We start from the raw sequence: 56753 nt of genomic DNA, 5'->3' as shown, positions 1-56753 counted from the left end.
GCTCATGCACGAGGCCCACGACCGGCGTCACCTTGAAGCCCGTGCCCGTGAGGTAGTCGGGCAGCGCGCCCAGCACTTCGACGCGCGCGGGGTCGAGATTCACTTCCTCGTGCGCCTCGCGCAACGCAGCGGCGATGGCCGTGGCGTCGGCAGGCTCGCGGCTGCCGCCCGGGAAGCTCACCTGGCCGGCGTGATTGCTGAGGTTGTCGGCACGCTGCGTGAGCAGCACGGTGAGTCCGGCAGGCCGCATCGCGATCGGCACGAGCACGGCCGCCTCGCGCGGATCGCGAATCTCGGTCACGCGCGCTTCCTGCGGCTCGGGGTCCCACGGCAGGCGCTGCCCGAAACGGGCGCGCAGACCATCGGGCGTGAGCCGGGCGGCGGCGACATGAGGGAGTTCGATGCCTGTCGATTCGATCGGCAGGTTTTCGGGTTCAAATACTGGACGGATCAACGGCTGACTCGAAATTCGGGCACACCTGCCTATTTTGCGGCCAAAAAGAAAAAAGCACCCCGAGGGGTGCTTCTTTCTTACAGCTTTTACGCCTGATCGGCCGGAGCAGCTGCGCTCTTGAACACCAGCTTTTCCTTGATACGCGCCTTCTTGCCCGACAGGTTGCGCAGGTAGTACAGCTTCGCGCGACGCACGTCGCCGCGGCGCTTCACCACGATGCTTGCCAGCAGCGGCGAGTACGTCTGGAACGTACGCTCGACGCCTTCGCCCGACGAGATCTTGCGAACGATGAACGACGAGTTCAGACCGCGGTTACGCTTTGCGATCACGACGCCTTCGTATGCCTGAACGCGCTTGCGGGTACCTTCAACCACGTTCACGTTGACGATCACCGTATCGCCGGGGGCGAATTCGGGGATGGTCTTCTCGCCCAGCACGCGCTGGATTTCTTCCTGCTCGAGTTTTTCAATCAGATTCATCACTGACTCCGTAAGCCATCTTGTCGGCGTTCGTACCTGTGCAGGATTGCCTGCAACTACGGCCCCGATAGAGGATGGATTCACATCTGGCGCCGTTCACGCATGAAGCAGCACCGCCTTTGACGCCCCGTGTCGCGCCCGCCCGAAACTTTACGCTTCGTTCGCGCCCTTCACGAGACTAGCGAGCCATGCCTCATCGGCACGGCTTAGCATCTTGTTCTTCCTGGCCCGCACGATCAGATCGGGCCGTTTGTGCCACGTATTGCGCAGCGCCTCGCGGCGGCGCCATTGCTCGATTTCCGCATGATGGCCGCCAAGCAGCACATCGGGCACGCGCACGCCGTCGTATTCCTCGGGCCGCGTGTAATGCGGGCAGTCGAGCAGACCGTCCACGAAACTATCCTGCACCGCCGACTGCGCGTCATTGAGCACACCGGGCAAGAGCCGCACCACGGCATCCATCAGCGCCATCGCGGGCAATTCGCCGCCGGAGAGCACAAAGTCGCCGACGCTCACTTCCTCGTCCACGCAACGGTCGACCAGACGCTGGTCGATCGCTTCGTAGCGACCGCACAGCAGCACGAAACCGGGCTCCTGCGCGAACTGCACGACGCGCTCGTGCGTGAGCGGCTTGCCTTGCGGCGACATCAGCAGCACGCGCGGACTGGCCACGCCCTCACCCGCCTGCGCGGCTTTCGCCGCGCCGATCGCCGCTTCGAGCGGCTTGGCCAGCATGACCATGCCGGGGCCGCCGCCATAAGGCCGATCGTCGATGGTGCGGTAATTGTCGGTCGTGAAATCGCGCGGATTCCACGTGCGCAACGCATAACGCTGCTGCTTCGCGGCCCGGCTGGTGATACCCCAGTCGGTGAGCGCGCGGAACATCTCGGGAAAGAGCGTAACGACATCGAACTGCATCGCTCTCTCCGTTCAGCGAATCAGCACAGCAGGTTCAGTAATCGGCTTCCCAGTCGACGACGATACGCTTCGCCGCCAGGTCCACCGTCTTGACAAACACGCCGACGAACGGGATCAACCGCTCGCCGGTGGTGGGCTTGCCGTCCTTGTCCGTCGACGGATACTCGACGCGCAACACCGACTGCGCGCCGTTGTCGATCAGGTCGGCGACCGTGCCGAGCTCCACGCCCGCCTCGTTGGCGACGTGAAGACCCATCAGGTCGACCCAGTAATACTCGTCGGCTTCGGTCGCGGGGAAATCCGCGCGGCTCACGTAGATGCGCGCGCCGCGCAAGCGCAGCGCGGCGTCGCGATCCGCAACACCGCCCAGTTGCCCGACGACGCTGTCGCCGTGCACCTTCGCGCTCACGCGCACCGCGCAATGTCGCTCCGGGCGCTCGCGGCCCTTCAGGAGCCACCAGCGCTTCGCCGCGATGAGCGCCCTGCCGCCTTGCGCGTGCGGGGCGATCTTCAGCCCGCCCTTCAGGCCATAGGCATCGAGCACGGCGCCGACTTCGACTGCGTCGGCAGGCCAGCTTTCCGCCGTTTCGGCGCGCAGGCCTTCGGCCGCGCCAACAGCTTCAGGCGCGCTTGCAGACGCACTGCTGCGCCCCTGCGCGCGTTCCGCAGGCTTGCGCACGAACGCGCCGAACGACGGCGCCTTGCGCGAGCCGCCGCCAGATGATGCTTCAGCGCCGGACTTGCCGCCTGCATCAGGGCTTTTGCGCGGCACATCGCCCGCTGCGGCAGCAGCGCCCCTGTCCGCTTTTGTATCGTCATGCACGGGCATGGGCAAACCTCGCAGCCAGCTTGAACTCGTACACGCCGCTTACGCTGCGCGCACTTGGGTAAGACTTAAGCAGCCGGTTGAGCGGCAGCAGCCTTTTGCGCTTCCTTCACGAGACGCTCGACGGCCGGCGACATTTGCGCGCCGTTTTCTTGCCAGTACGTCACGCGATCTTGCGCGATACGGAGGGTTTCACCCTTGGTGGCGACCGGGTTGTAGAAGCCCACGCGCTCGATGAAACGGCCGTCGCGACGGTTGCGCGAATCGGTTGCGACGATGTTGTAGAACGGGCGCTTCTTCGAGCCGCCGCGTGCCAGACGGATGATGACCATACTAGAATCCTTGAAAACCGGGGGTTCGGGACTACTGAAACATGCGATTATAGCCCGAAACCAAAGGCATAACAAACACTTAACCAGAAACCGGGCGGAAACTGCGTTGCAACCGTGGGGAAGCGGCGATGAACGGCGATCGATCGGCGGCTGACGGGTATGACAGACGGGGCTTTGCACAAGCGTCGAAGCGGCCGCTGGCGTGGGCTTGCGCAACCATCACCCGCATGTGGCGGCATGACAACGCGCCCTCGCCCATCCACGCCGCGGATCCCGCCCCACATCGACGCGGCCCTGGCGGCTCGCGCACCTGGCGCTCGCGCCGATCGCCCCGCATTGTACGGCGATGTTGCTGTGCCCTGCTCGCGCTCGCCGCGCTTCTCGCCACGCTGCTCGGCGCACCGCTCTCGCGCGCCACGCTACCCATCGAGCGCATCCGGCTACCGGCCGGTTTCCACATCGAAGTGCTCGCCGACGACGTGCCCAGCGCGCGCGAAATGACGCTCTCGCCCGCAGGCATCCTTTACGTGGGCAGCATTGAGGGCCGCGTCTACGCGCTCGAGCTGCGCGAGGGCAAGGTCGTCAAGCGCCACGTGGTCGCTTCCGGGCTCACGATGCCGGTGGGCGTGGCCTGGCACGACGGCGCGCTCTATGTTTCCGCGGTCTCGAAGATCGTGAGGCTGGACGCCATCGACGCGCATCTCGACGATCCACCCAAACCCACGGTCGTCACCGATGCGCTGCCCGCCGAGCACCAGCACGGCTGGAAGTTCATCGCCTTCGGCCCGGACGGCAAGCTCTACGTGCCGCAGGGCGCGCCCTGCAATGTCTGCCTGCCCGCGAACGATCCGCAGCGCACCCACTACGCGATGATCGGCAGGATGGACCCGGACGGCACGCACTACGAGACCATCGCGCGCGGTGTGCGCAACACGGTGGGCTTCGCGTGGCATCCGCAGACGCACGAGCTGTGGTTCACCGACAACGGCCGCGACATGATGGGCGACGACATCCCCGACGACAAGCTCAACCGCCTTGCACGCGTGGGCCTCGATTTCGGCTTTCCGTATTGTCACGGCGGCGACGTCGCCGATCCGGAATTCGGCGCGGGCCATCCATGCAGCGGCTTCACGCCGCCTGTCGCGAAGCTGGGCGCGCACGTAGCGTCCCTCGGCATGCGCTTCTATACAGGGACGATGTTCCCGCCCGGGTATCGCGACAGTATCTTCATTGCCGAGCACGGCTCGTGGAACCGCAGCAAGAAGGTGGGCTATCGCGTGGTGCGCGTCATCGCCAACGCCGACGGCACCAACGCGCATCAGGAAGTGTTCGCCCAGGGATGGCTCAATAGCGACGAGACCGAGTGGGGCCGCCCCGCCGACGTGCTGCCGCTGCCCGACGGGTCGCTGCTCATCAGCGACGACTACGCGGGCGCGATCTATCGCGTGACCTACGCGAAGCCGTAGTGGCGCACAGCCCTGGTTGCCGCACGCGCGGCCGCTACGCTCGCGCGCCGCGGCTTCAGGCATTTCCCGGCATAAGCGGCACCATCTGCTTGCGCGCGCGCACGCCACGTACAATGGCCGGCGGCCCACGTCCGCGCGCGTAGTCAACGCAAAAGTCAACGCGCAGTCATCGAATCCGTCTGCCCATGTCCAATCAAAAGAATCCCGCACGCTTTCGCTCCAAGACCCTCACTGCCGCCCTCGCCTTCCTGTTCGGCTGTCTGGGCGCGCACCGCTTCTATCTATATGGATCGCGCGACGTGTGGGGCTGGGCGCATATCGCCGGCACGCTGCTCGGCATTCCCGGCGTGCTCCTGCTCATGGCCACCCAGCGCGCGTCGATACCCGGCTGGGCGCTCGCCGTGATCGGCGCAGTGTCCCTGCTCTCGGCTTTTCTTGCCGCCATTGTCTACGGGCTGCGCCCGGACGCCAGGTGGGACGCGCAGTTCAATGCGGCCTTCGCGGGAAGCCGTGCGAGCCGTTCGGGCTGGACCGTGATCTTCGTGGTGATCTTCTCGTTGTTGATCGGCGCGTTTTTGCTGATGACGGGCCTGGCCCTCTCGTTCCAGACTTACTTCGAATCGCAGGTCGAAGCGGCCAAGGCGATTTCTCAATAACAACGGCGGCAGCGGCGCGCCAGGACAAAGCTAGAACAAATCGAGTTGCGGCTTCTCGCGCACCGTCTTTGCGCGCACGAACGCCGACATGTCCAGGATGCCGTGGCGCCGCTCGTTCAACCCGAGCCGCGTCACGGCCTTGTGAAAGCGCTGCTTGAGCAGGTCGGCCCAGAGCCCGGTGCCCTTCATGCGCTGCGAGAACGCCGAGTCGTAATCCTTGCCGCCGCGCATGTCGCGCACGCGGCTCATCACGCGCGCGGCGCGCTGCGGGAAATGCGCTTCGAGCCAACCTTCGAAGAGCGGCGCCACTTCCCACGGCAGACGCAGCACGATATAGCTCGCGCTCGTCGCGCCCGCCTCGGCGCAGGCTTCGAGCACGCGCTCCATATCCGGCTCGGTGACGAAGGGAATTACGGGCGCGATACTCACGCCGACCGGAATGCCCGCCTCAGCGAGCGTGCGAATCGTGCGCAGCCGGCGCGCGGGCGTGGCCGCGCGCGGCTCGAGCGTGCGCGCGAGATCGGCGTCGAGCGTGGTGATCGTGATCGCGGCCATGAACTGCTGGCGTTGCGCCATGGGCACGAGCAGATCGAGATCGCGCTCGATCAGCGAAGACTTCGTGATGGCCGCGAACGGATGCTGGCGCTCGCTCAGCACCTCGATCACGCGGCGCGTGATGCGCAGCTCGCGCTCGACGGGCTGCCAGGCATCGGTATTCACGCCTAGCGCGATGGGCTCCGGCTCGTAAGCGGGCTTCGCGATTTCGCGCGCGAGCAGCTCGGGGGCGTTGATCTTCGCATAAATGCGGCTCTCGAAATCGAGCCCCGGCGAGAGCCCGAGGTAGCTGTGCGTGGGCCGCGCAAAGCAGTAGATGCAGCCGTGCTCGCAACCGCGATACGGATTGAGCGAGACATTGAACGGAATATCGGGCGACTGGTTGCGCGTGAGAATGCTCTTCGCGCGCTCCTCGAAGACCTCGGTGCGCAATGCGGGCGTTTCCTCGGCGGCGAAATCGCCGGCTGCCGCGCCATCGCCATCGCGCCCGGCATCGCCTTCGTGCGCGCTTGAGCCCTCGCCCGGCTGCGCGTGCTGCCAGCCGTCGTCGAAGGCTTCACGCTGATCGACTTCGTAACGCCCCTGCAGATTCGTGACCGCCCCACGCCCCTTGCGCGGTGCAGGCGGGGCGACGGGATACCAGGTGTCGGAGGGATGGTCGGGGTCCAGTTCGTTCACGGCACAAAGCAACAAAGCGTCTCGATGTCGCGGTAGGGATGCCCATTACTGGGCACCCCCCGCACAGATCCCGGCGTGCGCGATTCGCGCACCGGGCTCTTGCCTCGGGTGGTTGGCGTCAAACCGCACCGTCGGCCAGGGGTGAAGGATGCGAGCCTTGGGTATCCACTGGTTTGCAAGCCGATGCATCTTGGCCCACGTGGTGTCGTCCTTCTGGCTGCGGCGCCGAAGCGCTCGTCTCCAGAGGTTGATCACGTGCGCACGGAAGGCCTGCATCGCAGAGGAGTTGGTCGGCACCGCGTGGTAATTGAAGTACCCTTGAACCACGCGGCGTAACCAGTCCCCTTGCTCGGGAATCGACTGGTGCCATCTGTGCCGCAACTCGTCTTTGATTCCCTTCAGCGCTGCCCGGAGGCGGTCGCTCCGCGTCTTGCGCATGAGCATGAACCTGCCGTCTCTGGCGCGGCCACTGATGTGGGTCAATCCAAGGAAGTTGAACGTCTCGGGTTTGCCCAGCCCACGCGCTGCCCGGTTTCGGGCCGCAAAGCGCCCGAACTCGATCAGCCGGGTTTTCTCCGGGTGCACCGACAGCCCAAACTGCTCCAGCCGCTGTTGCATGGCCCGCCTGAACCGCTTCGCATCGTGCGGCTTATCGAAACCAATCACGATGTCGTCGGCGTATCGGACGATCACAACGTTCCCCTCGGCGTGGCGCTTGCGCCACTGATTTGCCCAGAGGTCGAAGACATAGTGCAGGTAGATGTTCGCCAGCAGCGGCGAGATGACTGACCCTTGTGGCGTCCCCTCGTCGGTTGGCTCGATCACCCCGTCTTCCATCGCTCCCGCCTTCAGCCATTTGCGGATCAGCCGGATCACGCGCTGGTCGCCTATGCGGTGCTCTACGAAACGAATCAGCCAGTCGTGGTTGACCGTATCGAAGAACTTGCTAATGTCGGCGTCCAGAATCCAGCTCACGCTCGTGCGAGCGATTCCCGTCGCGAGTGCATCCAGCGCATCGTGCTGGCTGCGGCGCGGACGGAAACCGTATGAGAAGCCCAGGAAGTCCGTCTCGTAGATTGCATTGAGAACTGCCACCAGCGCGCGCTGAACGATCTTGTCTTCCAGTGCGGCAATGCCCAACGGTCGTTGCGCCCCATCCGCCTTCGGTATGTACCGCCTGCGGCTGGGTAGCGCCCGGTAGGCCTGTCGGTGAAGTCGGCTATGCAGGTCTTCGAGGTTTCGTCCCAGGTTTTGCTCATAGTCGTGCCACGTCACTCCATCAACGCCGGCCGCCGCCTTCCGTTTCAGCCAGAAGAACGCCGTCTCCAGCAGGTCAATGTCGATCAGATGGAACAACGCCGTGAACTTCTCCTTCTTCCTTAGCCTTGCGGCTTGGCGCACACGGTCCAGCCTCTGGGACACGCTTATCCGACTCTGCGTCCGGCGCGTGTGCGACCATCCCGTGTTCCCCTTGGCCCCGCCCCTTCGCTCCGCCGACTCCGCGTCCGGTCTCCCGGATTTGTTCGCCAGTTTCTTCGCTACTATGGGCGAGTCCGACTTCTCCCATTCGTTCATCATCGGCGTCGGTTCCTCACCTTCCCGATGCGGGCCGCTCGACTTGATTGCGGTCGGCGGTCAAATGGGAGATCTCCCGGTTTCCGCGTAGAGATCGTACTGACATGCCAGGGTCTCAGACCACGCCGAGCCCACCCGACGCTCGCGATAGCGCGCCGGGCGGTGTTGCCTTCCGAATACAGTAGCGCGTCGGCGCTCGGGAATGACATATCCATTTCGTGGCTCAATGGCTGGCCTATCAGCACCCCTGTCAACGCTTCGCAGCCCGCCTCGCGGTTGACCACGCATGACTCGGGGACATTGTGAGTCGCTAACTCTTGCAACGTCGGGGACTTTCACCCCTTGATCTCTACCGGTCTCCCGGCGCACACTGTATAAATATACAGTATCGAGACGCTTTGTCGAGCGAGAAAAACAGGGCGCTTTCGAGCGCGCCTGCGCGTGCCGAATGCGCTCGAGCCGTCGTCTGGCTACTCGCCCACCGCGATCGTCAGGGTCTCCTTGATCTCCTCCATGACCACATAGCTCTTCGACTGCACGGCACCCGGCAGTTGCAGCAGGATGTCGCCTAACAGCTTGCGGTAGTCGGCCATTTCGCCAATGCGCGCCTTGATCAGGTAGTCGAAGTCGCCCGAGACCAGATGGCATTCGAGCACTTCCGGGATCTTCTTCACCTCGCGGCGGAACTGGTCGAACATGTTGCCGCTCTTGTGATCGAGCGTGATCTCCACGAACACGAGCAGCGCCGCACCCAGCACGTTCGGATTCACGCGCGCGTAATAGCCGGTGATGACGCCGTCGCGCTCCATGCGCTTGACCCGCTCGATGCAGGGCGTGACGGAGAGCCCGACCTGCTCCGCGAGGTCCTTCATGGCCATGCGGCCGTCCTCCTGAAGCAGCTTCAGGATCCGGTGATCGAGCCGGTCCAGCGCGCGGACCGGCTGACGCTGCGTTCTCATGTCTTTTTCCTGAAAATTCGAAAAATACGATAACAAAATCTGGACTGAGAACAATAGCATAGTCGATATCACTGGCTACATCCGTTTTTTCATGCCATCAGCGCTGGACGACCCAAAAATGGGCGCAGCAGCGCGCGGCACCGCGGCGTAGCCCTAACAAAATCTATATGGAGCAGGCTATGCGAGTCGTCGTGTTGGGCAGTGGTGTGGTCGGGGTTGCCAGCGCCTGGTATCTTGCCCGCGCGGGTCATGAAGTGACGGTGATCGACCGCGAGTCCGGTCCCGCACTCGAAACCAGTTTTGCGAACGCCGGCCAGATCTCGCCGGGTTACGCCGCGCCGTGGGCAGCACCGGGCGTGCCGCTCAAGGCGATCAAATGGATGTTCGAGAAGCATGCGCCGCTCGCCATCCGCCTCGACGGCACCAAGTTCCAGCTGCAGTGGATGTGGCAGATGCTGCAAAACTGCACGGCCGAGCGCTATGCGCTCAACAAGGGCCGCATGGTGCGCCTCGCCGAATACAGCCGCGACTGCCTGCAGGCGCTGCGCGCCGACACCGGCATCCAGTACGAGGGCCGCACGGGCGGCACGCTGCAGGTGTTCCGCACGCAGCAGCAATTCGACGGCGCGGCGAAGGACATCGCCGTGTTGAAGGATGCGAACGTTCCGTACGAGCTGCTCACCGCCGCCGAACTCGGCCGCGCCGAGCCGGCGCTCGCGGCGGTCTCGCACAAGCTCACCGGCGGCCTGCGCCTGCCCGGCGACGAAACCGGCGACTGCCAGCTCTTCACCACGCGTCTGGCCAAAATGGCCGAGGAGCTGGGCGTCAAGTTCCGCTACAACACGCCGATCGACGGCCTCGCCGTGCAAGGCGAGCGCATCGCGGGCGTGCAGTGCGGTAACGAACTCGTGCGCGCGGACTCGTATGTGGTCGCGCTGGGCTCGTTCTCCACGAAGATGCTGGCCGGCCTCGTGAAGATTCCGGTCTACCCGCTCAAGGGCTACTCGATCACCGCGCCGATCGTCAACGCCGGCGCCGCGCCCGTCTCCACCGTGCTCGACGAAACCTACAAGATCGCGATCACGCGTTTCGACGACCGCATCCGCGTGGGCGGCATGGCCGAGATCGTGGGCTACGACAAGACGCTCAAGCAAGCACGCCGCGAGACGCTCGAAATGTGCGTGAACGATCTGTTCCCAGGCGGCGGCGACACCTCGCAGGCCACCTTCTGGACCGGCCTGCGCCCGATGACACCGGACGGCACGCCGGTGGTGGGCCGCACGCCGTTCTCGAACCTGTTCCTGAACACGGGGCACGGCACGCTCGGCTGGACCATGTCGTGCGGCTCGGGCCAGTTGCTCGCCGACCTCATCTCGGGCAAGAAGCCCGCGATCAAGGCCGACGACCTCTCGGTCTATCGCTACCTCGGAGAAACGCAGGGCGAGCATCGCCCGGCCTACGCGTAAGGCGCCCTCTCTTGCTTATGTGAAAACGGCGCTCTGCAATTCGCAGGGCGCCGTTTTTCGTTTCTGCCGCGTTAATGCCTTACGGCCAGTTCTTATCGTCAGGCATCCTTAGAACTGATCCTCCGATAGCGCCAGCATCCCCTCTGCGCCATTCGCGCTGACGATCGCCGCTTCGAGCGCCACGGCCTGCGGCAGCACATGTTCCGCGTAGCACTGCGCCGTCGCGATCTTCGCGCCGTGGAACTTCGGATCGTTCTGCATCAGGCGCTGCGAGGCGAGCATCGCGCGCGCCATCTGCCAGCCGCCCAGCACGATGCCCGCCAGCTTCAGATACGGCACGCTGCCCGCGAAGACCGCGTTCGGATCGCGCTTCGCGTTGGCCAGCACGAAACCCACCGCCGAAGCCAACGCTTGCTGGCCGAGCGCCAGATGCTTCGCCATCGACTTGAACGCGGCGCCTTCGTGCGTGCCCAGTTGCGCGACGGTCTGCCCGATCTCGTCGATGAGCGCCTGCGCCGCCGCGCCACCGTCGCGCAGCGTCTTGCGGCCGATGAGGTCGTTGGCCTGAATCGCGGTGGTGCCCTCGTAGATCGCCAGGATGCGCGCGTCGCGATAGAACTGCGCCGCGCCCGTTTCCTCGATGAAACCCATGCCGCCGTGCACCTGCACGCCGAGGCTCGCCACGTCGATGGCGAGCTCCGTGCTCCAGCCCTTCACGATCGGCACGAGGTATTCGTAGCGCGCCTGATGCTGGGCGCGCACCGCCTCGTCCGGATGCCGATGCGCGCGGTCGCACTCCCCCGCTGCCACATACGCGAGCGCACGCGCGGCCTCGGTGAGCGCGCGCATGGTCGAGAGCATGCGGCGCACGTCGGGGTGGTGAATGATGGTGACGGCCGCTTTGGCGGAGCCATCCACCGGGCGGCTCTGCACGCGCTCCTTCGCGTACGCGGCCGCCTTCTGATACGCGCGCTCCGAGATCGCCACGCCCTGCATGCCCACGGCAAAGCGCGCCGCGTTCATCATGATGAACATGTATTCGAGGCCGCGATTCTCCTCGCCGATCAACTGGCCGAGCGCGCCGCCATGATCGCCGTATTGCAGCACGGCCGTCGGGCTCGCCTTGATGCCGAGCTTGTGCTCGATGGAGACGCAATGCACGTCGTTGCGCGCACCGGGCGAGCCGTCGTCGTTGATGAGAAACTTCGGCACGATGAAGAGCGAAATGCCCTTCACGCCTTCGGGCGCGGTCGGTGTGCGCGCGAGCACGAGATGGACGATGTTCTCCGCCATGTCGTGCTCGCCCCAGGTGATGAAGATCTTGGTGCCGAACAGCTTGTAGCTGCCGTCGGCCTGCGGCTCGGCGCGCGTGCGCACGGCCGCGAGATCGGAGCCCGCCTGCGGCTCGGTGAGGTTCATCGTGCCGGTCCACTCGCCCGAAATGAGCTTGGGCACGAAGCGCTTTTTTTGCTCTTCGGTTCCCGCGGTGAGGAGCGCCTCGATCGCGCCGTCGCTCAGGAGCGGACACAGCGCGAACGACAGGTTCGCCGCGTTGAGCATCTCCACGCACGGCGTGCCGACGAGCTTGGGCAAGCCCTGTCCTTCGTATTCCTGAGGATGCTGCACGCCCTGCCAGCCGCCCGCGACGTATTGACGAAAGGCATCGGCGAAACCGGGCGTCGTATGCACCTGGCCGTTTTCCCAGCGGCTCGGATTGCGGTCGCCCTCGACGTTCAGCGGCACGAGCACCGCTTCGCACAGTTTCGCGGCCTCCTGGAGCACGGCCTGCACGGTCTCGGGCGTGACGTCCTCGCCACCGGGCAGCGCGGCAATCTCTTCGAGCCCTGCCAACTCCTTCATCACGAACAGCATGTCGCTAATCGGTGCGTTGTACATGGCCGTTGTCTCCAGTCGAGGTTTGCGATGATGAAAAAAAGGGGCGCTCGAAGCGCCCCTTTGTGTGCCGCCGGACATCGCACTGCGTCCGGCTTCGCCTGTGCTGCGGCGCTCAGCCGAGCTCTTTGACGAGCTCCGGCACGAGGGTGAACAGATCGCCCACGAGGCCGTAGTCGGCCACGCTGAAGATCGGCGCTTCTTCGTCCTTGTTGATCGCCACGATCACCTTCGAGTCCTTCATGCCCGCCAAGTGCTGGATTGCGCCCGAGATGCCCACCGCGATATACAACTGCGGCGCGACGATCTTGCCGGTCTGGCCGACCTGGTAGTCGTTGGGGACGTAGCCCGCGTCCACTGCCGCCCGCGAGGCGCCCAGTGCCGCGTTGAGCTTGTCGGCGAGCGGCTCCAGAACCTTCGTGTAGTTCTCGCCGCTGCCCAGACCCCGGCCGCCAGAGACGATGATCTTCGCGCTCGTGAGTTCCGGACGGTCGAGCTTCGTGACTTCACGGCCAACGAATTGCGTGAGGCCGCTGTCCGCTGCCGCTTCGATCTTCTCCACCGCTGCGCTGCCGCCTTCGGCCGCAACTGCGTCGAAGCCGGTCGTGCGAACCGTGATGACCTTGATCGGATCAGCCGATTGCACGATGGCGATTGCGTTGCCCGCGTAGATCGGACGCTCGAACGTGTCCGGCGAATCCACTGCGGTGATATCCGAGATCTGCGCGACGTCCAGCTTCGCAGCGATACGCGGCGTGACGTTCTTGCCCGCAGCGGTTGCAGGAGCCAGGATGTGCGTGTAGTTCTTTGCGATCGAAAGAACCGTCGCCTCGACGTTCTCGGCCAGGCCCTGCTCCAGTTGCGGCGCATCGGCCAGCAGCACCTTCGAAACGCCCGCGATCTTCGCCGCCGCATCGGCGGCCGCCTGGGCGTTGTGACCTGCGATCAGCACATGCACGTCGCCGCCGATCTTCTGCGCGGCAGCCACGGTGTTCAGCGTCGCAGCCTTGATGGATGCGTTGTCGTGTTCGGCAATAACCAGATTCGTCATTTCTATCTCGCTCCCTTACAGCACCTTGGCTTCGGTCTTCAGCTTCTCGACCAGCGTCTTCACGTCGGCGACCTTCACGCCTGCGCTGCGCTTGGGCGGCTCGGCAACCTTCAGGGTCTTCAGACGCGGCGTGACATCGACACCGAGGTCTTCGGGCTTGATCGTCTCCAGCGGCTTCTTCTTCGCCTTCATGATGTTCGGCAGCGTGACGTAGCGCGGCTCGTTCAGGCGCAGGTCCGTCGTGACCACGGCGGGCAGCTTCAGCGACAGCGTTTCCGCGCCACCGTCGACTTCGCGCGCGACCGTGGCACGGCCATCGGCGACCGTGATTTTCGAAGCGAAGGTCGCTTGCGGCAGGTTCGCCAGCGCGGCGAGCATCTGGCCGGTCTGGTTCGAGTCGTCGTCGATGGCCTGCTTGCCGAGAATCACCAGCTGCGGCTGCTCCTTGTCGACGAGTGCCTTCAAAAGCTTCGCCACGGCGAGCGGCTGCAGGTCTTCATTCGATTCGATGAGGATCGCGCGGTCCGCGCCGATCGCCAGCGCCGTGCGCAGCGTTTCCTGCGCTTGCGCCACACCGGCGGACACGGCGATGACTTCCGTCGCCACGCCCGCTTCCTTCAGACGAACCGCCTCTTCCACGGCGATCTCGTCGAACGGGTTCATCGACATCTTCACATTGGCAATGTCGACGCCCGTGCCATCCGACTTCACACGAACCTTGACGTTGTAATCGACTACGCGCTTGACTGGCACAAGGACTTTCATTCACATGCTCCGAAGTTACGAATACGTCAACCTGGCGGACATTATAGCGATAGCGTTCCCGCACGCATCCACCCACCAGCACTTTTCCCGCACAACCCGCTTCTGCCCCTGCTTAGCCGTCAGTTGCGAACGATCGTGCTATTTTATGCCGGAAAAAACCCGGGCATCAAGTCCGGGTTTCTCCGACCGAATTCTCTACCTAATCCGGCACTAATCCATCACCCGCCGGGCCGGGCTCACCACGACGCGACCACTGCTCCGCCGAACTTCTGCTCGATGTACTGCTTCACCTCCGGCGAGTGGTACGCCGCCACCAGCCTGGCCGCCCACGGCTTGCTGCGGTCGGCTGCGCGGATCGCGATGATGTTCACGTACGGCCCCTTCGGGTCTTCGATCGCAATCGCGTCCTGCTTCGGCTTGAGCCCCGCTTCCATCGCGAAGTTCGTGTTGATCGCCGCGGCGTCCACGTCGTCGAGCGAGCGCGGAATCTGCGCCGCGTCGAGCTCGACGATCTTCAGCTTCCTGGGGTTTTCCACGATGTCGAGCGGCGTCGCCTTCAAGCCGGCGCCGGCGCGCAGCTTGATGAGGCCCTGCTTCTCCAGCAGCAACAACGCGCGGCCACCGTTCGTCGGATCATTGGGAACCGCAATGCGCGCACCCGGCTTGAGCTCCGCGAGCGTCTTGATCTTCTTCGAGTAGATGCCCATCGGGAACGTGACCGTGTCGGCGAGCTTGATCAGCTTGTAGCCGCGGTCCTTCACCTGCGCGTCGAGATACGGCTCGTGCTGATAGCTGTTCGCATCGAGATCGCCGCTCGCGAGCGCCGCGTTCGGCTGCACATAGTCGGAGAACTCGATGATCTTGATCGTGAGACCGTTCTTCGCGGCGACCTGCTTCACCACTTCCATCACCTGCTCATGCGGGCCGCCCGTCACACCGACCTTGATGGTCTCGTCGGCGTGCGCCGTGAGCGGTGCGAGCAGCGGCGCGACGAGCGAAGCCGCGCCAAGCGCGCCCGCCAAACGGATCATGAAACGACGTTGCATACCCAACCTTTTATTCCGAGTGACAGTTATCGAAATTGCAGGACTGCCTGGCAAGCCTCGCCGGCCGTTTATTTATGGCTCAGGCGCCGCACGAGCCAGTCGCCGAACGACTGCACGAGCTGCACGAACACGATCAGGATCACGACGACGATCAGCATGACTTCGGGCTCGAAGCGCTGATAGCCGTAGCGGATGCCCAGGTCGCCCAGACCGCCGCCGCCGATCGCGCCCGCCATCGCCGAATAGCCGACGAGCGAGATGAACGTGATGGTCAAGCCGGCCACCACGCCCGGCAGCGACTCGGGCAGCAGCACCTTGAAGACGATCTGTTGCGTGCTCGCGCCCATGGCTTGCGCGGCTTCGATGAGGCCGCGGTCGACCTCGCGCAGCGCGGTTTCCACGAGACGCGCGATGAACGGCGCGGCGGAAATCGTGAGCGGCACGATGGCGGCCGCGGTGCCGATCGACGAGCCCACCACGACCCGCGTGAACGGAATCACCGCAACGAGCAAGATGATGAACGGCGTCGAGCGCACGGCGTTGACGACCACGCCCATCACGCGATTGAGGGCGATGTTCTGAAGCACGCCTTCGCGGTCGGTCAGATAGAGCAGCACGCCGAGCGGCAAGCCGATGGCCGCGCCCACCAGTCCGGAAATGCCCACCATGATGAGCGTCTCCCAGAACGACTGGACGAACATATCGAACATTTCACTCCACATGGGACATCTCCTCCACCACCACGCCCTGCTCGCGCAGCCACGCGATCGCCTGCGCCACCTTCACGGGGTCGCCGCCCGCGAGCACCGCGAGCGAGCCGAACGCCTGCCCCTGGATCTCGTCGATCTGGCCATGCAGGATGTTGAAATCGAGCTCGAAGCGGCGGATCGTCTCCGAGAGCACGGGCTGATCGACGCCCGTGCCCGTGAAGGCGAGACGCAGCAAATGCCCGCTGCCCTTTGCGAGACGCTCGGCCACGCGGACCTTGAGCGCGGGCGGCAGCTCCTGCGCGATCACGTCGCCGAGCAGCGCGCGCGTGACTTCGTGGCGCGGCTGCAGGAACACGTCGATGACCGGACCGGTCTCCACGACGCGGCCCGCGTCGAGCACGGCCACGCGGTCGCAGACCTGTTTGATCACTTCCATCTGGTGCGTGATCATCACGACGGTCAGATTCAGTTCGCGATTGATCTTGCGCAGCAGGTCGAGAATGGCGCGCGTGGTTTCCGGGTCGAGCGCGGAAGTCGCCTCGTCCGAGAGCAGCACCTTCGGCTTGCTCGCGAGCGCGCGCGCAATGCCCACACGCTGCTTCTGGCCGCCGCTGATCTGCGACGGGTAGCGGTCCTTCTGCGCGGCGAGACCGACGAGTTCGAGCAGCGGCAGCACCGTTTCGTCGATCTGCTGGCGCTTCATGCCCGCGAGTTCGAGCGGCAGCGCGACGTTGTCGAACACCGTGCGCGACGAGAGCAGATTGAAGTGCTGGAAGATCATGCCGATCTCGCGGCGCGCCTCGCGCAAATCCGCGCTGGAGAGCGACGTGAGCGTGCGCCCATTGACGACGATGTCGCCTTCGGTGGGCCGCGTGAGCAGATTGATGGTGCGCACGAGCGTGCTCTTGCCCGCCCCGCTGCGTCCGATGATGCCGAACACTTCACCCGGCGGTATCGTCAGATTGACGTTGTGCAGCGCCTCGATCCAGCCTTGCGGGCCAGCGAAGCGCTGGGAAACGTTTCGAATTTCGATCATGAAAAAAACGAAACGGCGGGTGCGCCGCGCGCCGCTTTGCCTGTGCCGCGATCTTTCAATCGCGCAAGACGCGTCGCGCTGGCAGACAGCCGCCGTTTGCTGGACTGGAGTTAGCTCGGCATTTTACCCTGGCGGGCAAAATTCCTATTAATAATCATTTTCGATACTTTCATAACTCATACTCATTAGAGGGGTTTCGCGGCAGCCGCGCGCCAAAGCGGGTGCTACCCTCTGCCGACCGTTCAGATCAGCCCTACAGCCCAACGCCCGACAACGAATCGCCAGGGGAGCAGCGAGCATGGAGACGACTCAGCCGCAGGATGCGGCACGCGCCGCATCGGCATCGACGACCGGCGCAGCGCCGCAACGTTCGACACTGCGCGCCCGCGACGGCACCGAGCTGCCGTTGTATGTCTGGCACGCGCAAACCGTTGCGCCGCGCGCGGCCATTGCGCTCGTGCATGGGCTTGCGGAGCACGCGGGCCGCTACGCGGCGCTCGCGGCACGCCTGAACGCGGCGGGCATCGACGTTTATGCGATCGATCTGCGTGGGCACGGCCGCGCGGGCGGACGCCGCGCATGGGTCACACGCTTTGACGACTATCTCGACGATGCGCAGGCGCTCGTCGAGCACGCCGCCACGCAATGCCGCGCGCGCAGCACGCCGCTGTTCCTGATGGGCCACAGCATGGGCGGCGCGATCGCGGCGCTCTACGCGATCGAGCGCGCGCCACGCTCGGACGCGGCCTTCGCGGGCCTGCTGCTCTCGAGCGCAGCACTCGCGCCGGGCCGCGACGTGCCGAACTGGATGATCGCCGCGAGCCGCGTGATGAGCGCGATCTGGCCGCGCTTTCCCGCCATGAAGATCGACGCGGCCCTGCTCGCGCGCGACGCCGCCGTGGTCGAGGCCAACCGCGCCGATCCGCTGGTTCACCATGGCGCGATTCCCGCACGCACGGGCGCGGAGTTGCTCGAAGCGATGAAGCGTATCGAGGCGGGCCGCGCGCAGTTGCGCATGCCGGTGCTGATCTGGCATGGCACCGAGGACAAGCTCACCGAGCCCGAAGGCAGCCGCGCGTTCGGCGCGCACGTGGGGTCGCCCGACCGCACGCTCACGCTCTATGAGGGCAGCTATCACGAGACGCTCAACGATCTCGACCGCGAACGCGTGATTAGCGCGATGCTCAACTGGATCGAGCGCCACTAGCCCGGCATCGGGCTGGAGCAAGTGCTGAAGCGCTACTCCAGTCGACCTCTAACTGCAGGGAGACCGCAGGAAAAGAGACGCAAGACTGGCCGGGCTCACCGGCCAGCGCCGCTTACTTGCTGCCGCGCTTGTCGATGAACGCCTGCACGCCGTCGAGCGCGGGGTCGGTCATCATGTTGCAGGCCATGGTCTGCCCGGCCAGTTGATAAGCGGCTTCGACGCCCATCTCGAGCTGCCGGTAGAACAGCCCCTTGCCCGCCGCCACCGCCTCGCGCGGCTTAGCGCAGATGCTTGCAGCGAGCGCAGTCACGGCGGCGTCGAGCTCTTCCTCGGCCACGACGCGGTTCACGAGCCCCTCGCGCAGCGCCTTCTGCGCATCGATGAACTCGCCCGTCATCAGCATCTCGAACGCGGCCTTGCGCGAGACGTTGCGCGTGAGCGGCACCGCTGGCGTCGAGCAAAACAGCCCGAGATTGATGCCCGAGACCGCAAAACGCGCCTGCTCGGCGGCCACGGCGAGATCGCACATCGCGACGAGCTGGCAGCCCGCCGCCGTCGCCACGCCGTGCACGCGCGCGATCACGGGCTGCGGCATCGACTGGATGGCCAGCATCATCTTCGAGCAGCGCGCGAAGAGCCGCTTGTAGTAATCGAGCGAAGGCGCCGCGCGCATTTCCCTGAGATCGTGACCGGCGCAGAACGCGCGGCCCGCCGCCGCGATCACCACGACGCGCGCGTCCGATTGCGCGATTTCCACCAGTTGCGTCTGCAACGCGTCGATGAGCGCTTCGGACAGCGCGTTGAACGCGTCGGGCCGGTTCAGCGTGAGACGCACGACGCCGGGCACGCCGTACGCGTCATGGGCAATCTCGATGAGCGGCGCGGCATCCGCGGAAGAAGACGACGAAGACGAAACGGCTGCAGCGCTCATGATGCACGGCTCCTTCTGAGGTGGGCGCGCCCGGCCGGACGCGCAGAATGCGGGAAACGGTAACGACGGTGGTGCGTTCAACGCGCGATAACCGCGCAATAATCGCGCGGCTACCCCACGATAGTCGCGCGCGATCGACTCGATCAGATATCGGCCAGCACGCGCAGATGCGCGACCACGCTGCGCCCGAGCGCCGAGAGGTTGTAGCCGCCTTCGAGACAGCTCACAATGCGCCCCTTCGCGTGGCGCCTGGCGACTTCGCGGATCTGCTCGGTGATCCATGCGTAGTCGTCCTCGACGAGGCCCAGGTTGCCGAGATCGTCTTCACGGTGCGCATCGAACCCCGCCGAGACGAACACCATCTCCGGCTTGAACTCGTGCAAACGCGGCAGCCACATGATGTCGATCGCCTCGCGCACTTCCATGCCCTTGGTACGCGCCGGCATCGGCACGTTGACCATGTTCGGCGCCTGATTGTCCGCGCCCGAGAACGGATAGAACGGGTGCTGAAAAATGCTGCACATGAGCACGCGCGAATCGCCCGCAATGGCGGCTTCCGTGCCGTTTCCATGATGTACGTCAAAGTCGACGATCGCCACGCGCGAGAGTCCATGCACGTCGAGCGCATGACGCGCCGCGACCGCGACGTTATTGAAGAAGCAAAAGCCCATCGCGCGCGCGGGCTCGGCGTGGTGGCCGGGCGGGCGCACGCTGCAGAACGCGTTTTCGTAGCGGCCCGCGATCACGGCGTCGGTCGCGGCGACGGCGGCGCCCGCCGCGCGCAACGCGGCCTGCAACGTGTGCGGATTCATCGACGTGTCGGGATCGATCGCCGCGTAGCCTTCCTGCGGCGAGAGCTGGCGCAACCAGTCGATGTGCGCCTGGGTGTGCACGCGCAGGAGCGCGGATTCCTCGACGAGCGGCGCGGAGTCGTCGCGCTCGATCAGCGCGTCGATGCGGCTCGCAATGAGCTGGTCTTCGATCGCCTGCAGGCGCGCGGGGCATTCGGGATGCCACTCGCCCATTTCATGCAGCAGGCAGTCGGGATGCGTGAAAAAGCCGGTCGTCATGTCCAGTACTGGCCGCACCGTGCGCTCGGGCCTGTCTCAAGCGCGCGCTGCGGGTCTCCATCAGATCTTTCGTCGGGTGTGCTGCGCAGGGTTTTGCAACAGTCGCGCGGGCCGCGTTCGAGCGCGGGCAGTCGTCACGTTACCACAGCCCACCCGCGCGGCACCCGCGAGCCCACGCCCGCCGTACGCCCAGACCTTTTGGTGCGAGGCGCTCGGGTATACTGCGCCGCATCACGTCCTCTCGTTCCAACCCGCCCGCCTGCCATGACGCAAAAGTCCGCGCACCCGTCCGTTTCACCCGCCTTCAGCCAACCGCGCATCAAGTCTTTCGCCCTCGCGCTTTGCACCGCGGCAACGCTGTCTGCATGCGCCGAGCAGGCGCAATCGACGAAATCGATGCAACCGGCACAAGCGACCAAAGCGGCCCAGACGACGCAACCGGCCGCCGCCACGACAGCGCCCGCGCCAGTCGCCCAGACGCCGCCGCAAAGCGCCACGCAAGGCCAGACGTTCGAAGAGGAGATCGTTCCGCAGCGCTACGTGAACAACGCCAATGTCGACACGTTCATCAACGACATGGTCGCGCGCTACGACTTCAATGCCGACGCGCTGCACGCGCTGTTCTCGACCGTGAGCTATTCGGCCACGGCCGTGAAGCTCGTCACGCCCTCGCCCACGCCGAGCGCGAAGAACTGGCGCGCCTATCAGGCGCGTTTTCTCGACCCGGTGCGCATCAACGCGGGGGTGCGCTTCTGGCGCGAGAACCAGGCCACGCTGCAGCGCGCGTCCGATGAGTTCGGCGTGCCGCCCGAGGTGATCGTCGGCATCATCGGCGTGGAGACGATCTACGGGCGCTACATGGGCAACTTCCGCGTGCTCGACGCGCTCACCACGCTCGCCTTCGATTATCCGAGCACGCCTAATCGTGCAGACCGCATGGCGACGTTCCGCAAGAACCTCGAAGACTATCTGGTGTGGACACGCGGCTCGCAGATCGATCCGAGCTCGGTGCTCGGCTCGTACACGGGCGCGATCGGCATTCCGCAATTCCTGCCGAGCAGCATCGTGCAATATGCGGTCGATTACGAGGGCGATCATCATATCGACCTGCGCAATAGCCCGGCCGACGCGATCGGCAGCGTCGCGAACTATCTGAAGCAGAACGGCTGGGAATCGGGCCGCCCGGTGGTGTGGAAGATCGCCGGCGATTCGGGCAGCCAGGGCATCGCGCAAGCCGCCGCCGACGGCAAGCCCGAACCGCGCCTGCCACTCGCGCAATTGCTGCGCTCGGGCCTCGCCCTGAACGAACCGAATGTGGACTTCGCCGCGGAGGGCGGCACGCCGGTCACGGTCGTCGACCTGCCCACTCCTGGCCGCCCGACCGAGTACATGCTCGGGCTGAAGAACTTCTATGTGCTCACGCGTTACAACCGCAGCTTCTTCTACGCGCTCGCGGTCTACCAGCTGGGCGAACGCGTGAAGGCGCAGATGCTCGCGACGAGCGGCGTCGGCTCGAACCGCGGCGCACAGTCGACACAGCGGCAGGCACAGCGGCAATAAGCGCCACTAACGCACCAGAGCTCTCCGGATAGCACAACGGGCGGCGCGTCTCGCGAGAGACACGCCGCCCGTTTTCAATTCAGGCGCCGGATTCGGCCGTTACCGTCCGGCGTGGCAGAGCGGACGGCAACGGCCGGAGACCGTGCCGGGGATCGTACGGCGATCAGGCCGGAAACACACCCGTCGACAAGTAACGGTCGCCGCGATCACAGACGATGAACACGATCGTCGCATTTTCGACCTGACGCGCGAGACGTATGGCCACCTCGCACGCACCGCCCGACGAAATCCCCGCGAAAATGCCTTCCACCGAGGCGAGACGGCGCGCCATCGCTTCGGCAGCGGCCTGGCTCACGCTTTCGGTGCGGTCCACGCGGCTGCGGTCGAAAATCTTCGGCATGTAGGCTTCGGGCCACTTGCGGATGCCGGGAATGCGCGAGCCCTCTTCGGGCTGTGCACCGACGATCTCGATCGCCGGATTCTGCTCTTTCAGATACTGCGACGTGCCCATGATCGTGCCCGTCGTGCCCATCGACGAGACGAAGTGCGTGATGCGCCCTTCGGTCTCGCGCCAGATTTCCGGGCCGGTGCCCTCGTAATGCGCAAGCGGATTGTCGGGGTTGGCGAACTGGTCGAGGATGATGCCCTTGCCGTCTCGCTGCATCTGCTCGGCGAGATCGCGCGCATATTCCATGCCGCCCTTCACAGGCGTGAGCATGATCTCGGCGCCGTAGGCGGCCATGCTCTGGCGACGCTCGACCGACAGGTCCTCGGGCATGATCAGGATCATCTTGTAGCCGCGAATGGCCGCGGCCATGGCCAGCGCGATGCCGGTATTGCCGCTGGTGGCTTCGATGAGCGTATCGCCCGGCTTGATGCGGCCACGTTCTTCGGCCTTGCGGATCATCGAAAGCGCCGGCCGGTCCTTCACCGAGCCCGCCGGATTATTGCCTTCCAGCTTGGCCAGCACGATGTTGTTGCGGGCGCGAATCTCGTCGTCGGGCAAGCGGACGAGCTGCACGAGCGGCGTGTTGCCGATCGTGTCTTCAATGGTCTTGTATGGCATAAGTTATGGCGGTCGGGCGCCGGTCGGGCGTGATTAGGTGACTTTTGGATTCTAAACCACGCAGCCACCCGGCGCAGGGGACCCCTGAAGGCGTAAGGGATGTCATCCATGCTTGCTTTGCCGCCCTGCTCCGCGGCCAATCCGAAACCGGTACGCGAGATCCGCAAAAAGCCCGCGGCCTGGGCCGCGGGTCAACGTCGCCGCAGCGACGCCTGAAGGAGACTGGCCCCGCGAGCCGCGGGGAGCCGTGCAACCGCTGCTGGCGATCGCCCCGGGCGGTCGCACGGATGTGACGCAATGAGAAGAAACGGCAAGCACTACTTCTTGACGGCCACCGTTGCGCCTTGCGGCTGCGTGGCTCCGGCCTTCGCCGGGGCACTCTTCGCGCCGGCCTGTGCCGCCGCCGCTGCTTGAGTCGATTGCGTCGATGGTGTCGATGGCGTCGACTGAGCCGCCAGTGCATTCGCAGGCCCGACCGACAATCCTTCGGCCTGCAAACGTTCGACGGTGTGACCACCCAGGCCCTTCACACGCTTGCCGAGATCGGACGCGTCCTTGAACGGCCCGTGTGCTCCGCGCTCGTCGAGAATGGCCTTGGCGCGCGCGGGCCCGATGCCCTTGATGCCGCGCAGCGCGTCCTCATTGGCCGTGTTGACGTCCACGGCCGCGAACACCTGGCCGAATGCGGCAACGAGCGCTACCGCGGCGAGCAATTTCTTGATCATGCTGGATCTCCGTTGATGCCCAACGCCGGCGACCATCGCCGGCGAGGAGAGTCCAGTTTAGGGAGAGGCGGCCTTCGCTTACACCTGGCCGGACAGCCAACGCACGTAGCGGTCCACCCCTTCTTGCACCGTCAGGAACGGCGCGTCATAGCCCGCGGCGCGCAGCTTGCCGAGATCGGCCTGCGTAAAGCACTGGTACTTGCCGCGCAGCGCGTCGGGGAACGCGATGTACTCGATGAGCCCCTGCTGCACCTGCTCTTCGAGCGTGAGCGCGCCCTTGCCTTCCATCACGCGCAGTGTGTTGACCACCGTGCTCGCGATGTCGTTGAACGGCTGTGCGCGGCCGCTGCCGAGATTGAAGATGCCGGTCTTCTCGGGATGATCGAAGAAAAACAGGTTGACCTTCACGACGTCTTCGACGGAAACGAAGTCGCGCGTCTGCTCGCCCGGCGCATAGCCGTTGTATTCGCCGAACAGCTTCACGCGGCCTTCGGCGCGGAACTGGTTGAAGTTGTGGAACGCCACGGACGCCATCCGGCCTTTGTGCGTCTCACGCGAACCGTACACGTTGAAGTAGCGAAAGCCCGCAATCTGGCTTTGCGCGGTGGGCAGCAGGCGGCGGATCACCTGGTCGAACAGGAATTTCGAATAGCCGTAGACGTTCAGCGGCGCTTCCACTTCGCGGTCTTCGACGAAACGGCTCGACCCGCCATAGATGGCCGCCGACGACGCATAGAGAAACTGCGTGCGCTGCGCGAGGCAGGTGTCGAGCACCGCGCGGCTGTAGCGGAAGTTGTTCTCCATCATGTAGCGGCCGTCGGTTTCCATGGTGTCCGAACAGGCGCCTTCGTGGAACACCGCGCGCACTTTGCCGAAATCGCCGCGCGCAAAGCGCTCGACGAACTCGGTCTTGTCGAGGTAATCGTCGATCTCGCAGTCGACGAGATTCTTGAACTTGTCCGCGCGAGTGAGATTGTCGACGGCGATAATGCGGTCTTCGCCGCGTTCGTTCAGCGCCTTGACGATGTTGCTGCCGATGAAGCCGGCCGCGCCGGTCACAATGAGGGTCATGGTAGTTCTGCGGTGAAGAGGTTCACGCGAGGCCGGGAAAACTCTCCGGAAATCCCTGCCTCACCGCGCCCGTCGAGTAGCCACGCTCATTGCGCTCATGGAGCTCAGCAGCGCGGCCACCCGCGGAACGTCATTGAAAGAGTTCGTCGTAATCGACGGTGGCGGTGCCGAGCTTGCCGACCACGATACCGGCGGCGCGGTTCGCGAGCGCAACGGCTTCGACGAGCGAAAGGCCCGCGCCCAGCGAGGCCGCGACGGTCGCGATCACGGTGTCGCCGGCACCCGAGACATCATACACTTCGCGTGCGACGGCCGGCGCGTGCAGCACGCCCTCATCGGAAAAGAGCGTCATACCCTCCTCCGAGCGCGTGAGCAGCAGCGCGTCGAACTGCAATTCGTGGCGCAGCTTCGTCACGCGCGCGAGCAGATCTGCTTCGGACTTCCAGGTGCCCACCACTTCGCGCAGCTCCGCGCGGTTCGGCGTGATGACGCTCGCGCCGCGATAGCGCTCCCAGTCGTCGCCCTTCGGATCGACCAGCACCGATTTGCCCGCGGCGCGCGCCTTCGAGATCATCTGCGTGACGTGCGTGAGGCCACCCTTGGCGTAGTCGGACATGAGGATCACGTCGTGGGTGGGCAGCAGCGCGTCGAAGCGCGCGAGGCCTGCGAGCAGTGCCTCATGTGTCGGCGACTTTTCGAAGTCCACGCGCAGCAGCTGTTGCTGGCGCGAGAGCACGCGAAGCTTGATCGTGGTGGGCAACTCGGGATCACGCTCGAGATACGCGTTCACATGGCTCTCGCCGAGCAGCTCGACGATGCGCTCGCCCGGCTCGTCATGTCCCACCACGCACAGGAGTCCTGCGCTCGCGCCGAGCGCCGCCGCGTTGCGCGCCACGTTGGCCGCGCCGCCGAGGCGGTCTTCCTGGCGCTGCACGTGCACCACGGGCACCGGCGCCTCCGGCGAGATGCGGTTGACGTCGCCAAACCAGTAGCGGTCGAGCATCACGTCGCCCACCACCAGCACGCGCGACGCAGCGAACTTCTCGCGCGGCACGACCGTCACTTCGGGTGCGAGCGTCGCGTTCTCAGGCTGCTGCATCGCTTGCGTGCTTGACGAGTTTGACATGAGGCCGTCCAATCGAGTGATAGTCAAAGCCGAGCTCCGCCATCGCGTCCGGCTCATAGAGGTTGCGTCCGTCGAAAATGCGCGGCGCCTTCAGCTCCTCTTTCAGATACTCGAAGTCGGGGGCCTTGAATGCCGTCCATTCGGTGACGATCACGAGCGCATCCGCGCCCGCGAGCGTGTCGTCCTCGCTCGCCGCGAACGTGAGGCGCGCATGCTGATCCGGCGCGTTGGCGAGATCGAGCGCAAACACGCGCCGCGCTTCGTCGGTCGCGACGGGATCGTAGGCCGAGACCGTCGCGCCGCGCGCGAGCAGCTCGGCGATCAGGCGGCGGCTCGGTGCCTCGCGCATGTCGTCCGTGTTCGGCTTGAATGCGAGGCCCCAGACCGCGAAGTGCTTGCCCGTCAGGTCCGGGCCGATCGACTTCACGATCTTGTCCACGAGCACGTCCTTCTGGCCGTGGTTCACGTCCTCGACCGCTTCCAGGATGCGCAGGTTCTGGCCCGACTCGGCGGCTGTGCGGATCAGCGCCTGCACGTCCTTCGGGAAGCACGAGCCGCCGTAGCCGCAGCCCGCGTAGAGAAAGTGATAGCCGATGCGCGGATCGGAGCCGATGCCGCGCCGCACCGACTCGATGTCGGCGCCCACGCGGTCGGCGAGATTCGCCATCTCGTTCATGAACGAGATGCGCGTGGCGAGCATGGCGTTGGCCGCGTACTTCGTGAATTCGGCCGAGCGCACGTCCATGTAAATCGTGCGCTCATGGTTGCGGTTGAACGGCGCGTACAGACGCTTCATCTTCTCGCGCGCGAGCTCCCCGTTCGCATCCTCGTCGATGCCGATGATGATGCGGTCCGGGCGCATGAAGTCGTCGACGGCCGCGCCCTCCTTCAGGAACTCGGGATTCGAGACCACCGAGAAGCGATGCTGGTTGCTCGCGCCGAGGCCGCGTTTGGCAAGCTCTTCGGCGAGCACGTCCTGCACGCGCTGGGCGGTCCCTACGGGCACCGTCGACTTGTCGACGATCACCTTGAAGCCGTTCATGTAGCGGCCGATGCTGCGCGCGGCTTCGAGCACGTATTGCAGGTCCGCCGAGCCGTCTTCGTCGGGCGGCGTGCCCACGGCGATGAACTGCACTTCGCCGTGCTCGACGCTCGCGGCGACGTCGGTGGAAAACGTGATGCGGCGCGCCTTGCGGTTGCGCTGGATGAGCTCGAGCAGGCCCGGCTCATGGATCGGCACGCCGCCGCCGTTCAGGATGTCGATCTTGCGCGGATCGACGTCGAGGCAGAACACGTCGTGACCGATTTCGGCAAGGCACGCCCCGGTGACGAGGCCGACGTAGCCGGTACCGATAATGGTGATTTTCATACGCGCTCCGGTGACAGATTCGGAAGTGGGTGTTGCATTAGCGCCGATGCGCACCCGGCAGGCGGCGCCCGCTCGCTCAGTGGCGTCGGCGTCTGGCGGCGCAAACGCGCGCGCCATGCGCCTTGAAATTGGGCGCCTCGCGCATCAGCTCGATGCCGGGATCGGCTCGACGCGGCGCGGCGCATAGGTTTCCCAGCCGCTGCAGCCGGGGCACTGCCAGTAGAACAGGCGCGCCCGGAAGCCACAGTTCTGGCACGTGTAACGTGGCAGATTCTTGGTGCGCTGCTGGATCAGCTTGCGCATGAGTTCGAGCTCGCTGCGCCGCGGCTCTTCGGCGGCGGCCTGCTGCGCTTCGAGCAGACGCGTCATGCCGGCGAGATTCGGCGACTTCTGCATCTGCGTGCGGGCGAGCGTGTGGGCCGCGTCCGTGCCGCTCAACTCGGCAACGTATTTATAGGCGACGTCGAGCAGATCGTTCGAGGAATGGCGGTCGACCCATTCGGTGAGCAGCTGCGCCCCCTCCTGCGCGCGGTCCAGCGCCTCATAGCCCTTCATGACCTTCTCGGCCACGAGCGGCAGATAGGCTGAATTCTGCGCCTCGACGCGCTTCCACTGCGCGAGCGCGGCTTGCCAGTCGCCGCTCGCGGCATCCACATCGCCCGCGAGTATCGTCGCGCGCACGTTCTGCTCATTGGCCTTGAGCGCGAGCGCGAGCTGGCGCCGCGCCTCGTCGGGGCTCTTGCGCTGCAGCGCCTCCTGCGCGAGCTCGCAATGGAACTGGGCGATTTCGAGGTCGAGCGACGGCGCACCCATGGTTTCGAGCAGGCGCGCGGTCTCGATGGAGCGGTTCCAGTCCTTTTCGATCTCGTAGATGGTGAGCAGCGCGCGCTGCGCGCCCTGCGCATAGTCACCCGACTTGAGCATGCTGAACGTCTCTTCGGCGCGATCGAGCATGCCGGCTTTCAGGAAGTCCTGGCCGAGCTCATAGAGCGCGTGATCGCGCTCGTTCACGGGCAGGTCCGAGCGCGACAGCAGGTTCTGGTGCACGCGAATCGCGCGATCGGTCTCGCCGCGACGGCGAAACAGATTGCCGAGCGCGAAGTGCAGCTCGACGGTTTCCGGGTCGAGCTTGGCGACCTCGATGAAAGCGTCGATGGCCTTATCGGGCTGCTCGTTGAGCAGGAAGTTCAGGCCGCGGAAATACGAACGCGGCAGATTGGCGCTTTCGGAAAGCAGCGCCTTCAGGTCGTAGCGCGACGCCACCCAGCCGAGCGCAAACGCGACGGGAATGACGAGCAGCCACCAAAAATCGAGATCCATGCGAGCGATGGTATGAGCGGTAATCAGGCCGCGCGTCGCGGATACCTATGAAACGCCTGGCAGGCGCCTATGAGATATCTACGACACACGGCACGGCAATTCGAATCAAATGAGCGGCGGCAGCGGCGGTTCTGCGGGCGTCGCCGGCGTTTCCTTCGCGCTGCGCAGATCGCGCTTCAAGCGACCGTTCTCCATGCGCAGCCGGAACAAGGGCGGCAGCGCCGAGAGCAGCCCCGCCAGCAGCCCGACCACGAAGAACGCGAGGCCGATCAGGATCAACGGAGCCTGCCACGAATAGCCGGCCAGGAAGTGCAGCGTCGCGGGATCCGTATTGCCCAGTGCGAGCACCAGCAGCAGCACGAACACCAGCACACGGATCACCCAGGCGATCAATCTCATGAAGGATTCTCTTGGCAGTTACAGGAAAGAAGCGCCGGCGCGGGTTGTCTGCTGCATCGCAGCATCGGCCGCACCGAAGTGTCCCGTATTGTAATGGAACGGCTTGCGAGCCGGCACGTGCGCGAAGCCGCAAGCCGCGGGCGGCCAATACGCGCGCGCCGGGCCGCGCTCGGGGAAGTCGCCATGCTCCCAAAACCGTGGACGAAAAAAAAGCGCCGGGTTTCGAAAAACCCTGCGCTTTTTTCGGTCCATGCACTGGCCATCTGGCATTGACCGCCAACGGCTGCAACCGCCGCAAATACCCTGCGGCGCTTACAGATCGTCGTCCGGCTCGTCTGCCTTCAGCGGCTCGCCCGAATTGCGGTCCACGCGCTCGCGCAACTCCTTGCCCGGCTTGAAGTGCGGTACGAACTTCTCAGGCACCAGCACCTTTTCACCCGACTTGGGATTGCGCCCCACGCGCGACGGCCGACGATTCAGGCCGAAGCTGCCAAAGCCGCGAATTTCGATGCGATGGCCCTTGGCAAGCGCCTCGGACATCGCATCGAGCATCGTCTTGACCGCGAAATCCGCATCCTTGAGGACAAGTTGCGGAAATCGCGTAGCCAGCTGCGCGACCAATTCAGATTTGGTCATACTTCAGCTTGCCCCCGTTTGAGGCTTACTGGTTCTGGCCGTCGAGCTTGGCCTTGAGCAGCGCGCCGAGGTTGGTCGTGCCAGTAGCAGCCTGACCCGAGTCAGCCGACATGCTGCGCAGCGCTTCCTGCGTCTCAGCCGAATCCTTGGCCTTGATCGACAGGTTGATGCCACGCGACTTGCGATCGATGTTGATGATCATCGCGTTGACCTTGTCGCCTTCCTTCAGCACGTTGCGAGCATCTTCCACGCGGTCTTGCGCGATTTCCGAAGCACGCAGGTAGCCTTCGACGTCAGCCGTCAGGGTGATAACCGCACCCTTCGCGTCCACCGACTTCACGACGCCGTCAACCGTTGCGCCCTTGTCGTTGATCGCAACGAAGTTGCTGAACGGGTCGCCTTCGAGCTGCTTGATGCCGAGCGAGATGCGTTCCTTCTCGACGTCGATGCCCAGAACCACAGCCTCGACTTCGTCGCCCTTCTTGTACTTGCGAACGGCTTCTTCGCCCGTTTCCGACCACGACAGGTCCGAAAGGTGAACCAGACCGTCGATGCCGCCAGGCAGGCCGATGAACACGCCGAAGTCGGTGATCGACTTGATCGCGCCTTGCAGCTTGTCGCCCTTCTTGAAGTTGCGGCTGAAGTCATCCCACGGATTCGGCTTGCACTGCTTCATGCCGAGCGAGATGCGGCGGCGGTCTTCGTCGATCTCGAGGACCATGACTTCGACTTCGTCGCCCAGCTGGACAACCTTCGACGGAGCAACGTTCTTGTTGGTCCAGTCCATTTCCGACACGTGAACCAGGCCTTCGATGCCCGACTCGACTTCGACGAACGCGCCGTAGTCGGTGATGTTCGTGACCTTGCCGAACAGGCGCGTGCCGGACGGGTAACGGCGCGAGATGCCTTCCCACGGATCGTCGCCCAGTTGCTTGATACCGAGCGAAACGCGGTTCTTTTCCTGGTCGAACTTGAGGATCTTGGCGGTGACTTCCTGGCCAACCGAGAGGACTTCGCTCGGGTGACGCACGCGACGCCATGCGATGTCGGTGATGTGCAGCAGGCCGTCGATGCCGCCGAGGTCCACGAACGCGCCGTAGTCGGTGATGTTCTTGACCACGCCGTTGACGATCGCGCCTTCCTTGAGCGTCTCGAGCAGCTTTGCGCGCTCTTCGCCTTGCGTGGCTTCGATCACTGCGCGGCGCGACAGCACGACGTTGTTACGCTTGCGGTCGAGCTTGATGACGCGGAATTCGAGCGTCTTGCCTTCGTACGGCGTCGTGTCCTTGACCGGACGCGTGTCGACGAGCGAACCCGGCAGGAACGCGCGGATGCCGTTGACCATGACGGTCATGCCGCCCTTGACCTTGCCCGTGATCGTGCCGGTCACGAGTTCGTTGTTGTCGAGGGCCTTTTCCAGCGACAGCCACGAAGCCAGACGCTTCGCCTTGTCGCGCGACAGGATGGTGTCGCCGTAGCCGTTTTCCAGCGCGTCGATCGCGACGGAAACGAAATCGCCCGCCTGCACTTCCACTTCACCCGCGTCGTTCAGGAACTCTTCGAGCGGAATATAGGCTTCGGACTTGAGACCAGCGTTGACGACCACGAAGTTGTGGTCGACGCGCACGACTTCGGCGGAGATCACTTCGCCGGCGCGCATGTCCTGGCGGGTCAGCGACTCTTCGAACAGAGCCGCAAAAGATTCGGTATTCGGGGTGGAGGTTTGCAGGTCGGACATAAAAATCTGGATTTGCATGGTTTTCGCTGCTCCGCCGGTCGGTCTGGACCGGTTGGGCGTTGAGGCCGGAACGCTTACGCTCGCGGCACAGATGCAAAAGCCATACGGGGTTAAAGGGTTTAATAAACGCCCCGCTTCCCAGCAGGGCACCAACACTTACTGCAACAACAACTTCTTACTGCGGCTTGCCGTGGCCGTCAGGGTGGCGCACGGAGCGCAGCTGGCTCGACTCCTGGTACCACTGCACGACCTGTTCGACCGCCTGGTCGATGGACAGCGCCGAGGTATCCAGCAGCTTCGCATCCGCTGCGGGCTTGAGCGGCGCGGCCGCGCGATTGCTGTCGCGCGCGTCGCGTTCACGCAAATCCCGGAGCAAGTCATCCATATTAGCAGAAAAACCTTTTTGGATCAATTGCTTATGCCGGCGGGCCGCGCGGGCCTCCACGCTGGCCGTCAAGAACACCTTCAGGTCGGCGTCCGGGAAGATCACGGTGCCCATGTCGCGGCCGTCCGCGACCAGCCCCGGAAGCTTGCGGAACGCCCGCTGACGGGCCACCAGCGCGGTGCGCACGGAAGAATGCGCGGCGATCACCGAGGCCCGGTTGCCCACTTCCTCGGCGCGAATTTCATTCGAAACGTCAACGCCGTCGAGCTGCGCGAGGCCTTCGCGGAACGTGATGTGGAGATCGTCGATCAGCTTCGCAAGCCCGTCGGCGTCATCGGCGGCAATCGCGTAGCGCACGCTTGCGAGCGCGGCGAGCCGGTACAGCGCGCCGCTGTCGAGCAGGTGAAAGCCGAGATGCGCGGCCACCAGCGTGGCCACCGTGCCCTTGCCGGAGGCAGTCGGGCCGTCGATGGCGATAACGGGCGTTGGATAAAAGGGACGGGTCGATTTCATGCGGCAAAGGGATTCGGCTGCGGAGCAATCATGGTTGTGCGAGCGCGAGGAAGCGCTCGAAATAATCGGGGAACGTCTTGCCGACGCACTTCGGGTCGTTGATGCGCACCGGCACGCCGCCGAGACTCACGAGCGAGAAGCACATGGCCATGCGGTGATCGTCGTAGGTGTCGATCGCGGCGTTCGGCGTGAGCTTTTGCGGCGGACGCACGACCAGGTAATCGGGGCCCTCTTCCACGTCGGCGCCCACTTTGCGCAATTCGGTGGCCATCGCCGCGATGCGGTCGGTCTCCTTCACGCGCCAGCTCGCGATGTTGCGCAGCGTGCTCGCGCCATCGGCGAAGAGCGCCGCTACGGCGATGGTCATCGCCGCGTCGGGGATCAGGTTGAAGTCCATGTCGATGGGGTCGAGCTTGCCGTGATCGTTGCCGATGCCGCGCACCTCGATCCAGTCGTCGGCCACCGTCACGTTCGCGCCCATGCGCATGAGCGCGGCCGCGAAAGCGACGTCGCCCTGGATGCTCGAGCGGCCCACGCCTTCCACGCGCACCGGACCGCCACCGATGGCGCCCGCCGCGAGGAAATACGAAGCCGACGAGGCATCGCCTTCGACCATGATCTTGCCCGGCGACTGGTAGCGCGCGCCCGCCGGCACCTCGAAGCGATGCCAGTCATGGCGCTCGACCTTCACGCCGAAGCGCTCCATCAGCTTGATCGTGATCTCGATGTAGGGCTTCGAGATCAGCTCGCCGTCCACCTCGACGACGCTCACGCCGCCCTGGGCGCGCACGAGCGGCAGCGTCATGAGGAGCGCGGTGAGGAACTGGCTCGACACGTCGCCACGCACGCGGATCGGCGCATCGACCGAGATTTGCGCGGGGCGGATGCGCAGCGGCGGATAGCCCTCGTTCTCCTCGTAATCGATCTTCGCGCCGATCTGGCGCAGGCCGTCGACGAGGTCGCCGATGGGCCGCTCGTGCATGCGCGGCACGCCATGGATGCGGTAGTCGCCGCCATTGACCGCGAGCGCCGCCGTGAGCGGACGCACGGCCGTGCCCGCGTTACCGAGGAACAGGTCCGCCTGCTTCGCGGTAAACGCGCCGCGTGTGCCCTGCACGACGCAAGTGTCGCCTTCGCGCGCGAGCTTCACGCCGAGCTTCGCGAGCGCGTCGAGCATCACGCGCGTGTCGTCGGAGTCGAGCAGGTTCGTGATCGTCGTTTCGCCCTCGGCGAGCGCCGCGAGCAGCAGCACGCGGTTCGAGATGCTCTTCGAGCCAGGCAGGCGGACCGTGCCGGAAGCACGGGTGAACGGTCCGAGATCGAGGTATTCCATGAGCGTGTCCTGATGGTGCTGCGGCGGGCTTCAGGATAATGCGCCGCGCCGGATGACTGTTGCCTACTTGCCTGGGGCCGCGCCGGCAGGATCATTGCCGGCGCCAGGGGAGCCCCCGGCCGCCGCGCCGCCTGCGCGCTTGCCGCCGCGTTCCTGCCACGCCTCGCGCGCCGCGCGCGAGCGCGCGAACACGGTTTCGAGCGCGGCGCCGTCGCCCGCATCGATGGCCGCACGCAGTTTCGCCAGCACATCAGTGTAGGCGTCGAGCTCGGCCAGCAGCGCGGTGCGGTTCGCGAGGCAGACGTCGCGCCACATTTCGGGGCTCGACGCGGCGATGCGCGTGAAGTCGCGGAAACCGCCCGCCGCGAACGAGAATTTCAATTCGGCGTCGGGCGTGGCCAGAATCTGGTCGACGAGCGCAAACGAGAGCACGTGCGGCAGATGGCTCACCGACGCGAATACGCGATCGTGCTGCGCGGCCGGCATCTGGCCAATCACCGCGCCCGTGGCGCGCCACATCGCGGCGATGCGCTCGAGCGCCTCGGGCGCGTTTTCTTCGAGCGGGCACAGCACGACATTGCGGCCCACGTAGAGGTCCGGCAACGCCGCCTCGACGCCGCTCGATTCGCGGCCCGCGATCGGGTGCCCCGGCACGAACTGGCCAATGCGCGCCCCCAGCGCCGCGCGCGCGGCGGCGATCACGTCGCCCTTGGTGCTGCCGGCGTCGGTGACGATGGTCTGCGGCTCGAGATGCGGCGCGATGCGCTCGAGCAGCGCCTGCGTCTGCGCGACAGGCGCCGCGATCAGCACGAGGTCCGCGCCTTCGAGCGCCGCGGCCAGCGCCGCTTCGTCGTCGAGCGTCGCGGCCGCGTCGATCACGCCCAGTTCGAGCGCGCGCGCCACCGAGTGCGCGCGGCGGCCCACGCCGATCACCCGGCCCGTGGCACCACTGCGCTCGCGCAAAGCGCGCGCGAGCGACCCGCCGATCAGGCCGACGCCGAAAATCACTAGCTTGTTGAAGGAAAACGCGCTCACGCCATCACCGGAAAAAAAGAAAAATTGCGCGCTCATGCGGCAGCGAGCGCGCGTTCGAGCGCTGCGAGGAACGCCGCGTTCTCCGCGGGCAGGCCGATGGTCACACGCAGCCACTGCGGCAAGCCATAGCCGCCGACCGGACGCACGATCACGCCCTGCTTGAGCAACTCGAGATTGACGCGCTCGCCAGCCGCGTCGTCCGCTTTGTCGTCCTTCGCTACGCGCACGAGCACGAAATTGCCATCCGACGGCACATATTCGAGGCCCATGCGCTCGAACGCGGCGGTGAGCGTGCGATAGCCTGCTGCATTCAGCTCCGCGCTCTTCTCGAGAAAGGCGGTGTCGCCGAGCGCGGCAATCGCCGCGGCTTGCGCGAGCGTGCTCACGTTGAAGGGCTGCCGCAGACGGTTGAGCAGATCGGTCAGCTCGGGCTGCGCGATCGCGAAGCCGATGCGCAGGCCCGCCAGCCCGTACGCCTTCGAGAAGGTGCGCGAGACGAGCAGGTTCGGATAGCGGCGTACCCACGCGATCGAGTCGTAGCGCTTGTCCGCCGCGAGATACTCGGTGTAGGCCTCGTCGAGCACCACGACCACGTGGCGCGGCACCTTCGCGATGAACGCCTCGAGCGCGGCGCCGTCGATGAACGTGCCCGTCGGATTGTTCGGATTCGCAACGAAGATCAAGCGCGTGTCGTCGGCGATCGCGGCGAGCATCGCGTCCAGATCGTGGCCGTACTTCACGGCCGGCGTCACGAGATGGCGCGCGCCGAGCCCCTGGGTAGCGAGCGCGTAGACCGCGAACGAGTACTGCGAATAGACGATCGACTGGCCGCGCTCGACGCACGCATGCGCCGCCATTTCGAGGATGTCGTTGCTGCCGTTGCCCAGCGTGATCCACTCGGGCGGCACGTCGTAGCGCGCAGCGAGCGCGGCCTTCAACTCGAATGCGTTCGAATCCGGATAGCGGCCCAGCTCGCTTGCCGCCTGAGCGATGGCGCGCTGCGCCGACTCGGGCATGCCGAGCGGATTCTCGTTCGACGCAAGCTTGACGATGCGCGCCTCGTCAAGGCCGAACTCGCGGGCAACTTCGGAAATCGGCTTGCCGGCGACATACGGTGCGATCGCGCGCACATACGAAGGGCCGAATTGCGTGGTCATGCCTGTCTCTCCTGTCGACCAGAATGAGCGCTTCAGCTGTCGGCCGGGGTTCGTGCTTTAGCACTGACTCCGGGCCCATGCAGAGCGCTTACTTTGGTCCCATGCAAAGCTGTCGGGCCAGAGCACGGCGTGCTGCCCCGTGCAGGAAACTTGCTCGCCTCTCCCGCCGCGCGGCCGTGAGGCTCGACGCAAATGCGAAAGCGAAGGAAAAGCGCGAAGCAAATGCGCAACGACAGCGGCGAAAATGGATACGCCGTGTTCAGCGCGCGCGCGGATACGAACCGAGAATCTTCAGGTACGCAGCCTTCTTGCCCAACTCTTCGAGCGCGGCAGCCACGGCCGGATCGTCGCGATGGCCTTCGAAGTCGATGTAGAAGTAGTACTCCCACGTGCCAACGCGTGCCGGACGCGACTCGAAACGCGTCATCGACACGCCGTGGCGCGCGAGCGGCTCGAGCAGCTTGTAGACTGCGCCCGGCTCGTTCTTCACCGAGACGATCATCGAAGTCTGGTCGTGACCCGAAACGCCCGCCGGCTGCTTGCCGATCATCACGAAGCGCGTGCGGTTATGCGGGTCGTCCTGGATCAGCGCATTGGCGATCAACAGGCCATAGTGCGTGGCCGCGCTCTCGCCGGCAATGGCCGCGATCGTCGGGTCTTGCGCCGCGAGGCGCGCGGCCTCGGCGTTGCTCGAAACGGCGTGGCGCTCGAGTTGCGGCGCGTTGGCCGAGAGCCAGCGCTGGCATTGCGCAATCGCCTGCGGGTGCGCGCATACGCGCTTCACGCCGTCGAGCGTGCCGCTTTGCGTCATCAGGTTGTGCTGGATCGGCAGCGCGATTTCGCCGCCGATCACGAGCTGCGTCTGCAGGAACAGGTCGAGCGAGCGCGACACCGCGCCTTCGGCCGAATTTTCGACCGGCACGACGCCGAACTCGGCGGCGCCCGCCTCGACCGCGCGGAACACTTCGTCGATGGACGGACATGCGAGGCCCTCGATCGACTGACCGAAGTACCCGTACATCGCCTGCTCGCTATAGGTGCCGACCGGTCCGAGGAACGCGACCGAGATCGTCTTTTCGAGCGAGCGGCTCGCGGCCATGATCTCGCGCCAGATCGCGCTGATATGGTCGTTGCCGAGCGGGCCTGCGCTCAGGTTCTGCAGGCGCTCGATCACCTGAAGCTCGCGCTCCGGGCGAAACACGGGTGCGTTGAAATGCTTCTTGACCTCGCCCACTTCGAGCGCGACCGCCGCGCGCTGGTTCAGGAGCGCAATGAGCTGGGCATCGATCGCGTCGATGCGCTCGCGCAGCGGCTTGAGTTGTGTGTTGAGTTCGTCGTCCATGCGTGAAACCGGCAATCTGAAAGGAGATGCACACGGCCCGGGAACGCAGGATGCGTCCGGGCCGGCACGCGCGCTGCGCGCTCGACTTAAGGCAGGAGGCCTCGTCAGGCGTGCTTCGCCTCGAATTCCTTCATGTACTCGACCAGTGCCTGCACTGCTTCGAGCGGCACCGCGTTGTAAATCGACGCCCGCATGCCGCCGACGGACTTGTGGCCCTTCAGCTGCAGAAGCCCGCGCGCCTTCGCGCCGGCCAGGAAATCATCGTTACGTGTCTCGTCGGCGAGGAAGAACGGTACGTTCATCCGCGAGCGCGCGCGGCGCTCCACCTTGTTGATATAGAAGCTGCCCGCGTCGATCGTGTCGTAGAGCAACTGCGCTTTTTCGATATTGCGCGCCTCGATGGCCGTGAGGCCGCCCTGGCGCTTGAGCCACTTGAACACGAGCCCCGCGATATAGATCGCATAGGTGGGCGGCGTGTTGTACATGGAGTTGTTCGCGGCAACCGTCTTCCACTCGAACGCCGACGGGCAAAGGGCCATCGCGCGGTCGAGCAGGTCTTCGCGCACGATCACGACCGTCACGCCCGCCATGCCGATGTTCTTCTGCGCGCCGCCATACAGCACGCCGTATTTGGCGATGTCCATCGGGCGCGAGAGGATGTGCGACGAGGCGTCGGCCACGAGCGGGATGTCGCCCAGGTCGGGAATCTCGAAGGTCTCGACGCCGTCGATCGTCTCGTTCGTGCACAGGTGCACATAGGCGGGGTCGTCGGAGAGCTTCCACTCGCTTCTCGCCGGCGAATGCGTGAAGCCCGCTTCGGTGCGGCCCGTCGCGGCGATATGCGCCGCGCCGTATTTGAGCGCTTCCTTTTGCGACTTCTGCGACCACGAACCCGTGATCACGAAGTCGGCGCGCGGCTTCGTGCCGAACAGGTTCAACGGCACGATCGCGTTCTCGCCGATGCCGCCGCCCTGCAGGAACAGGATCTGGTGGCTCGCCGGCACCTGCATCAGCTCGCGCAGATCGAGCAGCGCCTCGCTGTGGATCTGCATGAACTCCGGGCCGCGATGGCTCATTTCCATCACGCCCATGCCGCTGCCGTGCCAGTCGAGCATTTCGTCGGCGGCCTGGCGGAGCACCTCTTCGGGCAATGCTGCCGGTCCGGCGGAGAAGTTGAAGACGCGCATCTAAAGGGATTCCCGAGGCAGGCGCTACGGCAACAAGCCGGATGCGCCGGAAAAAGATAATGGCCGCTTGTGCTTATCGCACAAACGGCCATTATCGCATTCTCGCCGGGAACCCGCCAACGCGGGCCTCCCGGGCGATGCACCCCGATCTGGCCCGTCATTATGCGCCGCCAGGCGCGCGAAAGAACGGGCTGAACGAGGCGCTGCGGACGATGCTTACTTGCCCGGCTTGACCGAAGCGACTTCCTTGTCGGCCTGGTCGCGCGTAGCCTTGATCGACTGCGGCATGTACTTCTGCATCAGGCCATTGACGACGTCGCGGCCCACCTGGTCTTGAACCTGGATGAACTTGCGGCCGGTCGGGCTGCGGTAGAACGTGGTCAGGTCCTTGATTTCCTGCGTGCTGTAGTACTTCGCATAGGCGTCGTACTGAGCCTGCATCGCGTCTTGCTGGAAACTGGGGGTCGTGAAGACCTGGCCTGCCGAGTCAACCAGCTTCGGCACGGCGTTCTTTTGCAGCGTCGGGACGGAAGCTTGCTTTTGCTTGTCCGTCATCGTCTTGTTTTCCGACAGCGCGTCCGACAGGATCGCCGGGACGAGTTGCTTCGCCTGCATTTGCGCGCTGTTGCCGATTGCGCCGACGAGCTTCTGCGCATCGATCGCGTCCAGCAGGTCCTTGATCGCGGCCTGCTTGGCCGAATCGATCGGTGCTGCGGCAGCAGCCGGGGCCGGCGCCGTGGCGGGCGCCTGGTTCTGAAGCGCCTGAGCCATTGCGAACGTCGGCACGAGAGCGGCCAGCAACATTACCTGCTTGAATCGTTTTTGCATCATTACTCCCTCTGAGAAAATAATCGAACTGCCTGCCGCGCGAACCGTGGGGCGCTCCGGGGTGCGCCTTGCGCGCCCGCGCCGCCCGATCCAACGATCCGCCCGGCACCATTCAGCACCGTTGGCCACTCGAATCGCCTACGGCATTCCTGACACGAAGCGGCCCGCTCACGCGGGCCGCCGGGCCACATCAACCTGCGCGCGAAGATTACTCTTCGCTTTCACCCTCACCTTCGGCGATATCGCCTTCGGCATCGGCCTCCGCGACCTGCTGCAGACCCGAAAGCTTCGTGCCTTCGTCGAGGCTGATGAGTGTAACACCTTGCGTTGCACGGCCCATTTCGCGGATCTCCGAGACACGCGTGCGGATCAGCACACCCGTGGTCGTGATCAGCATGATCTGGGCTTCGGAGTCGACGAGCGTTGCCGCCACCACCTTGCCGTTGCGCTCCGAGGTCTGGATCGCGATCATGCCCTTCGTGCCGCGGCCGTGGCGCGTGTACTCGGTGATCGGCGTGCGCTTGCCGTAGCCGTTCTCCGTTGCGGTGAGCACCGACTGCTGCTCGTCGCCTGCCACGAGCAGCGCGATGACCTGCTGGCCGTCTTCGAGCTGCATGCCGCGCACGCCGCGCGCTTCGCGGCCCATCGGGCGCACATCGTTTTCGTCGAAGCGCACCGCTTTGCCCGCGTCCGAGAACAGCATCACGTCATGCTCGCCGTCCGTGATGGCCGCGCCGATCAGATAGTCGCCGTCGTCAAGACCGACCGCAATAATACCCTTGCGCAACGGGCGGCTGAATGCTTCGAGAGGCGTCTTCTTGACCGTACCGAGGGCTGTCGCCATAAACACGAACTTGTCCGCCGAGAACTCCTTCACCGGCAGCACGACGTTGATTTTCTCGCCGTCCTGGAGCGGGAACATGTTGACGATCGGACGGCCGCGCGAGTTGCGCGAACCCTGCGGCACTTCATAGACCTTGACCCAGTACACACGGCCCCGGTTCGAGAAGCAGAGAATGTGGTCGTGCGTGTTGGCGATGAAGAGCGTGTCGATCCAGTCGTCTTCCTTCATCGACGTCGCCTGCTTGCCGCGACCTCCGCGCTTCTGGGCGCGATATTCGGACAACGGCTGCGATTTCACGTAACCCGAGTGCGACATGGTCACCACCATGTCCTGCGGCGTGATCAGATCTTCGGTGTTCAGCTCGGTCGCGTTCATCTCGATCTTCGAGCGGCGGGCATCGCCGAATTCGCTCTTGATCGAGGTGAGTTCGTCGGAGATCATGACCGTTACGCGCTCGGGGCGCGCAAGGATGTCGAGCAGGTCGGCGATTTGCGCCATGACTTCGCGGTACTCGCCAATGATCTTGTCCTGCTCCAGCCCCGTCAGGCGCTGCAGACGCATTTGCAGGATTTCCTGCGCCTGCGTATCGGACAGACGATAGAGGCCGTCTGCCTGCATGCCGTATTGCGGGTTCAGACCTTCCGGACGATACGCTTCGCGGCCGCCGGCGGAGGCGTTTTCCTGCTCCGCACGCGTGAGCATCTCGCGCACGAGCGACGAATCCCACGGACGGTTCATCAACTCCTGCTTCGCGATCGGCGGCGTGGGCGCGGCCTTGATGATGGCGATAAAGTCGTCGATGTTCGCGAGCGCGACCGCGAGGCCTTCGAGCACGTGGCCGCGTTCGCGCGCCTTGCGCAGTTCGTATACCGTGCGCCGCGTGAGCACTTCGCGGCGGTGCGACAGGAAATGCTCGAGCATTTCCTTCAGGTTCAGCAGCTTCGGCTGGTTGTCCACCAGCGCGACCATGTTCATGCCGAACGTGTCCTGAAGCTGCGTCGCCTTATAAAGATTGTTGAGGATGACTTCCGGCACTTCGCCGCGCTTGAGTTCGATCACGACACGCATGCCGCTCTTGTCGGACTCATCGCGAATGTCAGAAATGCCTTCGAGCTTCTTCTCGTTGACGAGCTCGGCGATGCGCTCCAGCAACGAGCGCTTGTTCACCTGATACGGCAGCTCGTCGACGATGATCGCCATGCGCTGGCCGCGATCGATCTCCTCGAAGTGCGTGGCCGCGCGCATCACGACGCGGCCGCGCCCGGTGCGATAGCCGTCGCGCACGCCGGCGACGCCATAGATGATGCCGGCGGTCGGGAAATCCGGCGCCGGAATGATCTCGATCAACTCATCGATGGTGGCCTGCGGATTCCTCAGCAGGTGCTGGCAAGCGTCGACCACTTCGTTGAGATTGTGCGGCGGAATATTCGTGGCCATGCCGACCGCGATGCCCGACGAACCGTTGATGAGCAGGTTCGGGATGCGCGCGGGCAGGATCTGCGGCTCGCTTTCGCTGCCGTCGTAGTTCGGCCCGAAGTCGACGGTTTCCTTGTCGATGTCGGCGAGCAACTCGTGGCCAATCTTCGCCATGCGGATTTCGGTGTAACGCATGGCCGCGGCGTTGTCGCCGTCGATCGAGCCGAAGTTGCCCTGGCCGTCGACCAGCATGTAGCGCAGCGAGAAGTCCTGCGCCATCCGGACGATGGTGTCGTATACAGCGGTGTCGCCGTGCGGGTGGTATTTACCGATCACGTCGCCGACGATACGCGCCGACTTCTTGTAGGCGCGGTTCCAGTCGTTGTTCAACTCGTGCATCGCGTAGAGCACGCGCCGGTGCACTGGCTTCAGGCCGTCACGCACATCCGGAAGCGCCCGTCCGACGATCACGCTCATCGCGTAATCGAGATACGAGCGGCGCATTTCCTCCTCGAGGGAGATAGGCAGAGTCTCTTTGGCGAATTGATCCATTATCGATGTCGTTGTCGGGCACACGAGACTGCCCGGCTAGCCTGCAGGCCGGACGAGCCGCGCAACGCGCCCTGCTGTCGCATGGGCGCCGCAGACGCAGCGCAATCTTATGATTCTATCATGCGCGGAGCCCCTGCCCGCCCCCTGGGCGCCGTGTGCGTATACCTATTAGTGGGGTGAGCCCGAGCGGCTCAAAACGGCGCAAAGCGGGTCAAGCGCACCGGCAAATATCATGCGCCAACGAAGTCCGGGGAACTTTTGCGTGATAAAGCGCAGCACCCGCTAAAAGACACCTTGCACTCCTCCATCAACCAGGCACACTACCAGGAGATCGAGCGGGAACTTTTTGTTGCGGGTGTACCACATTCGACGAGCCCCAATGAAAGGGGCGGATTTTTTTTATCGTCGGACGGGAACGATATGGCAAAATGCCAACGCACAAAGTTAGACACCGCTCGAAGTCTACACAAGACGTGTCTCACAACTCGCCAATGTTATACTTCGAGCAATGTATGACTAGTCTTCGTCATATGGCTCGCAGTAAACCTGCGGTAATCTCAATTTCGAGAGGAGAAATATGAATAAACTTTCAAAGCTCGCGTTCATTGCAGCTACCGCAGTTGTGGCTGCATCCGCTCAGGCACAATCGGTGCCGGCGTCGCGACAAGCCGTCAATGACAACTGGGTGAATGGTACCGGCGAATACGTGTGGATGAACGGCACGAACGAGCTTTGCTGGCGCGATGCTTTCTGGACGCCGGCCACCGCCAACGCAAAGTGCGATGGCGCCCTGGTCGCCCAGGCACCGCAACCGCCGGTCGCTCCGCCGCCGCCGGCAATCACGAGCCAGAAGATCACGTATCAAGCTGACGCCCTGTTCGACTTCGACAAGGCTATCCTGAAGCCGGCTGGCAAGGAAAAGCTGGACGATCTGGCAAGCAAGACCCAGGCGCTGAACCTCGAAGTCATCGTTGCGACCGGCTACACCGACCGCATCGGCTCGGCTGCCTACAACGACCGTCTGTCGCTGCGCCGTGCGCAAGCCGTCAAGTCGTACCTGGTCAGCAAGGGCGTTCCGGCCGACCGCGTCTACACGGAAGGCAAGGGCAAGCGCAACCCGGTTACGACTGGCTGCAACCAGAAGAACCACAAGCAACTCGTCGCCTGCCTCGCACCGGATCGCCGCGTGGAAGTCGAAGTTGTTGGCACGCAGAAGCAACCGCAACAGTAATCTGCGAGCTGCGACAGCAAGTCTCAAAGCCCCGCTTCGGCGGGGCTTTTTTTATTCGCTTGCTGCGTCGCTTTTTCCGCCGCTTGTTTCGTATCACGCAGACAATAGCCCCTATCTGCCGCCGAACGTGCGCACAACTTCCCGGCATTGAGGGCGATGGCATCGCCACCCATTTTGCCGCCGCACGCCCCCGCCTATATACTCGGGGCTTACTTATTCTCACTGGCCCTGGCGCGCCAGAGGCCTCTCCGACATGACCAACGCCGATCCCCACGAGCTGCAGAAATTCAGCGATCTCGCTCATCGCTGGTGGGACCCGAACGCGGAATTCAAGCCGCTGCACGAACTGAACCCCATTCGCCTTGGCTGGATCGATAGCCATGCGCATCTGCCTGCAAAGCGCGTGCTCGATATCGGCTGCGGCGGCGGCATCCTGTCCGAATCGATGGCGGGCCTCGGCGCGAACGTAAAGGGCATCGACCTCTCCAGCGAAGCGCTGGGCGTCGCGGACCTGCACAGTCTGGAAAGCGGGATTACGGTGGAATACGAGGAGATTGCGGCCGAAGCGATTGCGGCGCGCGAGCCCGCTTCGTTCGATGTGGTCACCTGCATGGAAATGCTCGAGCACGTGCCGGAGCCACTGAGCGTGGTGAAGGCCTGCGCGACGCTCGTGAAGCCGGGCGGCTGGGTGTTCTTCTCCACGCTCAACCGCAATGTGAAGTCATACCTGCTTGCCGTGATCGGCGCGGAGTACATCGCGCAGATGCTGCCCAAGGGCACGCACGATTACGCGCGCTTCATTCGCCCTTCGGAGCTCGCGGGCTTCGCGCGCGAAGCCGGCCTGGGCCCGGCCGAAATCAAGGGCATCACCTATAACCCGCTCACGCGCCGCTTCGCACTGTCGAACGACTCCAGCGTCAACTATATGATTGCCTGCCGGCGCGACGCCTGAAGCCACCCGCGCGCCTCCTCCGACATGACTCAGACCCAGCTTGAAAATACGCCCCTGCGGGGCCCAGGCGCGGCGCTCGAAGCGTTCGACGCCGTGCTGTTCGACTTCGACGGCACGCTCGCCGACACGGCGCCCGACCTCGCCGCCGCGGTCAACCAGATGCGCCATGCGCGCGGCCTCGCGCCTGCGCCCTACGAGAAGCTGCGCCCACTCGCCTCGGCGGGCGCGCGCGGCCTGATCGGGGGCGCATTTGGCGTCGGCCCCGACGACCGCGAGTTCGCCGCCATGCGCGAAGAGTTCCTCGCCAACTACGCGGCCAACCTGCGCGTCGAGACGGCGCTCTTCCCGGGCATCGACGCGGTTCTCGACGACCTCGACGCGCGCGGCGTGCGCTGGGGCATCGTCACCAACAAGGTCGCGCGGCTGACCGATCCGCTCGTGAAGCTGATGCATCTGGACACGCGCGCGGCCTGTGTCGTGAGCGGCGACACCACGCCCTACTCGAAGCCCCATCCCGCCCCGCTGCAGCATGCGGCCCAGGCGCTCGGCATCGAGGCGAAGCGCGTGGTCTACGTGGGCGACGACCTGCGCGACGTGCAGGCCGGCCACGCAGCCGGTATGGCGACCATCGCCGCGGCCTATGGCTACTGCGGCAACGTCGAGCCGCCGTCGCAATGGAATGCCGATTACGTGGCCGACACCGCCGCAACGCTTTTCTCCCTGCTCCAGCGCGTGGGCCGGCGCGCCTGACACCACGGCCCTTGCCCGGCGAGAGACTGGACGTACGCGCCCTCGATCCGGATGCGGTTACCCTCCGCTGCCGAACTATGGGATAATGGGTGTCCACCCCGGGGCCGACCTGGTTTCGACAGGGGTTATGAAGTAATCAGGGCATGCCGAGGACCCGTCACCTCGTTAATCAATGGGAAAAACGTAACTGCAAACGACGAAACGTTCGCACTGGCAGCCTAAGGGCCGCCGTCCTCTGCCTGGCTCACTGACGGGCTAGTGTCGCAAGACCGGTAGCAATACCGCCAGAGGTCATATACGTCAGTTAAGCTCTGTCGGCGTCACGACGCCAGAGTCGAAAATCTAGTGAATCGCCGTAGCGCAGCGTGTTCGTCCGCGTCGCTGCGGTTAAATTAAATGACAGAACTACGCATGTAGAACTGGTTATGGACTGCTTCTGGACGCGGGTTCGATTCCCGCCGGCTCCACCAGATTTTCTTGAAAGAAAGTAAAAACTCGCGACAGCCCAAAAGCTTCGCGAGTTTTCTTTTTTTAACGCCCGGATTTAATCGCGCGTCAATTGCAGCGGCTGGCAAAAATGCGGCGCTCTCGCGCCGCCAACCATCCCGCAGATCAATTATCCTGCGGGCACTGCAGATTACAGCCGTTCGGGTCGCCCATATCGCCCTTCTTGCGCATCGACGACGGCTTGCCGCTCTGATACTTGTTCGAAGGCGCCGATGCCGCGAACGGCATTTGCGGATGCTCGTTGAGCTTGAATTCGTCGGTGAGGATGCCACCCGGCACGCCCGGCGAATTCTGCGCGAAAGCAATGTTGACGGTTGCAAAGAGCGCTGCAGCGGCCGCCGCAGCTATACAAACATTAAGCAAGAATTTCATGGTCGATCGGCGCGTACAACGCGCATCCAAAACAGTGGAGCCAGTACCGGCCCAAAGTATCACAAAAAGCGGCGCACTCTGCAGCGCCGACCTACGGCCATATTGCTTCGTATTACAAAGACCTGCCATTCAGCGCGCCTGCGCCTGCCCCGACCAGCCAACACCCAGCGGCACGATGGCGCCGCATTCTCCGGGATCGTAGCCCTCCAGTTGCGCCACCGACTCGCGAAACGGCGCACCGCGCAGAAGCTGGAGCACGCTCGCCAGAGGCTCGCGCTCCAGTTGCGCGCGCTCGCAGGCGAAAAAGTAGTCCTCGTCGGCGATCGGGATGAAATCGAGGCCGAAGTGATGCGCTGCCGGCTCCACGCCGAAGCCCACGTCGGCCATGCCGCTCGCGACGAATGCCGCGATCGCCGAATGCGTGAGCTCCGATGAGGCATAGCCGTTCACCCGCTCCGGATCGACGCCCACGCGCGTGAGCAGCAAGTCGATCAAGAGACGCGTGCCCGAGCCCGGCTGCCGGTTCACGAAACGGATGTCGCCGCGCGAGAGGTCGGCGAGACCGGCGATCCCGCGCGGGTTGCCATGCCCGACGAAGAGGCCCTGTTTGCGGCGCGTGAGGTGAATCAGCACGTGGCGCTGCGGATCGAGCCAATTGCGGTAGGCGTCGGCGCAGGCTTCGCGAAAGTCGCTGCGCGGCAGATGGAAGCCCGCCAGATCGCATTCGCCGCGCGCGAGCGCCGTGATGGCGTCGGCGCTGTCGCGGTACTTGATCTCCACGGGCACCTGGTCGGCCACGAGCGCGGTGACCAGCGCCGCCACCGCGTAGCCGTGCGAGGCGTGGATGCGCAAGTCCTGCCTGTCGGGTGCAAGCCAGCGGTTGAGGTCGCTCGCCACTTCGCTCGCGAGCGCCTGCAGGTTGCCGGACAGGCGCTCCTCACACAGACGCTGCGAGCGCAGTACCGCAACGCCGAGCTCCGAGAGCACGGAGCCGCGCCCACGCGCCTTGGCGATCAGCGCGCCGCCCAGGCGCTCCTCCAGATCGCGCAACAGGCCCCACGCGTGACGATAGGACAAACCCTTACGCTGCGCGGCCTGCGCAATGCTGCCTTCTTCAGCGACGAGCGCGAGCAGCGGCACGACGTCCGTCAGGCTTGCCTCGCGGCCTTGCGCATCGCGCACGACCAGTTGCGCCTGACACTCGACCTTGATCATTATGAAGTCTCGCCTCCTATTGCGTCCGCCTTTCTACGGGCCTATTGTTCGGTCATACAAGAAAACAACCCCAGCATAGGTGCGCACTTTATGAATAGCAAGCGCATATATGCCTCCGCAGGAGCTCTACAGTGGATGAGACAACCGCCAGCGCGCCGGACGACCTCGTACGGCGCCATGCCCAGCCGGGCCGCACGCTGCTCGCGATCCTGCATGCGATCCAGGATGAAGCCGGCTTCGTGCCGCCCGCTGCGGTCGCCCCGCTCTCGAAGGCGCTGAACCTCTCGCGCGCCGAAGTGCATGGCGTCATCACCTACTACCACCACTTCCGTACCGCGCCGCCCGCGCCCGTCGTCGTGCAACTGTGCCGTGCCGAGGCGTGCCGCAGCATGGGCAGCGAGGCACTCGCGCAGCACGCCGAAGCGCATACCGGCTGCCGCTTCAAGCAGCACGGCCACGCGAGCGAGCAAGTGCACGACCACGCAGGCGGAGTCGAGCTGGAGTCGGTCTATTGCCTCGGCCAGTGCGCGCTCTCGCCCGCCATGATGATCAACGGCACGCTGCACGCACGCGTGACCCCGCAAAAGTTCGACGCATTGCTGGCAAAAGCGGTGGCCGCCGTCGCCCGTACCGAGGAGGCTGTATGACGCGCATTTATGTTCCTCGCGATTCGTCGGCGCTCGCGCTCGGCGCCGATGACATCGCCGCCGCCATCGAACGCGAAGCCGCCGCGCGCGGCACGGCCATCGAGCTCGTGCGCAACGGCTCGCGCGGCCTGCTGTATCTCGAACCGCTCGTCGAGATCGAAACGCCCGATGGGCGCGTCGGCTATGCGAACGTCGAAGAAGCCGATGTGAAGAGTCTCTTCGATGCGGGCTTCCTGCAAGGCGCGCAGCATGCGCGCTCGGTCGGCCTCGTCGAGCAGATTCCGTATCTGAGCAAGCAGCAGCGTCTCACGTTCGCGCGTATCGGCATCACGGACCCGCTCTCGACCGACGACTACGTCGCGCATGGCGGGCTCGAAGGCCTGCGCAATGCGCTCGCCATGACCGGCACCGCAGCCTGCGAAGCGCTGGTCGAATCGGGCCTGCGCGGACGCGGCGGCGCGGCCTTCCCCGCCGGCATCAAGTGGCGCACCGTCGCCCAGGCCCAGGCGGACCAGAAGTACATCGTCTGCAATGCTGACGAAGGCGACTCGGGCACGTTCTCCGACCGCCTCGTGATGGAAAGCGACCCCTACGTGCTGATCGAAGGCATGGCGATCGCCGGCATCACGGTGGGCGCCACCGTCGGCTACATCTACGTGCGCAGCGAGTATCCGCATTCGATCGCCGCGCTCGAAGAGGCGATTGCCCGCGCGCGCGCCAAGGGCTGGCTCGGCGACGACGTGCTCGGCAGCGGCAAGCGCTTCGACCTGTTCGTCGCCAAGGGCGCCGGCGCCTACGTATGCGGCGAGGAAACCGCGCTGCTCGAATCGCTCGAAGGCAAGCGCGGCATCGTGCGCGCGAAGCCGCCGTTGCCCGCGCTCGCCGGCCTCTACGGCAAGCCGACGGTCATCAACAACGTCATCACGCTCGCCACGGTGCCAATCATCTTCGCGAAGGGCGCGGCGTACTACAAGGACTTCGGCATGGGACGCTCGCGCGGCACCCTGCCGTTCCAGCTCGCCGGCAACATCGCGCGCGGCGGGCTCGTGGAGATCGCGTTCGGCGTGACACTGCGCGAGCTGATGTTCGACTACGGCGGCGGCACCGCCAGCGGCCGCCCCGCGCGCGCCGTGCAGGTGGGCGGCCCGCTCGGCACGTATCTGCCCGAGAGCCAGTGGGACATTCCCATGGACTACGAAGCGTATGCGGCCGTGGGGGCGGTGGTCGGTCACGGCGGCCTCGTCGTGCACGACGACACCGCGAACCTCGCCGGCCTCGCCCAGTACGCGATGGAGTTCTGCGCGCTCGAATCGTGCGGCAAGTGCACGCCGTGCCGGATCGGCTCGACGCGCGGCGTCGAGGTAATCGCGAAGATCCGCAAGGGCGATACGTCCGAAAAGCAGGTCACGCTGCTGCGCGATCTGTGCGACACGATGGTGTCCGGGTCGCTCTGCGCGATGGGCGGCATGACGCCCTATCCCGTGATCTCCGCACTGAACTATTTCCCCGAAGACTTCGGTCTTGAACCTGTCCAGCCAGCCGCCGACGCGGCGGCCGCCTGAACGAGGAACCACCATGTCCGACACGCTCATGTCCCAAGCCGGCGGTTGCGGCTCCGGCAATTGCGCCTGCAAATCGGCGGCGATGAACAAAGCAAACGCACGCTCGCCCTTTGACGAAACCGATTACGGCACGCCGCTGCGCCACGCCGATGTCGACGTCACGCTCGAGATCGACGGCCAGGCCGTGACGGTGCCCGCGGGCACCTCCGTCATGCGCGCAGCCGTCGAAGCGGGCGTCAACGTGCCCAAGCTCTGCGCCACCGACTCGCTCGAGCCGTTCGGCTCGTGCCGGCTGTGTCTCGTCGAGATCGAAGGCCGCCGCGGCTATCCCGCTTCGTGCACGACACCCGTCGAGGCCGGCATGAAGGTGCGCACGCAAAGCAACCAGTTGCAAAAGCTGCGCCGCAACGTGATGGAGCTCTACATCTCCGATCACCCGCTCGACTGCCTCACCTGCCCCGCCAACGGCGACTGCGAGCTGCAGGACATGGCGGGCGTGACGGGTCTGCGCGAGGTGCGCTACGGCTTCGAGGGCGCGAACCACCTCAAGGACCAGAAGGACGAATCGAATCCGTACTTCACCTACGATCCGTCGAAGTGCATCGTCTGCAACCGCTGCGTGCGCGCATGCGAGGAAACGCAGGGCACCTTCGCGCTGACCATCGCCGGGCGCGGCTTCGAATCGCGCGTCGCAGCGGGTGCGAGCGAGCCGTTCATGGAATCGGAGTGCGTCTCGTGCGGCGCGTGCGTGGCCGCCTGCCCGACCGCGACGCTGCAGGAGAAGAGCGTCGTGATGCTCGGCCAGGCCGAGCACTCGGTCGTGACGACCTGCGCGTATTGCGGCGTGGGCTGCTCGTTCAAGGCCGAGATGAAGGGCAACGAGGTCGTGCGCATGGTGCCGCACAAGAACGGCCAGGCGAACGAAGGCCACGCCTGCGTGAAGGGCCGCTTCGCGTGGGGTTACGCCACGCACAAGGACCGCATCAAGAAGCCGATGATTCGCGCGAAGATCACCGATCCGTGGCGCGAAGTGAGCTGGGACGAAGCGATCAAATACGCCGCGAGCGAGTTCCGCCGCATTCAGGACAAGTACGGGCGCGACTCGATCGGCGGCATCACGTCGTCGCGCTGCACGAACGAAGAGACGTATCTCGTGCAAAAGCTCGTGCGCGCCGCGTTCGGCAACAACAACGTCGACACCTGCGCGCGCGTGTGCCACTCGCCCACCGGCTATGGCCTGAAGACCACGCTCGGTGAATCGGCGGGCACGCAGACCTTCGCCTCGGTCGATCACTCGGATGTGATCATGGTGATCGGCGCGAACCCCACCGACGGCCACCCCGTGTTCGGCTCGCGCCTGAAGCGCCGTGTGCGCGAGGGCGCGAAGCTGATCGTCGTCGATCCGCGCCGCATCGACATCGTCGACACCGCGCACGTGAAAGCCGAGCATCACCTGCAACTGCGCCCCGGCACCAACGTCGCGATGGTCAACTCGCTCGCGCACGTGATCGTCACCGAAGGGCTCGTAAACGAGGCTTTTGTGGCCGAGCGGTGCGAGACGCGTGGGTTCGAGCAGTGGCGCGATTTCGTCGCGCTGCCTGAGAATTCGCCCGAAGCCATGGCCGAAATCACGGGCGTGCCGGCGGAGCAAGTGCGCGCGGCCGCGCGTCTTTACGCGCAGCAAGGCAACTCGGCGATCTACTACGGCCTCGGCGTGACTGAGCACGCGCAGGGCTCGACCATGGTGATGGGCATCGCCAATCTCGCGATGGCCACGGGCAATATCGGCCGCGAAGGCGTGGGCGTGAATCCGCTGCGCGGCCAGAACAACGTGCAAGGCTCGTGCGACATGGGCTCGTTCCCGCACGAGCTGCCGGGCTACCGCCACGTGGGCGACGCAACCGTGCGCGGCGAGTTCGAAAGCGCCTGGAACGTCGCGCTGCAAAGCGAGCCGGGCCTGCGCATTCCGAACATGTTCGACGCGGCGATGGACGGCACCTTCATGGGCCTCTACTGCCAGGGCGAGGACATCGTCCAGTCGGACCCGAACACCCAGCACGTGGCAGCGGCGCTTTCAGCGATGGAGTGCATCGTCGTGCAGGACATCTTCCTGAACGAGACGGCGAAATACGCGCACGTGCTGCTGCCGGGCTCGTCGTTCCTCGAAAAGGACGGCACCTTCACCAACGCCGAGCGCCGCATCTCGCGCGTGCGCAAGGTGATGCCGCCGATCGCCGGCTACGCCGACTGGGAAGTGACGATCCTGCTCTCGCGCGCGCTCGGCTACGAGATGGACTACACGCATCCGTCGCAGATCATGGACGAGATTGCGCGTCTCACGCCCACTTTCCACGGCGTCTCGTACCGCAAGCTCGACGAGATGGGCAGCATCCAGTGGCCCTGCAACGACGAGGCGCCCGAAGGCACGCCGATCATGCACATCGACGAGTTCGTGCGCGGCAAGGGCAAGTTCGTTATCACGAAGTTCATCGCCTCGCCGGAAAAAGTCACGCGGCGCTTCCCGCTCTTGCTCACGACGGGCCGCATCCTCTCGCAGTACAACGTGGGCGCGCAGACGCGCCGCACCGAGAATTCGCGCTGGCACGAGGAGGACCGGCTGGAGGTTCACCCGGTCGATGCCGAAGATCGCGGCATCCGCGACGGCGACTGGGTGGGCATCGAATCGCGCGCGGGACACACGGTGCTGCGTGCGAAGGTCAGCACGCGCATGCAGCCGGGCGTGGTCTACACGACCTTCCACTTCCCCGAATCGGGCGCGAACGTGATCACCACGGACGCCTCGGACTGGGCCACCAACTGCCCCGAGTACAAGGTGACCGCCGTGCAGGTGAGCCACGTACAGCAGCCGTCGGACTGGCAACGCGAGTACTCGCGCTTCAACTCGACGCAGCTCGAATTGCTGCGCCAGCGCGATTCGCTGACGACTTCGGGAAAATGAGCAGGGGAACAACGCGATGAAAGCAGACCACCTGATCGAGATGGCGAACCAGATCGGCATGTTCTTCGACTCGCTGCCCGATCGCGAGGAAGCGCTCACGGGCATCGCCGAGCACATCCGCAAGTTCTGGGAGCCGCGTATGCGCCGCACGTTGCTGGCTGCGCTCGACGGCAACGGCGAGGAAGCGGGCCTTAGCGAAATCGTAGCCGCCGCGCTTACGAAGTATCGCGACGCGCTCGTGCCCGCAGCTACGGCTTGAGCGTATCGCCGCGGGAGCTCACGCGAAGCGCGCACGGCGTGTTCTCGCGCGACTTCGCGAGAGCGCCGCCTTGCCTCGGCCAGCGCCCGACTATTGCGGCGCCGGCCGGGGAGCGGGCGCCGCCGCGAACCACAGCTCGCAATGGCGCAGCAGGCCGTGCAGGTCCGATCCTGTGCGGCCGCGTGCGCAAATGTAGCCGTCGGGTCTCACGAGATAGAACGCTGGCCGCGTGCGCCCGTAGGCGTCGCCGAGCGACGGCGCGCCCTCGCCCGCCAACGGCGCCTCCGCGCCCGGCAGGTCCGCCACCCACCAGACGCGCACCGCCTGCGGCAATACCCGTTCGACGGCTTCGGCGAACGGCTTGAGCACTTCCAGGCCGCCGGCCGCGACAGCCGCCCCAGCGGTGCCGGCCCCGTCCGCCACGCCGGACGTGCTCGAGGCACTTGCTGCGCCGCCCTGCTCCGCAGCTTCCGCGGCACGCGCGGCTTCACCGTCCACCAGCAGGAACAGCGAAAAACTCGCCGGGTCGTGCAGATCGAAGATGCGGCCTTTTTCCGGCGCCTTGCCAAGCGGTCCGTCGACCACGCGCACCAACGCGTCGGGCGCGCGTTCACCCGCGCGCGGTCCGCCGTCGAGCACGCGCTCGAGCGTAAGCGGGCTGCGCCGGTACTGGATCGAGAGCTCGCTCAGCGCTTCGCGCGCCGCATCGCGCAACGGTCCGAGCGCGACGAGCGCCGGCATCACGCGCTCGCGCAACAGCTTCAGCGGCCCGTGATCGGCTTCGACGAGCTGCGTCATGAAGCTCGTCTGCCGCAATACGATGCGCTCGATCGGATAACGTTCGGCGTGATAGGTATCGAGGAGCCGATCGGGCGCGCCGCCCAGCGCACGCGCGAGCTTCCAGCCCAGATTGAACGCCTCCTGGATGCCCGTGTTCATCCCCTGCGCGCCTGCCGGGCTATGCACGTGCGCGGCGTCGCCTGCGAGGAAGACGCGGTCCATGCGCAGGAAGCGCACGATGCGGCTGTTCACGTGGAAGTACGAGGCCCAGGTCATGTCGGCGACCGATACGGGATGATGCATGCGGCGCTCGACGATCGAGCGGCATTCCTCGAGGGTCGGCACGGGCAGCGTGCCCTCGGGCGCGGCGGGCAGCATCGCCTTATGATCGGCGATCAGGCGAAAACGGCCGTGTCCATACGGGAATATCGCGGCAAGCCCGTCGCCTGAGGCGAACACGTGGAATTCGTCCTCGGGCCAGGGCGTGGTCGCAGCAATGTCGGCAAGCAGGAACGACTGCTCGAGCGACTCGCCATCGAACTGCATTCCAAGGTGGTGGCGCACTGTGCTGTGCGCGCCGTCGGCGGCAATCAGCCAGCCGCAGCGCAAGGCTTCGGTGCGCCCGCTGGCAAGACGCAGGTCCGCGCTCACGCCGGCCGACCCCTGATTGAATTCGACCAGCTCGACGCCGCGCTCGACCTCCACGCCGAGCGTCGCGAGCTGTGCGGCGAGAATGCGCTCGGTCTCGGTCTGATCGATGAACAGCAGGTAGGGATAGCGTGTGAAGAGTGGATCGAAATCGAGGCGCGCGCGGCGCTGGCCATTCGAATAGAGGTTGGCGACGTGCGCGCGATGACCGTGCTCGAGAAAGGGCGCGACAACGCGATGCTGCTCGAACAGTTCGAGCGTGCGCGCCTGAATGCCGATCGCGCGTGTGTGACGCCCTGGCTCACGCGCGCGATCGATCACGCGGACCGCAATGCGCGCACGGGCAAGACTCAAGGCGGCGGCGAGACCGGTCGGTCCCGCGCCAACGATGAGCACGGACGGCTGTGAAGAAGCCACGGTCATGCAGACCTCCATGCGATCGACATGAGTCGTAGTGTACGCCCGCTCCTGGCCTGGCCGAACGCCAGGATGCAGCGCACGCGGACGCTCGCATGCGTGCGCTCAAGGATGCATTGGCGGCGCACCATCGAGCGCGCAGCGATGCGCGCTCGTGCCCAGATCCACCTGCAGCGTCACGTGCGTCATGCGAAAGCGCAGGCCGAGCGCGCTCACGATGGCGTCTAGCGCGGCGTCGCCGGGATGGCCCGCGGGCATCACGAGATGCGCGGAAAGCGCATTGCCCGTGGTCGAGAGCGCCCAGATGTGAAGGTCGTGCACGTCGGTCACGCCTTGCTGCTGCGCGAGAAAAACGCGGATGCGCTCGATATCGACGCCTGCGGGCACCGCGGCGAGCGCGAGTCGCACCGACTCGCGCAACAGCCCCCACGTGCCGCGCACGATCACGAGGACGACGACGATGCTCATCGCCGGATCGACCCAGCTCCAGCCCGTCGCGAGAATCACGAGGCCGCTCACGGCGACCGCGGCCGAAACGGCGGCGTCGGCGGCCATGTGCAGGAAGGCGCCGCGGATGTTGAGATCGTCCTTCTGGCCGCGCATGAAGAGCCACGCGGAGAAGCCGTTGACCACCATGCCGAGCGTGGCGACGATGAACACGTCGAGGCCCGCCACGGGCGCGGGATTGAACAGGCGCCCGAGCGCCTCGGCAAGAATGGCGCCGCAGGCGACGAGCAGCAGCGCCGCGTTCGCGAGCGAAGCAAGGATCGACGAACTGCCGAAGCCGAAGGTATAGCGCCCCGAGGGCCGGTGCGTGGCCAGCCACGTGGCACCCCAGGCGAGCAACAGGCCGAGGACGTCGGAGAGGTTGTGGCCGGCGTCGGCGAGCAGCGCGGTGGAGTGCGCGATCACGCCGTAGACCGTCTGCGCGACCACGATGACGACGTTCAGCGCGACAGCGAGCGCGAACGCGCGGCCATGGCCTGCCGCCGGTGCGTGGTGGTGGTGGTGGCCATGCCCACCGTGCCCGTGGTCGTGCCCGTGGTCGTGGTCGTGCCCGTGCCCGTGGTCGTGGCCGTCGCCATGCGCAGGGTCGTGAGGGCCGGCATGGTCGTGGCCATGATCGTGTGCGGCATCCGCGTGCAGCGGCGCGGCGCCCTCGCTTGCGCGCCCGGAATCGGCGCTCATTACGTGAGCTCCTGCCATGTGGACACAGGCTCGGCCACGTGCTCGAGCATGCCCGCGAGCATCGCGCTGATATGCGCGTCCGCAGCCGCATAAAACACCTGTTTGCCCTCCCGTTCCGCACGCACGACGCGCGCTGCACGCAACAGACGCAGATGATGGCTCACGAGCGACGGCGACAAGCCGAGCGCATCGGCTATCGCGCCCACTGCGCGACGGCTGTGCACGCAGGCCAGCACGATACGCAGACGCGTGGGGTCGCCGAGCAGGCGGAACAGGTCGGCGAGCGGCGCGACGCGCTCGTCCTCGGGATACGGCGACATGGCAATCGTTCATACATATGAATAGGTGTTCATATGTTAGTTGCGATCCCACAACAGGTCAAGCCGCGCCGGAAGGCCACGCCCGCCAGGTTCGGGGGGTACCCGCCCGAGTGTGGGAAAATGCCGCCTTCGCTTCTCCCAAGTATTGGCCTTTCGGTTATGGAACAGGTTTTTGTCCGCGCGTACGCCGCACATCGCGACGGCCGGCTGGACGACGCCGAGCGCGACTATCGCGCGACGCTCGCCGCCGATCCCGTGCACGTCGATGCGCTGCACATGCTCGGCGTGCTGCGGCACCAGCAGGGCCAGCACGCCGAAGCCGCGGACCTCGTGCGCCGGGCGGTCGAGCTGCGGCCCGACGACGCCGCGCTCCAGCTGAACCTCGGCAACGCGCTGAAGGCACTCGGCCAGCTCGATGGGGCGATCGAGCGCTTTCGCAATGCGCTCACGCTCGCGCCCACATTCCCGCTCGCGCACTACAACCTCGGCAACGCCTACGCGGCAACCGGCCGCCACGAGGACGCGATGTACGCGTTCGGCCACGCGGTGCGCCTGCAGCCCGGCGACGCCTCGTCGCACAACAACCTCGGCAACGCCCTGCACGCGCTCGGCCGCCACGCCGAAGCCGCCGAGGCCTTTCGCCGCGCGCTCAAGATCCGTCCGGGCCACGCGGGCGCGCACAACAACCTCGGCATGGCGCTGAACGCGCTCGGCGACAGCGCCGGCGCCGTCGAACATTTCCAGAAGGCACTGCGCGTCCAGCCGCGCTTTGTCGCCGCGCATTTCAATCTCGCGAACACGCTCGACGCGACCGGCTATCACGCGCAAGCCGCCGCGGGCTTCGAAGCCGCCCTCGCCCTGCAGCCGCAATTCCCGCCTGCGCTGTTCGGGCTCGGCAATGCGCTGGCGGCGCTCGGGCGGCACGAAGACGCGCTCGGCGCTTATGAGCGCGCGATCGGCCTCGACCCGAAATTCGCGCTCGCATGGCTCGCGCTCGGCACGGCGCAACATGCGCTCGGCCGCCACGCTGCCGCGCTGCGTGCATTCGAAGAAGCGCTGCGCGCGCGCCCCGACCTCGCCGCCGCGCATCTGAACCGCGCGCTCGTCCTGCTCACCCTCGGCGACTTCCAGCGCGGCCTGCCTGCCTACGAGTGGCGGCTCGATCCGGCCGCGCGCGAAAGCGTGGCGGGTGCCGCAGGCGCCGCCGGCGTCAGGCCCGCCGCCGACATCGCGGTGGCCAGCGCGCCGCCGCCCGCCGACCCTCAAACCAC

General features: G+C 65.3%; 52 protein-coding genes and 1 other RNA gene (2 of these 53 only partly in view). 14 read left to right on the top strand and 39 right to left on the bottom strand.

The annotated features are described in order from the left end of the window. The 5 genes from EYW47_RS09790 to rpsP form a co-directional block, all read right to left on the bottom strand. Window positions 1-454, bottom strand: the 5' portion of a protein-coding gene (locus tag EYW47_RS09790) for a CoA pyrophosphatase (RefSeq protein ID WP_133194648.1). The gene continues 233 nt to the left of window position 1, outside the view; 454 of the gene's 687 nt are visible here — the first part of the coding sequence; its start codon is at window positions 452-454; its stop codon lies off the left edge, out of view. 86 nt (window positions 455-540) lie between these two features. Then, window positions 541-933 carry a 50S ribosomal protein L19 gene (rplS, locus tag EYW47_RS09785; RefSeq protein WP_028215927.1) on the bottom strand — a complete coding sequence of 131 codons (393 nt, stop codon included), beginning with the start codon at window positions 931-933 and terminating at the stop codon, window positions 541-543. Window positions 934-1083: 150 nt separating this feature from the next. Next, on the bottom strand, window positions 1084-1851 hold the full coding sequence (gene trmD / locus EYW47_RS09780) for a tRNA (guanosine(37)-N1)-methyltransferase TrmD (RefSeq protein ID WP_133194647.1): 768 nt from the start codon (window positions 1849-1851) through the stop codon (window positions 1084-1086). 34 nt (window positions 1852-1885) lie between these two features. Next, a complete protein-coding gene (gene rimM / locus EYW47_RS09775) occupies window positions 1886-2680 on the bottom strand; it encodes a ribosome maturation factor RimM (protein WP_133194646.1) in 795 nt (264 codons plus the stop codon). 65 nt (window positions 2681-2745) lie between these two features. Continuing rightward, window positions 2746-3009 carry a 30S ribosomal protein S16 gene (rpsP, locus tag EYW47_RS09770; RefSeq protein WP_028215925.1) on the bottom strand — a complete coding sequence of 88 codons (264 nt, stop codon included), beginning with the start codon at window positions 3007-3009 and terminating at the stop codon, window positions 2746-2748. 227 nt (window positions 3010-3236) lie between these two features. On the opposite strand from rpsP, the gene EYW47_RS09765 reads away from it, so the two are divergent. Then, entirely contained in the window at window positions 3237-4475 is a 1239-nt protein-coding gene (locus EYW47_RS09765; protein WP_133194645.1) for a PQQ-dependent sugar dehydrogenase, read from the top strand. A 185-nt stretch (window positions 4476-4660) separates the two neighbouring features. After that, window positions 4661-5131 (top strand): NINE protein, encoded by a 471-nt coding sequence (locus EYW47_RS09760; RefSeq protein ID WP_133194644.1) that lies wholly within the window; start codon window positions 4661-4663, stop codon window positions 5129-5131. 30 nt (window positions 5132-5161) lie between these two features. Here the strand turns inward: EYW47_RS09760 and EYW47_RS09755 are convergent, their stop codons facing one another. The 3 genes from EYW47_RS09755 to EYW47_RS09740 form a co-directional block, all read right to left on the bottom strand. Beyond that, window positions 5162-6355, bottom strand: coding sequence for a PA0069 family radical SAM protein (locus tag EYW47_RS09755; protein WP_133194770.1), 1194 nt, complete (start codon window positions 6353-6355; stop codon window positions 5162-5164). Between the two features lie 54 nt (window positions 6356-6409). Next, entirely contained in the window at window positions 6410-7942 is a 1533-nt protein-coding gene (ltrA, locus tag EYW47_RS09750; protein WP_133194643.1) for a group II intron reverse transcriptase/maturase, read from the bottom strand. A gap of 467 nt (window positions 7943-8409) precedes the next feature. Next, a complete protein-coding gene (locus EYW47_RS09740; protein ID WP_028215922.1) occupies window positions 8410-8898 on the bottom strand; it encodes an Lrp/AsnC ligand binding domain-containing protein in 489 nt (162 codons plus the stop codon). Window positions 8899-9077: 179 nt separating this feature from the next. Between EYW47_RS09740 and EYW47_RS09735 the strand changes: the two genes are divergently transcribed. Then, a complete protein-coding gene (locus EYW47_RS09735) occupies window positions 9078-10364 on the top strand; it encodes a D-amino acid dehydrogenase (RefSeq protein WP_133194641.1) in 1287 nt (428 codons plus the stop codon). A gap of 108 nt (window positions 10365-10472) precedes the next feature. On the opposite strand, the gene EYW47_RS09730 is transcribed toward EYW47_RS09735, so the two are convergent. The 6 genes from EYW47_RS09730 to EYW47_RS09705 form a co-directional block, all read right to left on the bottom strand. Continuing rightward, window positions 10473-12260: an acyl-CoA dehydrogenase gene (locus tag EYW47_RS09730; RefSeq protein ID WP_133194640.1), complete on the bottom strand. Its 1788-nt coding sequence runs from the start codon at window positions 12258-12260 to the stop codon at window positions 10473-10475. 112 nt (window positions 12261-12372) lie between these two features. Then, complete coding sequence (locus EYW47_RS09725; RefSeq protein ID WP_133194639.1) at window positions 12373-13308, bottom strand: electron transfer flavoprotein subunit alpha/FixB family protein; 936 nt, start codon at window positions 13306-13308, stop codon at window positions 12373-12375. Between the two features lie 15 nt (window positions 13309-13323). Next, the gene (locus EYW47_RS09720) at window positions 13324-14073 is read right to left on the bottom strand and encodes an electron transfer flavoprotein subunit beta/FixA family protein (RefSeq protein ID WP_133194638.1); all 750 of its coding nucleotides are present in this window, start codon (window positions 14071-14073) and stop codon (window positions 13324-13326) included. A gap of 236 nt (window positions 14074-14309) precedes the next feature. After that, a complete protein-coding gene (locus tag EYW47_RS09715; protein ID WP_133194637.1) occupies window positions 14310-15119 on the bottom strand; it encodes a MetQ/NlpA family ABC transporter substrate-binding protein in 810 nt (269 codons plus the stop codon). Window positions 15120-15187: 68 nt separating this feature from the next. Further along, on the bottom strand, window positions 15188-15841 hold the full coding sequence (locus EYW47_RS09710; RefSeq protein ID WP_133194636.1) for a methionine ABC transporter permease: 654 nt from the start codon (window positions 15839-15841) through the stop codon (window positions 15188-15190). Continuing rightward, a complete protein-coding gene (locus EYW47_RS09705; protein ID WP_133194635.1) occupies window positions 15831-16865 on the bottom strand; it encodes a methionine ABC transporter ATP-binding protein in 1035 nt (344 codons plus the stop codon). The genes EYW47_RS09710 and EYW47_RS09705 overlap by 11 nt, the downstream gene beginning before the upstream one ends. A gap of 298 nt (window positions 16866-17163) precedes the next feature. On the opposite strand from EYW47_RS09705, the gene EYW47_RS09700 reads away from it, so the two are divergent. Next, window positions 17164-18072 carry an alpha/beta hydrolase gene (locus tag EYW47_RS09700; RefSeq protein ID WP_133194634.1) on the top strand — a complete coding sequence of 303 codons (909 nt, stop codon included), beginning with the start codon at window positions 17164-17166 and terminating at the stop codon, window positions 18070-18072. Between the two features lie 112 nt (window positions 18073-18184). Here EYW47_RS09700 and EYW47_RS09695 read toward each other — a convergent pair whose 3' ends face one another. Beyond that, the gene (locus tag EYW47_RS09695; RefSeq protein ID WP_133194633.1) at window positions 18185-19003 is read right to left on the bottom strand and encodes an enoyl-CoA hydratase; all 819 of its coding nucleotides are present in this window, start codon (window positions 19001-19003) and stop codon (window positions 18185-18187) included. A 143-nt stretch (window positions 19004-19146) separates the two neighbouring features. Continuing rightward, the gene (locus EYW47_RS09690; protein WP_133194769.1) at window positions 19147-20073 is read right to left on the bottom strand and encodes a histone deacetylase family protein; all 927 of its coding nucleotides are present in this window, start codon (window positions 20071-20073) and stop codon (window positions 19147-19149) included. Between the two features lie 396 nt (window positions 20074-20469). On the opposite strand from EYW47_RS09690, the gene mltB reads away from it, so the two are divergent. Then, entirely contained in the window at window positions 20470-21633 is a 1164-nt protein-coding gene (gene mltB, locus EYW47_RS09685; protein WP_133194632.1) for a lytic murein transglycosylase B, read from the top strand. Between the two features lie 163 nt (window positions 21634-21796). Here mltB and cysM read toward each other — a convergent pair whose 3' ends face one another. The 18 genes from cysM to gyrA all read right to left on the bottom strand — a co-directional run bounded on the left by cysM (window position 21797) and on the right by gyrA (window position 41675). Further along, window positions 21797-22699, bottom strand: coding sequence for a cysteine synthase CysM (gene cysM / locus EYW47_RS09680; RefSeq protein WP_133194631.1), 903 nt, complete (start codon window positions 22697-22699; stop codon window positions 21797-21799). A 317-nt stretch (window positions 22700-23016) separates the two neighbouring features. Beyond that, window positions 23017-23424 (bottom strand): ComEA family DNA-binding protein, encoded by a 408-nt coding sequence (locus tag EYW47_RS09675; RefSeq protein ID WP_133194630.1) that lies wholly within the window; start codon window positions 23422-23424, stop codon window positions 23017-23019. Between the two features lie 78 nt (window positions 23425-23502). Then, window positions 23503-24495, bottom strand: a complete 993-nt coding sequence (gene rfaD / locus EYW47_RS09670) for an ADP-glyceromanno-heptose 6-epimerase (protein ID WP_133194629.1) — start codon at window positions 24493-24495, stop codon at window positions 23503-23505. 130 nt (window positions 24496-24625) lie between these two features. Beyond that, window positions 24626-25621, bottom strand: a complete 996-nt coding sequence (gene rfaE1, locus EYW47_RS09665) for a D-glycero-beta-D-manno-heptose-7-phosphate kinase (RefSeq protein ID WP_133194628.1) — start codon at window positions 25619-25621, stop codon at window positions 24626-24628. Further along, a complete protein-coding gene (locus EYW47_RS09660) occupies window positions 25581-26990 on the bottom strand; it encodes a UDP-glucose dehydrogenase family protein (protein WP_133194627.1) in 1410 nt (469 codons plus the stop codon). Before EYW47_RS09660 ends, rfaE1 begins: the two co-directional genes overlap by 41 nt. 144 nt (window positions 26991-27134) lie before the next feature. Continuing rightward, a complete protein-coding gene (gene lapB, locus EYW47_RS09655; RefSeq protein ID WP_133194626.1) occupies window positions 27135-28310 on the bottom strand; it encodes a lipopolysaccharide assembly protein LapB in 1176 nt (391 codons plus the stop codon). A 105-nt stretch (window positions 28311-28415) separates the two neighbouring features. Then, window positions 28416-28709, bottom strand: coding sequence for a lipopolysaccharide assembly protein LapA domain-containing protein (locus EYW47_RS09650; RefSeq protein WP_028215905.1), 294 nt, complete (start codon window positions 28707-28709; stop codon window positions 28416-28418). 18 nt (window positions 28710-28727) lie between these two features. After that, window positions 28728-28961: a hypothetical protein gene (locus EYW47_RS41335; protein ID WP_205710042.1), complete on the bottom strand. Its 234-nt coding sequence runs from the start codon at window positions 28959-28961 to the stop codon at window positions 28728-28730. A gap of 60 nt (window positions 28962-29021) precedes the next feature. Continuing rightward, complete coding sequence (locus EYW47_RS09645) at window positions 29022-29345, bottom strand: integration host factor subunit beta (protein WP_027817382.1); 324 nt, start codon at window positions 29343-29345, stop codon at window positions 29022-29024. Between the two features lie 25 nt (window positions 29346-29370). Further along, window positions 29371-31101: a 30S ribosomal protein S1 gene (gene rpsA, locus EYW47_RS09640; RefSeq protein ID WP_133194625.1), complete on the bottom strand. Its 1731-nt coding sequence runs from the start codon at window positions 31099-31101 to the stop codon at window positions 29371-29373. A gap of 157 nt (window positions 31102-31258) precedes the next feature. Beyond that, window positions 31259-31981, bottom strand: a complete 723-nt coding sequence (gene cmk / locus EYW47_RS09635; RefSeq protein ID WP_133194624.1) for a (d)CMP kinase — start codon at window positions 31979-31981, stop codon at window positions 31259-31261. Window positions 31982-32009: 28 nt separating this feature from the next. Beyond that, window positions 32010-33314, bottom strand: a complete 1305-nt coding sequence (gene aroA / locus EYW47_RS09630; protein ID WP_133194623.1) for a 3-phosphoshikimate 1-carboxyvinyltransferase — start codon at window positions 33312-33314, stop codon at window positions 32010-32012. Between the two features lie 63 nt (window positions 33315-33377). Then, window positions 33378-34385 (bottom strand): prephenate dehydrogenase, encoded by a 1008-nt coding sequence (locus EYW47_RS09625; RefSeq protein WP_133194622.1) that lies wholly within the window; start codon window positions 34383-34385, stop codon window positions 33378-33380. After that, window positions 34382-35506 (bottom strand): histidinol-phosphate transaminase, encoded by a 1125-nt coding sequence (hisC, locus tag EYW47_RS09620; RefSeq protein ID WP_133194621.1) that lies wholly within the window; start codon window positions 35504-35506, stop codon window positions 34382-34384. The genes EYW47_RS09625 and hisC overlap by 4 nt, the downstream gene beginning before the upstream one ends. A gap of 259 nt (window positions 35507-35765) precedes the next feature. After that, window positions 35766-36848, bottom strand: coding sequence for a prephenate dehydratase (gene pheA / locus EYW47_RS09615; RefSeq protein WP_133194620.1), 1083 nt, complete (start codon window positions 36846-36848; stop codon window positions 35766-35768). A 104-nt stretch (window positions 36849-36952) separates the two neighbouring features. Next, on the bottom strand, window positions 36953-38035 hold the full coding sequence (gene serC, locus EYW47_RS09610) for a 3-phosphoserine/phosphohydroxythreonine transaminase (RefSeq protein ID WP_133194619.1): 1083 nt from the start codon (window positions 38033-38035) through the stop codon (window positions 36953-36955). A 216-nt stretch (window positions 38036-38251) separates the two neighbouring features. Further along, the gene (locus EYW47_RS09605) at window positions 38252-38863 is read right to left on the bottom strand and encodes a DUF2059 domain-containing protein (RefSeq protein WP_133194618.1); all 612 of its coding nucleotides are present in this window, start codon (window positions 38861-38863) and stop codon (window positions 38252-38254) included. Window positions 38864-39071: 208 nt separating this feature from the next. After that, window positions 39072-41675, bottom strand: a complete 2604-nt coding sequence (gene gyrA / locus EYW47_RS09600; protein ID WP_133194617.1) for a DNA gyrase subunit A — start codon at window positions 41673-41675, stop codon at window positions 39072-39074. Between the two features lie 577 nt (window positions 41676-42252). Here gyrA and ompA point away from each other — a divergent pair. The 4 genes from ompA to ssrA all read left to right on the top strand — a co-directional run bounded on the left by ompA (window position 42253) and on the right by ssrA (window position 45078). Further along, a complete protein-coding gene (ompA, locus tag EYW47_RS09595; protein ID WP_133194616.1) occupies window positions 42253-42906 on the top strand; it encodes an outer membrane protein OmpA in 654 nt (217 codons plus the stop codon). A gap of 253 nt (window positions 42907-43159) precedes the next feature. After that, window positions 43160-43858 (top strand): bifunctional 2-polyprenyl-6-hydroxyphenol methylase/3-demethylubiquinol 3-O-methyltransferase UbiG, encoded by a 699-nt coding sequence (gene ubiG, locus EYW47_RS09590; RefSeq protein ID WP_133194615.1) that lies wholly within the window; start codon window positions 43160-43162, stop codon window positions 43856-43858. Between the two features lie 24 nt (window positions 43859-43882). Further along, complete coding sequence (locus EYW47_RS09585) at window positions 43883-44608, top strand: HAD-IA family hydrolase (RefSeq protein ID WP_133194614.1); 726 nt, start codon at window positions 43883-43885, stop codon at window positions 44606-44608. Between the two features lie 100 nt (window positions 44609-44708). Further along, window positions 44709-45078, top strand: a transfer-messenger RNA (tmRNA) gene (gene ssrA, locus EYW47_RS09580). Between the two features lie 142 nt (window positions 45079-45220). Here ssrA and EYW47_RS09575 read toward each other — a convergent pair. Beyond that, complete coding sequence (locus EYW47_RS09575; protein WP_133194768.1) at window positions 45221-45487, bottom strand: hypothetical protein; 267 nt, start codon at window positions 45485-45487, stop codon at window positions 45221-45223. A 129-nt stretch (window positions 45488-45616) separates the two neighbouring features. Beyond that, a complete protein-coding gene (locus EYW47_RS09570) occupies window positions 45617-46702 on the bottom strand; it encodes a substrate-binding domain-containing protein (RefSeq protein WP_133194613.1) in 1086 nt (361 codons plus the stop codon). A 131-nt stretch (window positions 46703-46833) separates the two neighbouring features. On the opposite strand from EYW47_RS09570, the gene EYW47_RS09565 reads away from it, so the two are divergent. Genes EYW47_RS09565 through EYW47_RS09550 form a run of 4 tightly spaced genes read left to right on the top strand, consistent with a single transcriptional unit; the run spans window position 46834 to window position 52129 of the window. Beyond that, window positions 46834-47349 (top strand): NAD(P)H-dependent oxidoreductase subunit E, encoded by a 516-nt coding sequence (locus EYW47_RS09565; RefSeq protein ID WP_133194612.1) that lies wholly within the window; start codon window positions 46834-46836, stop codon window positions 47347-47349. After that, entirely contained in the window at window positions 47346-48911 is a 1566-nt protein-coding gene (locus EYW47_RS09560) for a formate dehydrogenase beta subunit (RefSeq protein WP_133194611.1), read from the top strand. Before EYW47_RS09565 ends, EYW47_RS09560 begins: the two co-directional genes overlap by 4 nt. A gap of 13 nt (window positions 48912-48924) precedes the next feature. Beyond that, complete coding sequence (fdhF, locus tag EYW47_RS09555; protein WP_133194610.1) at window positions 48925-51870, top strand: formate dehydrogenase subunit alpha; 2946 nt, start codon at window positions 48925-48927, stop codon at window positions 51868-51870. A gap of 16 nt (window positions 51871-51886) precedes the next feature. Next, window positions 51887-52129: a formate dehydrogenase subunit delta gene (locus EYW47_RS09550; protein ID WP_133194609.1), complete on the top strand. Its 243-nt coding sequence runs from the start codon at window positions 51887-51889 to the stop codon at window positions 52127-52129. A 90-nt stretch (window positions 52130-52219) separates the two neighbouring features. Here EYW47_RS09550 and EYW47_RS09545 read toward each other — a convergent pair whose 3' ends face one another. The 3 genes from EYW47_RS09545 to EYW47_RS09535 form a co-directional block, all read right to left on the bottom strand. After that, on the bottom strand, window positions 52220-53980 hold the full coding sequence (locus EYW47_RS09545) for an FAD-dependent monooxygenase (RefSeq protein WP_133194608.1): 1761 nt from the start codon (window positions 53978-53980) through the stop codon (window positions 52220-52222). A 99-nt stretch (window positions 53981-54079) separates the two neighbouring features. Continuing rightward, on the bottom strand, window positions 54080-55162 hold the full coding sequence (locus EYW47_RS09540; protein ID WP_133194607.1) for a cation diffusion facilitator family transporter: 1083 nt from the start codon (window positions 55160-55162) through the stop codon (window positions 54080-54082). Continuing rightward, complete coding sequence (locus tag EYW47_RS09535) at window positions 55162-55482, bottom strand: ArsR/SmtB family transcription factor (protein ID WP_133194606.1); 321 nt, start codon at window positions 55480-55482, stop codon at window positions 55162-55164. The genes EYW47_RS09540 and EYW47_RS09535 overlap by 1 nt, the downstream gene beginning before the upstream one ends. Window positions 55483-55641: 159 nt before the next feature. Between EYW47_RS09535 and EYW47_RS09530 the strand changes: the two genes are divergently transcribed. Continuing rightward, window positions 55642-56753, top strand: partial view of a tetratricopeptide repeat protein gene (locus EYW47_RS09530; RefSeq protein WP_133194605.1) — the 5' portion only. It continues 844 nt past the right edge of the window; 1112 of the gene's 1956 nt are visible here — the first part of the coding sequence; the start codon lies at window positions 55642-55644; its stop codon lies off the right edge, out of view.

The sequence above is a fragment of the Paraburkholderia silviterrae genome (assembly GCF_004353915.1).
Lineage (GTDB): Bacteria > Pseudomonadota > Gammaproteobacteria > Burkholderiales > Burkholderiaceae > Paraburkholderia > Paraburkholderia silviterrae.
This window is presented reverse-complemented; position numbering and strand designations above follow the sequence as displayed.

Excerpts from the sequence above, each read along its gene's own strand:
- aroA (WP_133194623.1), bottom strand. The coding sequence starts at position 33,314 with ATGGAATACCTCGATCTCGGACCGTTCACCCGTGCTTCCGGCACGGTC.
- EYW47_RS09660 (WP_133194627.1), bottom strand. The coding sequence starts at position 26,990 with ATGAAAATCACCATTATCGGTACCGGCTACGTCGGCCTCGTCACCGGG.
- EYW47_RS09705 (WP_133194635.1), bottom strand. The coding sequence starts at position 16,865 with ATGATCGAAATTCGAAACGTTTCCCAGCGCTTCGCTGGCCCGCAAGGC.
- trmD (WP_133194647.1), bottom strand. The coding sequence starts at position 1,851 with ATGCAGTTCGATGTCGTTACGCTCTTTCCCGAGATGTTCCGCGCGCTC.
- EYW47_RS41335 (WP_205710042.1), bottom strand. The coding sequence starts at position 28,961 with ATGGACCGAAAAAAGCGCAGGGTTTTTCGAAACCCGGCGCTTTTTTTT.
- ompA (WP_133194616.1), top strand. The coding sequence starts at position 42,253 with ATGAATAAACTTTCAAAGCTCGCGTTCATTGCAGCTACCGCAGTTGTG.
- EYW47_RS09725 (WP_133194639.1), bottom strand. The coding sequence starts at position 13,308 with ATGACGAATCTGGTTATTGCCGAACACGACAACGCATCCATCAAGGCT.
- EYW47_RS09625 (WP_133194622.1), bottom strand. The coding sequence starts at position 34,385 with ATGAGCGCGCAATTTTTCTTTTTTTCCGGTGATGGCGTGAGCGCGTTT.
- EYW47_RS09710 (WP_133194636.1), bottom strand. The coding sequence starts at position 15,841 with ATGTGGAGTGAAATGTTCGATATGTTCGTCCAGTCGTTCTGGGAGACG.
- EYW47_RS09740 (WP_028215922.1), bottom strand. The coding sequence starts at position 8,898 with ATGAGAACGCAGCGTCAGCCGGTCCGCGCGCTGGACCGGCTCGATCAC.
- EYW47_RS09575 (WP_133194768.1), bottom strand. The coding sequence starts at position 45,487 with ATGAAATTCTTGCTTAATGTTTGTATAGCTGCGGCGGCCGCTGCAGCG.
- rimM (WP_133194646.1), bottom strand. The coding sequence starts at position 2,680 with ATGCCCGTGCATGACGATACAAAAGCGGACAGGGGCGCTGCTGCCGCA.
- EYW47_RS09650 (WP_028215905.1), bottom strand. The coding sequence starts at position 28,709 with ATGAGATTGATCGCCTGGGTGATCCGTGTGCTGGTGTTCGTGCTGCTG.
- gyrA (WP_133194617.1), bottom strand. The coding sequence starts at position 41,675 with ATGGATCAATTCGCCAAAGAGACTCTGCCTATCTCCCTCGAGGAGGAA.
- EYW47_RS09695 (WP_133194633.1), bottom strand. The coding sequence starts at position 19,003 with ATGAGCGCTGCAGCCGTTTCGTCTTCGTCGTCTTCTTCCGCGGATGCC.
- ltrA (WP_133194643.1), bottom strand. The coding sequence starts at position 7,942 with ATGATGAACGAATGGGAGAAGTCGGACTCGCCCATAGTAGCGAAGAAA.
- rfaD (WP_133194629.1), bottom strand. The coding sequence starts at position 24,495 with ATGACCCTCATTGTGACCGGCGCGGCCGGCTTCATCGGCAGCAACATC.
- hisC (WP_133194621.1), bottom strand. The coding sequence starts at position 35,506 with ATGACCACGCAATTCGGCCCTTCGTATGTGCGCGCGATCGCACCGTAT.
- EYW47_RS09765 (WP_133194645.1), top strand. The coding sequence starts at position 3,237 with ATGTGGCGGCATGACAACGCGCCCTCGCCCATCCACGCCGCGGATCCC.
- EYW47_RS09730 (WP_133194640.1), bottom strand. The coding sequence starts at position 12,260 with ATGTACAACGCACCGATTAGCGACATGCTGTTCGTGATGAAGGAGTTG.
- EYW47_RS09700 (WP_133194634.1), top strand. The coding sequence starts at position 17,164 with ATGGAGACGACTCAGCCGCAGGATGCGGCACGCGCCGCATCGGCATCG.
- mltB (WP_133194632.1), top strand. The coding sequence starts at position 20,470 with ATGCAACCGGCACAAGCGACCAAAGCGGCCCAGACGACGCAACCGGCC.
- EYW47_RS09540 (WP_133194607.1), bottom strand. The coding sequence starts at position 55,162 with ATGAGCGCCGATTCCGGGCGCGCAAGCGAGGGCGCCGCGCCGCTGCAC.
- EYW47_RS09690 (WP_133194769.1), bottom strand. The coding sequence starts at position 20,073 with ATGACGACCGGCTTTTTCACGCATCCCGACTGCCTGCTGCATGAAATG.
- EYW47_RS09545 (WP_133194608.1), bottom strand. The coding sequence starts at position 53,980 with ATGACCGTGGCTTCTTCACAGCCGTCCGTGCTCATCGTTGGCGCGGGA.
- rplS (WP_028215927.1), bottom strand. The coding sequence starts at position 933 with ATGAATCTGATTGAAAAACTCGAGCAGGAAGAAATCCAGCGCGTGCTG.
- fdhF (WP_133194610.1), top strand. The coding sequence starts at position 48,925 with ATGTCCGACACGCTCATGTCCCAAGCCGGCGGTTGCGGCTCCGGCAAT.
- rpsA (WP_133194625.1), bottom strand. The coding sequence starts at position 31,101 with ATGCAAATCCAGATTTTTATGTCCGACCTGCAAACCTCCACCCCGAAT.
- EYW47_RS09735 (WP_133194641.1), top strand. The coding sequence starts at position 9,078 with ATGCGAGTCGTCGTGTTGGGCAGTGGTGTGGTCGGGGTTGCCAGCGCC.
- serC (WP_133194619.1), bottom strand. The coding sequence starts at position 38,035 with ATGCGCGTCTTCAACTTCTCCGCCGGACCGGCAGCATTGCCCGAAGAG.
- EYW47_RS09675 (WP_133194630.1), bottom strand. The coding sequence starts at position 23,424 with ATGATCAAGAAATTGCTCGCCGCGGTAGCGCTCGTTGCCGCATTCGGC.
- EYW47_RS09645 (WP_027817382.1), bottom strand. The coding sequence starts at position 29,345 with ATGACCAAATCTGAATTGGTCGCGCAGCTGGCTACGCGATTTCCGCAA.
- EYW47_RS09715 (WP_133194637.1), bottom strand. The coding sequence starts at position 15,119 with ATGCAACGTCGTTTCATGATCCGTTTGGCGGGCGCGCTTGGCGCGGCT.
- EYW47_RS09550 (WP_133194609.1), top strand. The coding sequence starts at position 51,887 with ATGAAAGCAGACCACCTGATCGAGATGGCGAACCAGATCGGCATGTTC.
- EYW47_RS09570 (WP_133194613.1), bottom strand. The coding sequence starts at position 46,702 with ATGATCAAGGTCGAGTGTCAGGCGCAACTGGTCGTGCGCGATGCGCAA.
- pheA (WP_133194620.1), bottom strand. The coding sequence starts at position 36,848 with ATGGACGACGAACTCAACACACAACTCAAGCCGCTGCGCGAGCGCATC.
- cysM (WP_133194631.1), bottom strand. The coding sequence starts at position 22,699 with ATGCCATACAAGACCATTGAAGACACGATCGGCAACACGCCGCTCGTG.
- EYW47_RS09760 (WP_133194644.1), top strand. The coding sequence starts at position 4,661 with ATGTCCAATCAAAAGAATCCCGCACGCTTTCGCTCCAAGACCCTCACT.
- rfaE1 (WP_133194628.1), bottom strand. The coding sequence starts at position 25,621 with ATGTCAAACTCGTCAAGCACGCAAGCGATGCAGCAGCCTGAGAACGCG.
- lapB (WP_133194626.1), bottom strand. The coding sequence starts at position 28,310 with ATGGATCTCGATTTTTGGTGGCTGCTCGTCATTCCCGTCGCGTTTGCG.
- rpsP (WP_028215925.1), bottom strand. The coding sequence starts at position 3,009 with ATGGTCATCATCCGTCTGGCACGCGGCGGCTCGAAGAAGCGCCCGTTC.
- EYW47_RS09585 (WP_133194614.1), top strand. The coding sequence starts at position 43,883 with ATGACTCAGACCCAGCTTGAAAATACGCCCCTGCGGGGCCCAGGCGCG.
- EYW47_RS09560 (WP_133194611.1), top strand. The coding sequence starts at position 47,346 with ATGACGCGCATTTATGTTCCTCGCGATTCGTCGGCGCTCGCGCTCGGC.
- EYW47_RS09535 (WP_133194606.1), bottom strand. The coding sequence starts at position 55,482 with ATGTCGCCGTATCCCGAGGACGAGCGCGTCGCGCCGCTCGCCGACCTG.
- EYW47_RS09605 (WP_133194618.1), bottom strand. The coding sequence starts at position 38,863 with ATGCAAAAACGATTCAAGCAGGTAATGTTGCTGGCCGCTCTCGTGCCG.
- cmk (WP_133194624.1), bottom strand. The coding sequence starts at position 31,981 with ATGAAATCGACCCGTCCCTTTTATCCAACGCCCGTTATCGCCATCGAC.
- ubiG (WP_133194615.1), top strand. The coding sequence starts at position 43,160 with ATGACCAACGCCGATCCCCACGAGCTGCAGAAATTCAGCGATCTCGCT.
- EYW47_RS09720 (WP_133194638.1), bottom strand. The coding sequence starts at position 14,073 with ATGAAAGTCCTTGTGCCAGTCAAGCGCGTAGTCGATTACAACGTCAAG.